We start from the raw sequence: 49,009 nt of genomic DNA on the forward strand, positions 1-49,009 counted from the left end.
CGAGGGCCGTCCCCCTCGACCGGACTTCGTGGATCGCCCACCCGCGTCAGGCGCGGGCGGCGATGTGCGCCACCAGGGGGTCAGCCCTGGGCGGCGATACGGGCGAGGCGCTGGGCCTCGTCCCGGGTGGAGCGCGCGATGGCGTCCTCGTCCACCTTCAGCAGGCGGTTGTCCGCGACGATCTGCTCGCCGTTGACGAACGACGCGGTGACCGGGGCCGCCGCGCCGAAGACGAGCGCGGTCACCGGGTCGGCGATCGAGGCGTGCGCGAGCGTGTCCAGCTTCCACAGCACCAGGTCGGCGAGCTTGCCCGCTTCCAGGGAGCCGATCTGGGAGGCCCGGCCGAGGACCTGGGCGCCACCGTACGTACCGAGGCGCAGGGCCTGACGGGCGTTCAGGGCGGCCTCGCGGTGCACCGGGTTGAGGCGGTTGATCAGCAGCGCGTTGCGCAGCTCGGTGTGGAGCTCACCGGACTCGTTGGAGGCGGTGCCGTCGACGCCGAGGCCCACCGGGACGCCGGCCTTGAGCATGTCGGGCACGCGGGCGATGCCGGCCGCGAGGCGGGCGTTGGACGACGGGCAGTGTGCCACACCGGTCTTCGTGCGGGCGAAGGCCTCGATGTCGGAGTCGTTCATGTGGACGCAGTGCGCCATCCACACGTCCTCGCCGAGCCAGCCGGTTGACTCGAAGTAGTCGGTGGGGCCCATGCCGAACAGTTCCTTGCAGAACTGCTCCTCCTCCACGGTCTCCGAGCCGTGGGTGTGCAGGCGCACGCCGAGGCGGCGCGCCAGCTCGGCACCCTGCTTGAGCAGTTCGGTGGAGACGGAGAACGGCGAGCAGGGCGCGACGGCGACCTGTGTCATGGCGTCGAAGGAGGCGTCGTGGTGCTTCTTGACGGTCTCCTCGGTGGCGGCGAGGGCTCCTTCGAGGGTCTCGACGGCGAAGTCCGGCGGCAGGCCGCCGTCCTTCTCGCTGCGGTCCATGGAACCGCGGGCCAGGGTGAAGCGGACACCCATCTCGGACGCGGCCCTGATGATGGCGCCGGACAGGTCGCCGGAGTCCTTGGGGTAGACGTAGTGGTGGTCCATGGCGGTGGTGACGCCGCCGCGGGCCATCATGCCCAGGGAGCCCTGGGCCGCCGCGTACCCCATCTGCTCGTCGATGCGCGCCCACGTCGGGTAGAGCGCGACGAGCCAGTTGAAGAGGTTGTGGTCGGTGGCCAGGCCCCGGGTGATCCACTGGTAGAAGTGGTGGTGCGTGTTGATCAGGCCGGGGGTGACGAGGTGGCCGGTGGCGTCGATGCGCCGTACGACGTTCTCCAAGCCCTCGGGGGCCTTGCCTGCTCCGATCGACTCGATCCTGTTGCCCGCGATGACGAGGTGACCCGAGGCGTACTCGGTGTCATTGGCGTCGACGGTCGCGATCGCGCAGTTCTCGATCACGATGCGCCGGGGGGCGCTCTGGGCTGCCGAAGGTGCCATGGTGCTTCCTTCTTCTGTCAGTGGCGGTGGCTGGGGGTCCCCCCTGGACGGAAGTCCCCGGGGGAGGGCACGGCAGGACCCTAGGAGGATTTGAGTGCCGGGGCCGTGTGACGGCTCCGGGTGCCGAGGTGGTGGAAGAACAGGTTGAGCAGGACCGCGACGAGCGCTCCGGCGCTGATCCCGGAGCCGAGGACGGTCTGTGCCCAGGCCGGGAACTGTGTGTAGAAGGTGGGGGCGGCCAGCGGGATGATGCCGGCTCCCAGGGCGACGGCCACCAGGATGATGTTGGAGCTGTCGTCGAGCCCGGCCTCGGACAGCGTACGGATGCCGCTGACCGCGATCGAGCCGAAGAGGACGATACCGGCGCCGCCCAGGACGGGCATCGGGACGAGCGAGACGACCGCGCCGAGCACCGGGAGGATCCCGAGGACCAGGAGCGCGCCGCCGGCGACCGCGACGACGTAGCGGCTGCGCACCCGGGTGAGGGAGACGACGCCGACGTTCTGGGCGAAGGCGGAGGTGGGGAACCCGCCGAAAACGGGGCCGATCAGGGTGGCGATGCCGTCGGTGCGCAGGCCCCGGGTGATGGTTCTCCCGTCGGTGCGGCGTTCGCAGATCTCGCCGAGGGCGAGCATTCCCGCGCTGGACTCGGTCATCAGCACCAGCATCACGATGCACAGGGAGAGGATCGCGGCCGGCTGGAACTCGGGGGCGCCGAAGGCGAAGGGCGAGGGCAGGGCCGCGACCGGCGCCTCGCTCAGGGTGGTGAGGTCGGCCATGCCGAAGGGGATCGCGGCGAGCGTGCCGATGAACAGTCCCAGCAGCAGGGCGATCTGCTTGACGAACCCCCGTCCGAAGCGCTGGAAGAGCAGGATGACGACAAGGGTGAAGGCGGCGAGCGCCAGGTACTTCATGGCACCGAAGTCGGCGGCGTGCGGGTCCCCGCCCTGGGCCCAGCTCACCGGTACGGGCATCAGGGTCACCCCGATGAGGGTGATGACCACGCCGGTGACGAGGGGCGGGAAGAAGCGGAGCAGCCGGCCGAAGAAGGGCCCGACGGCGAGGCAGAACGCTCCGGCGACCATCACGGCGCCGTAGATGGTGGGCAGTTGGTGACCGGGGGCGCTGGTCTCGGCGATGGCGAGCATCGGCGCGATACCCGCGGAGGAGGCGGCGTTGACGAACGGCAGCCGGTTCCCGGCGAAGTTCGTGGCACCGATGGTCTGCAGGATGGTGGCGAGTCCCGCGATGAGCAGGCTCGCCGCGATCAGCCGGGTCATCCCGGCGGCGTCCAGGCCGACGGCCTGGCCGATGATGAGCGGAGGGGTGACCACGCCCGCGTACATGGCGGCGATGTGCTGGAGTGCGGCGGGGACGAGCCGCGCGAAGGGAAGTTTCTCGTCCACCGGGTGGCAGGGGTTCTTCTCCGGTGGGGTGGAACACGGGCCTTCTGCTGCCGGCCCCGATGCAGGCTGTGCCATTGCTGGTCCCTCCGGTCCGGTGCCGCCCCGCCCGACTGCGGGCGGGCGGGGCGGTCATCGGCCTGGCGTCAGAGGTTGGTCATGTCGACCGGGATCTGCGGCTCCACACCGTCCCGGAGGATGGTGGCCTCGATGAGGCCGTACGGGCGGTCCGCCGCGAAGTAGACCTCGTTGTCGTTCTTCAGCCCGAACGGCTCGAGGTCCACCAGGAAGTGGTGCTTGTTCGGCAGGGAGAAGCGCACCTCGTCGATCTCCGACCGGTTGTTGATGATGCGCGAGCCCATCTGGTACAGCGTCTGCTGCAGCGACAGGGAGTAGGTCTCGGCGAAGGCCTGGAGCATGTGCTTCCTGACCTGCTCGTAGGACTTCTCCCAGTTGGGCATCCGCTGCTCGTCGTCGGTCCAGTTGAACCGCCAGCGGCCGGAGACCTGGGTGGCGAGGATGCGGTCGTACGCCTCCTGGAGGGTGGTGTACTTGTCCTTCACGTACCCCCAGAACTCCGAGTTGGTGGAGTTCATGACGACCAGGTCCTTCAGGCCGGATATGACCTGCCAGTTCTCACCGTCGTAGGTGATCTCCGTGACGCGGGTCTCCTGGCCCTTGCGGACGAAGGAGTGCTTGACCTCGTCGGCGCCGATGAACTTGGAGTTGGCGTCGGAGGTCTCGATGCGCTCCCAGGCGTACTCCTCGATGCGGATGCGCGCCCGGTGGATCGGCTCCTGCGACGTCACGAAGTGGCGGGCGAGGTGGATGCCGAACTGCTCGGCGGACTCGATGCCGTACTCCTTGGCGAACGCGTACACCGTGTTCTTGGTGGTGTCGGTCGGCAGGACGTTGGCGTTGGAGCCGGAGTAGTGGACGTCGTCCATGTCGCCGGAGAGGGCGACCGAGACGTTCAGGTCCTTGATGTGATGGGTGTCGCCGTCCCGCGTGATCTTGACGACGCGGTTCTCTGCTTTGCCGTACTGGTTCTGGCCGAGAATCGTGGGCATGTGTCTGCTAGCTCCCTCGGTAAACGGAGTAGCCGAACGGGTTGAGCAGCAGCGGTACGTGGTAGTGCTCGCCCGGCACGACGGCGAACGTGATCGCCACCTCCGGGAAGAACGCGCCGCTGTCCCTTACGCGGGGGGCGTCCTGCTGCGCCTCGGCTTGCTTCTTGTCGAAGTACGCCTCGGTCTCGAAGTCGAGACGTACGTGGGTGGTGCCTTCCGGCAGGGCCGGCAGGTCCTTGCAGCGCCCGTCCGCGTCGGTCGCCGAGCCGCCGAGCGTCACCCACTGCGCGCCGGACCCGTTGCGGGCCGACAGGGAGACGGCGACGCCCTCGGCGGGGCGGCCGACGCTGGTGTCCAGGATGTGCGTGGACACCGACGCGGTGGTCTCGGTGCTCATGCGGCGCTCTCTTCCTCTACGAGACGGGTCAGCCGGATACGGTTGATCTTGCCCAGTTCGGCGCGGACGATCTCCCGCTCCTGCTCGGGCGAGTTCCCGATCCGGTCGCGGACCGCGTCGCGCATCTGCTCGCCGGTCCTGCCGGTGGCGCAGATGAGGAAGACGTGTCCGAACTTCTCCTGGTAGGCCAGGTTCAGTTCGAGCATCTCGGCCTTGAGGTCCTCGGAGGCACCGGCCATCCCGCTCTGTTCGCGGGAGGAGGTCGGGTCACCGGGCTTCGGGCGGCCGATCGGCGGGTGCCCCGCCATCGCCTCGGCCAGGTCCTCCGCCGTCAGCTCGGCCGTGGCGGCGTCGCTGGCGAGAAGGAGGGCCTCGGTGGTGGCGTACGGGCGCTGGGCGAGCAGCTTGCTCCCCCACGCCGAGCTGGCGCACACCTCGTGCAGGGCGGCGAGCGCTTCGCTGTCCGCGGAGGTGTTGAACCGGGTGAGGCTCGCGGGGGGTTCGGGGGTCTCCCCCGAAAGGCGCTGTGTACTCGAAGTCACGGGAGCCTCCGTGGCTGTTTTCCTGTGCTTGGACGGGCTGCGGATAGCTAACGCCCTGGTGCGACGCCCCGTCAACACTTTGTTGAAACTTCGGTAAGACAAAAGCCGCCGTCCCGACATGTGGACGGCGGCCGACCGCGCAGGGTGCTCAGCTACTCACTCTTGGCCGCGTTCTCGCGGTTCAGGTAGTTGTACACGGTGAAGCGGCTGACCCCGAGCGCGCCCGCGACCGTCTCGACCCCGTGCCGGACGGAGAACGCGCCCCGTGCCTCCAGCGTACGTACGACCGCCTGTTTGGTCTTGCGGTCCAGCTCCGACAGCGGCTTCCCGTGCCGCCGCTCCATCGCCGCCAGGATGTGGTCCAGCGAGTCCGCGAGCTGCGGCAGCCGGACGGCGAGGACGTCCTCGCCCTCCCAGGCCAGCACCACGTCGTCGGCCGTGGCCTGCTCCGGGGCCAGTATCTTGGCGCCCATCGCGTCCACCAGCGGCTTCACCGCGGTGACCAGGGGGTGATCTCCCGGCTCGATCACTTGTCGTCCTCCCCGGCCGCACCGGTCGTACCGGTGGTGCCAGCCTCGCCGATCACGTTGACCTGCAACGACACCCGGGTGGCACCGGCGCCCAGGGCCTGACGGAGGAGGGCGTCGACCGCGGTGAGCACCGCGTCGGCGCCGCCTTCGGCCGTGTTGCCGAACGGGCCCACGTCCACGGCGTCCAGATCGGCCGCCTGGATGACCTCACGGGCCACCACCGCGTGGGCGGGGGCCTCGTCGAGATCGAAGGGCTCTGTCGTGAACTCCACTCTCAGTCGCTGCATGCCCCCACGTTAAGCAATCGCGGCGGCGGCGTGCGACGGACGGGGGGCCCTGGCCCGTAGAGCAGGTGACACAGGCCGACAGGGAGGGCGTACGTCATGGGAGCAGCACGCAGGGCCGGGGCGGTCCGGGGCACGGTGGCCGCGGCGGCGGCGATGGCGGCGCTGAGCGGGTCGCAGGCACCGGGAGCGGCGGCCTCGGCGTCGGGCGGGGAGACCCCGGCGGCGGCCGGGGCGAGCGTGTCCGGCGACTCGCCGTACCGCACGGAGCTGCCGCCGCTGCGGACGCCGGACGCGCCGGGCAGCCCGGACAGGGGGCGCTCGCCGGCCGGGCGGGACGCGGTCGCGGCGGCCGGCGGCTCGTTGCCGGCCACCGTGTTCGCGGCGTACCGGCGGGCGGAGGACCTGCTGAAGGGCAGCGCGCCCGGCTGCGGCCTGCGGTGGCAACTGCTCGCGGCGATCGGCCAGGTCGAGTCGGGGCACGCCCGGGGCGGCCGGGTGGGCGCGGACGGGACGACCCTGACGCCGATCCTGGGGCCGCGCCTGGACGGCAACGGGTTCGCGCTGATCCGGGACACGGACGGCGGCGCGCACGACGGGGACGCGGTGTACGACCGGGCGGTCGGGCCCATGCAGTTCATCCCCTCGACCTGGGCCCGCTGGGGCGCCGACGCGGACGGGGACGGCGACGCCGACCCCGGCAACATCCACGACGCGGCACTCGCGGCGGGACGTTACCTCTGCGCGGGCGGACGGGATCTCTCCGACCCGCACGACCTGGACCGCGCGATCCTCGGCTACAACCACTCGACCGCCTACCTGCGCACGGTCAGGGCGTGGTTCACGTACTACCTGGGAGGCCACCGGGTGGTCCCTGACCGGGCGGGGGTGACGGGGGCGCGGCCGGAGGCCCCGCCGTCGCGGACGCCCGCCCGGCCGACCGGTGACGGGGACGACGGGCGCACCGCCCCGCCCTCCCCCACGCCGTCGCGGGCGCCCGCGCCCACCCGTGCGCCGGCGCCCGCGCAGTCGTCGTCCCCGTCGTCCCCGCCGCCGTCGTCCGCTCCGGCTCCGTCGTCCGCTCCCACGTGGCCGGGAGGCTCGTCGGGCACTCCTTCGGAAGCAGTTCTTCCACTTCCGGGTCCTGGCGCCGTCCTGCCTGGTGGATCCGTGGGCAACGGTAAGGACTCGATGGTTTCCACCCCCTCCACAACTCCGGATACCGGGCGGTAATGTCGCGCTCCCCGCAGGCGTCAGGGGCCTGCGGGTGAGCGACAAGGGGCCCTCATGGCTACGGACATGCACGCACCGTCGGACGACGAACGGTGGCAGCGGGCGTGGAGCCACCGCGAGCAGCTGCTCAAGGTGGCCCGCCGCCGGTCCCTGAGCCCCGAGGACGCCGAGGACGCCGTGCACGAGGCGATGCTGCGGGCGGCGGAGCAGCCCCACCTCGACGACGAGCGCCTCGGCGCCTGGCTGACGACGGTGACCATGCGGCTGTGCGTCGACCGCCACCGGCAGGTCCACCGCGAGGCGGAGGTGCGCCGGAGCCCCAGGCTCCACGCGCCCGGCCCGGCGCCGGTCGACGAGCTGGTGTGCGACCGGGCCGAGGCGAAGTGGCTGGCCGTACGGAGCGGGGAGCTGCCCGCGCGGCAGGCGGAGGCGCTCTGGCTCAAGTCCGAGGACCTGGACGTCGGGCAGGTCGCCCACAAGATGGGCCTCAGCTACCGGACGGTCGAGTCACTGCTGGCCCGGGCCCGGCGTACGCTGCGCGACTCCCTGGCCGCCACGCTGGCCCTGGCCCTGTGGCTCTGCGGACGCGGCCGGCCTCGCGGGGTGGGCAACGCGCACATGGTGGCCGCGGCCTCGACGGCGGCCACCCTGGCCGTCGCGGGGTTCGTGGCGCCCCACGCCCACGAGTGGTCCCAGGACCGCCCCGCGTCCTCACCGGCGACGTCCGGAGCGGCGGACGCCCGCCCCGGTGACGGCGCCCGCTCGCCGTCGCCCCGGGTCTTCGGCCGACCCCGGGAGCAGGCCCCGCGGGAGCGGCGCGGCACTCCCGCCCCGGGTGGCACACCGGCGGCGGCGTCCCCCCTCCCTGGGCTGCCGCGGCCGCCCGCCGCGGACGTGCCGCCGGTCCCGGCGGTTCCCGGCCTGCCCGGCGTACCGCGCGTGCCCCAGGCGCCGGACCTGCCCGTTCCCGTCGTACCGCCCCTGCCGCCGGGGCACGTCACCACGCTGAACGCCCCGGTGCCGGACGTGGCGGCGGAGGCACCGGTGGAGGTGCCGGTGCCGGACGTGGCGGACGTACCCGACCCGCGTTCCGCCCCCGTGCCCCGCCCGTAAAAAATTCTCGGTCCCGTCGCGACGGACGGGCCGCCCCTCCCCGTAGAGCAGATGTCGGAGCTGCTCCACGGCTGAAGGGTGAACCGGATGGGTGTCGAGATCTGTGTGGAAGGACTGACGAAGTCCTTCGGCCACCAGGTCATCTGGCAGGACGTCTCGCTGACGCTGCCCGCCGGGGAGATCTCGGTCATGCTCGGCCCCTCGGGCACGGGCAAGTCCGTGTTCCTCAAGACGCTCGTGGGGCTGCTGAAGCCCGACCGCGGGTCGATCGTCATCGCGGGCCGTGACATCACACGGCTGCGCGAGCACGAGCTGTACGAGGTGCGGAAGCTCTTCGGGGTCCTCTTCCAGGACGGCGCGCTGTTCGGGTCGATGAACCTGTACGACAACATCGCCTTCCCGCTGCGGGAGCACACCCGCAAGACGGAGAGCGAGGTCCGGCGGATCGTCCTGGAGAAGATGGACATGGTCGGGCTGCTCGGGGCCGAGGAGAAGCTGCCCGGCGAGATCTCCGGCGGAATGCGCAAGCGGGCGGGGCTGGCGCGGGCGCTGGTGCTCGATCCGGAGATCATCCTGTTCGACGAGCCGGACTCCGGCCTCGACCCCGTACGCGTGGCGTACCTCAACCAGCTGATCGTCGACCTCAACGCCCAGATCGACGCGACCTTCCTGATCGTCACGCACGACATCGCCTCCGCCCGCCAGGTCCCGGACAACATCGGGCTGCTGTTCCGCCGCGAGCTGGTCATGTTCGGGCCCCGCGAGAAGCTGCTGACCAGCGACGAGCCGGTCGTACGGCAATTCCTCAACGGCCGGATGCAGGGGCCGATCGGCATGGCGGAGGAGAAGGACGCCGCGCAGGTCGCGCAGGAGCTCGCCGAGATCGACAGGTCCACCGGCGGCGACGCCGTACGGGACATGACGCCCCGCCTGCTGCCGAGCCCGGAGATCACCCGCCCGCCCCGCTGGGAAGCGATCGCGGGGCGCGAGGCCGAGCGGCCGGCCGAGCGCGGAACCGGACACGGGGCCGCCGCACACAGCGGGCGCGAGCCCCACGGCGGTCCCCCGCCGAAAGCCGAGCCCGAACCGGAGGCCGAGCCCGGCCCCGAGACCCGCCCCGCGCCCGAACCCGGAACCCTGCCCAAGACCGCGGCCCACCCCGGCCCCGAGACCGAGACCGGTACCGGGGCCGGGAGCGGGCGGGGGGCGCGGGCATGAGCCTGTCCCCCATCGGCGCCCTGCGGCACTCGGGCAGCCTGTTCGCGCTGGCGCTGGACGTGCTGCGCACACTGCCCCGGCGCCCGTTCCAGGTGCGGGAGTTCATCCAGCAGGCCTGGTTCATCGCGAGCGTGACGATCCTGCCGACCGCCCTGGTCTCCATCCCCTTCGGCGCGGTCATCGCCCTCCAGATCGGCAGCCTGACCCGGCAGCTCGGCGCCCAGTCGTTCTCGGGCGCCGCCTCCGTCCTCGCCGTACTGCGTGAGGCGTCGCCGATCGTCACCGCGCTGCTGATCGCGGGCGCGGGCGGCACCGCGATCTGCGCGGACCTCGGGGCGCGGAAGATCCGCGAGGAGATCGACGCCATGCAGGTGCTGGGCATCGACCCGATCCACCGCCTCGTCGTCCCGCGCGTCCTCGCCTCCATGGTGGTGGCGGTCCTCCTCAACGGCCTCGTCTCGGTCGTCGGTGTGGCCGGCGGTTACTTCTTCAACGTCGTGCTACAGAACGGCACGCCCGGCGCGTACCTGGCCTCCTTCACCTCCCTCGCCCAGATCTCCGACCTGTGGGTGGCCGAGCTCAAGGCCCTGGTCTTCGGGGCGATCTCGGCGATCGTCGCCTCGTACAAGGGGCTGACGGCGAAGGGCGGTCCCAAGGGCGTGGGCGACGCCGTGAACCAGGCGGTGGTGATCACCTTCATGTTGCTGTTCGTGACGAACTTCGTGATGACCGCCGTGTACTTCCAAGTCGTTCCGCAGAAGGGGTGACGGCACATGGCCCTGTTGCACCGCCTGGAGGAGCTGGGCGCCCAACTCGTCTTCTACGGCCGCTCCCTGGCCTGGACCGGCCGCACCCTGCGCCGCTACAAGAAGGAGACCCTGCGGCTGCTGGCCGAGGTGAGCTTCGGGCGCGGCGCGCTCGCGGTGGTCGGCGGAACGGTGGGCGTCATCGCGTTCCTGTCGTTCTTCACCGGCACGGAGGTGGGCCTCCAGGGGTACGCCGCGCTCAACCAGCTGGGCACGTCGAACTTCGTGGCGTTCCTCTCGGCGTACTTCAACACCCGGGAGATCGCCCCGCTGGTGGCCGGGCTGGCGCTGTCGGCCACCGTCGGGGCCGGGTTCACCGCCCAGCTGGGCGCGATGCGGATCAGCGAGGAGACGGACGCGCTGGAGGTGATGGGCGTCCCGTCGCTGCCGTTCCTCGTCACGACCCGGATGATCGCCGGTTTCGTGGCGGTGGTCCCGCTGTACGTGGTGGGGCTGCTCTCCTCGTACTTCGCCGCCCGCACCATCACCACCGGCTACTACGGGCAGTCGGCGGGCACGTACGACCACTACTTCCAGCAGTACCTGCCACCGGTGGACGTGCTGTGGTCCTTCGGCAAGGTGATCGTCTTCGCCGTCGTGGTCATCCTGGTGCACTGCTACTACGGCTACTGCGCGAGCGGCGGCCCGGCCGGTGTCGGCGTCGCGGTGGGCCGGGGCGTGCGGACGTCCATCGTCGCCATCAACGTCCTGGACTTCTTCCTCAGCCTGGCGATCTGGGGCGCCAGCACGACCGTACGGATAGCGGGGTAGGGGCCGATGCGCACATCTGTGAAACTGCGGCTGTACGGGGTGGTGTTCATCGCCGTCCTCGCCCTGCTGCTGTCGCTGTCCGTCGCCGTCTACCAGCAGGTGTTCACGCCGGTCGTGCGGATCACGCTGGAGGCCGGCACGCTCGGCAATCAGCTGGAGCCGCGCGCCGACGTCAAGCTGCGCGGGCTGCTGGTGGGCGAGGTGCGCCGGGTGCGGGCCGACGGGGAGAAGGCCACCCTCGACATCGCGCTGAAGCCGGAGCACGTCCCCCGTATCCCGGCCGACGTGCGGGCGTGGCTGCTGCCCAAGACGCTGTTCGGCGAGAAGTACGTCGACCTGGTCGCCCCGCCCGGCTCGGCGGCACGGCCCATCCGCGCCGGTGACGTCATCGGCCAGGACCGCACCGAGGCCGGCATGGAGGTGCAGCAGCTGATGAACGACCTGCTGCCGCTGCTGCGGGCCGTGCAGCCCGCCGAGCTCAACGCCACCCTCTCCGCGTTCGCCACCGCCCTGGAGGGCCGCGGCGACCGGATCGGCGACAACCTCGTACGCGTCGAGGACTACCTGAGTCGGCTGAACCCGCACATGCCGTCCATCAAGGAGAACATCTCGCGGTTCGCCGATGTGGCCGAGGTGTACGGAGACGCCGCGCCCGATCTGATGAAGATCCTGCGCAACACCGTCACCACCAGCCGCACCATCGTCGAGAAGCAGGACCAGCTGGCCGCCCTGTTCACCTCCACGGCGACCATGTCCCGCACCGCCGACGGATTCCTCGACGACAACGGCGGACGGCTCATCACCCTGGGCCGCGTCTCCCGCCCCACGCTGGCGCTGTTCGCCCGTTACGCGCCGGAGTACCCGTGCCTGCTCAAGGGCCTGGTGCGGCAGGAGGAGGCGGCGGAAGAGACCTTCAGAGGCGGAAGAATGCGCATCACCCTGGAAATCGTCCACCCCCGCCCGGGTTACGAGCCGGGTGAGGAGCCGCGCTACGCGGACCGTTCCGGCCCGGATTGCAGAGGGCTCCCCGGGCCCGGTGTCCCGGCCGGGCACACCAAACTGAACGACGGTACGCGCGAGGTGGCGGCCGGCGGGACGGCCACGGCCCCGCACCGGTCGTCCGCCACGGCGGCCGAGCAGCGGGCCGTGAGCTCGCTCGTCGCGCCCGTCATGGGCGTACCGGCCGACGAGGTGCCCTCGGTGGCGACGCTGCTGTTCGGTCCGATGGCCCGTGGGACGGCGGTGAGCGTCGTATGAGCAGCAACGCCCGGAGCACGGCGGCACCTCTGATCAAGTTCGGTGTCTTCGCGGTGGTGACGATCCTCGCCACCACGCTGCTCGCGGCCACCATCGTCAGCATCTCGTTCACTCCCGAGCACACGTACAAGGCCGTGTTCAGCGATGTCACCAGCCTGGAGGAGGGCGACGACATCCGGGTGGCGGGCGTGCGGGTCGGCGCGGTGGAGGCCATAAGGGTCAAACACGGCGCCGTGAAGGACCGGGCGCTGGCGGAGGTCACGTTCACCGTCACCCGCGACCGGCCGCTGCTGAGCGGCACCGGCGCCGTCATCCGCTACCGCAGCCTGGTCGGGCAGCGGTACATCGCGCTGACGGAAGGGGCGGGCGACGGCACCCGGTTGCCACCGGGCGGAACGATCCCGCTGTCGCGCACCCAGCCCGCCCTGGACCTCAACGCGCTGCTGAACGGGTTCAAGCCGCTGTTCGCGGCCCTCAGCCCCGAGGACGTCAACCAGCTCGCCACCGAGATCATCAAGACCCTCCAGGGCGAGGGCGGCACGGTGAACAGCCTGCTGGCGCACACGGCCTCGCTCACCACCACGCTCGCCGACCGGGACCAGCTGATCGGCTCGGTGATCGACAACCTCAACACCGTGCTGGCGACGCTCGACGAGCGCGGCGCCCGCTTCTCGGGGCTGATCGAGCAGCTCCAGCGAGTGATCTCCGGGCTGTCCGCGGACCGCAAGCCCATCGGGGAGTCCCTGGTGAACATCAACAACCTCACGGAGGCCACCTCCGGCCTCCTGGCGGACGCCCGGCCGCCGCTGAAGGCCGACATCGCCGAGCTGGCCGAGCTGACCGGAACGCTGAACGACAACGAGAAGACCGTGGAGGGCGTCCTGAAGCGGCTGCCGAACAAGCTCGACAAGCTGACGAGGACCGCCTCGTACGGCTCCTGGTTCAACTTCTACCTCTGCGACTTCGACGGCCGGATCGTGCTGCCGAAGACGCGGGAGGTCATCACCCCCGAGTTCCACGTCGCCCGGGCGAGGTGCGCGTGAAGCCCCGCATGATCCCGTTCCGCGACCGGAACCCGGTCACCATCGGCGCGGCGGGCCTGACCGCCCTCGCCCTGCTGACCGTCGCCGCGTTCAACGCCGACGATCTGCCGCTGATCGGCGACGGTGAGACGTACAGCGCGGCGTTCTCCGAGGCCGGTGGCCTCAAACCGGGCGACGAGGTGCGGATCGCCGGGGTGAAGGTCGGCAAGGTCGACGAGGTGGACCTGGACGGAGACCACGTGAAGGTGGTCTTCCGCGTCAAGGGCGAGCCCTCCTTCGGTACGAGGACGGGCGCGTCGATCCGCATCAAGACGATCCTGGGCGCCAAGTACCTGGCGCTGGAACCGAAGGGGCCGGGGCGGCTGGATCCGGACAGCGAGATCCCGCTGAGCCGGACGACCCCCGCGTACGACGTCGTGACGGCCTTCAGCGACCTGACGACCACGACCGAGCAGGTCGACACGGAGCGGCTGGCGACGGCGCTTGACACCATCTCGACCACGTTCGAGGACTCCCCCGCCGAGGTCCGCGCCTCCATCCAGGGCCTGTCGCGGATCTCTCGTACGGTCGCCTCCCGCGACCAGGCGCTGCGGGAGCTCCTCGGCCACGCCAAGGGCGTCAGCGGGGTGCTCGCCGAGCGGTCGGGCGAGTTCCGGGCGCTGGTCAAGGACGGCGACAAGCTGTTCACCGAGATCTCGAACCGGCGGGCGGCGATCCACGCCCTGCTCAAGAGCTCGGCCGCCCTGGGGATCCAGCTCTCCGGCCTGGTCAGGGAGAACAGCAAGGAGATCGGGCCCGCGCTCGCCGGCCTGAACCAGGTGGTGGCGATGCTCGAACGCAACCAGGCGAGCCTCGACCGCTCGATCAAGCTGATGGCGCCCTACGTCCGGCTCTTCACCAACACCCTGGGCAACGGCCGCTGGTTCGACAGCTACATCCAGAACATGGTCGCCGCGCCGGTGGTCCCGCGCACGGGAGGCACCTCATGAAGCTCGGGAAGGCCATGAAAGCGGTGACGGCCACGAAGCCGATGGCTGCCGTGAAGACGGTGAAGGCGGTGAAGGCGGTGAAGGCGGTGAAGGCCGTTAAAGCCGTTGAGGCCCTGAAGAGGGTGAAGGGCGTGAAGGGCGCGTGGGCCGCGAGGGCCGCGAAGTCGCGTCGCGCGGTGGCACTGGTGGTCGCCCTCGCCGTCGTCGCCGCGGGCGCCGTACTGCTGTGGCCCACGGCCGAGCCCGTCCGGATCACCGCGTACTTCCCGCGCACGGTCGGCATCTACCCCGGTTCGGACGTGCGGGTTCTGGGCGTGCGGATCGGTGAGGTCAGGACGGTCACCCCGCAGGGCGAGCGGGTACGGGTGACGCTGGAGTACGACGCCGGGCGCAAGGTGCCGGCGGGCGCGAAAGCGGCCATCATCAACTCGTCGGTCGTCAGCGACCGTTACGTCCAACTGCTGCCGGTGTACCGCGGCGGACCGGCGCTGCGGGACGGCGACGTCATCCCGGAGCACCGGACGGCCGTACCGGTCGAACTGGACCGGGTCTTCGACAGCCTGCACACGACGTCCCAGGCGCTGGGCCCGCGCGGCGCGAACAAGGACGGGTCCCTGTCCCGGCTGCTGGGCGTGAGCGCGGACAACCTCGAAGGGCAGGGGGAGAACCTGCACCGGACGGTGGAGGACCTGTCCCTGGCCGTGACGACGCTGTCGGACGGGCGGCAGGACCTGTTCTCCACCATCCGCAACCTCCAGGTGTTCACGGCGGCGCTGGCCGCCGACGACAGAAGCGTCCGGTCGTTCAACGACAGTCTGGCGGAGGTGGCCGGCCAGCTCGCCGGGGAGCGCGAGGACCTGGCGGCCGCGCTCCGGCACCTGGGGGTGGCGCTGGCGGACGTGTCCGAGTTCGTGCGGAAGAACAAGAAGTCCCTCTCCTCGAACGTGGAGGGGCTCTCCGAGGTCACCAAGGTGCTGGTGACACAGCGCGCCGCGCTGGCGGAGGTGCTGGAGGTGGCGCCCACCGGGCTGTCGAACCTCCAGAACGCCTACAACCCGTCCTCCGGGACCCTCGACACCCGTAACAATCCCGACCAGCCGCAGGACCCCGCGTCGTTGCTGTGCTCGCTGCTCAGCACGACGGGCGAGGCGAAGGCGGCGGACTGCAAGGAGCTGAGGAAGCTGTTCGCCTCCCTTCCCGAGCTCGGCCCGCCACCGGCGGTGCCCGCCGCCGGAACCGGCTCCGTCGACCGGACACTCGGCGGAATCCTGGAGGAGGACGTATGAGAGGACGTATGAGGGGCCTCCGGGTGACCGCGCTGGCGTGGTCGGCGGCCGGGTCGCTGCTGCTGACGGGCTGCGACTTCGACGGGCTGTACGACGTGGGACTGCCGGGCGGCGCGGCGGCCGGCGGTGACGCGTACCGGGTGACGGTCGAGTTCCGGGACGTCCTGGACCTGGTGCCGCAGTCGGCGGTGAAGGTGAACAACGTGACCGTCGGCGCGGTCGAGAAGGTGGAGCTGGACGGCTGGCACGCGCGCGTGCGGCTGCGCGTCGCCGGCTCGGTGAAGCTGCCGGGCAACGCGGTCGCCGAGCTGCGGCAGACCAGCATGCTCGGTGAGAAGTACGTGGCTCTCTCGGCGCCCGTGGGCGCGGCACCGGCCGGACGGCTGAAGGACGGGGCGCGGATCCCGCTGTCCCGCAGCGGCCGCAACCCGGAGATCGAGGAGGTGCTGTCCGCGCTGTCCGCGCTGCTCAACGGCGGCGGGGTGGCCCAGCTCAAGACGATCACCACGGAGCTGAACAAGGCCCTGGAGGGCCGGGAGAACCGGGTGAAGGCGCTGCTGGGCGAACTGGACACCTTCATCGGCGGGCTCGACTCGCGGCGTACGGAGATCGTCCGTGCCCTGAACGGCATCGACCGGCTCTCCAAGCGGCTGGCGGCGGAGAAGAGAACGATCGCGTCCGCCCTCGACACCGTACCGCCGGCACTGAAGGTGCTGGCCGATCAGCGGCGCAACCTGACGGCGATGCTCACCTCCCTGTCGACGCTGAGCACGACCGGCACGAAGGTGATCAACGCGTCGCGTGCCGACGTGGTCGCCAATCTGCGTGCCCTGCGGCCGGTCCTGGAGCAGCTGAACAAGGCGGGCGACGACCTGCCGAACGCGCTGGAGCTGCTGACGACGTATCCGTTCCCGCGCAACGCGGTGGACGCCATCAAGGGCGACTACGTCAACCTCAAGGTCACCGCCGATCTCGATCTGGCGAGCATCTACGGAAACCTCCGGGACGAACCGGCGGAGCCCGGCCCTCCGGGGCTCCCCGGTCTCCCGGACGCCCCGGGCCTTCCGGACGTGCCGGAGATCCCCGGTGTTCCGGACGTCCCCGAAGCCCCGGGCACCCCGGATGTTCCGGACCTCCCCGGCGTTCCGGCACCGTCGCCCGGGCCGCCGGCTCCTCCCGGGCCGCCGGACGGCGACGGTCCGCTCTGCCCGCCGGTGTGCACCGCCCGTCATGCCTCCACCGGGCCCGGCCCGGACGGGTTCCCGCCGGGCGCCGACCCCTCCCTGGCGGAGCTGATGCTCAAGGGGATGATGCTGTGATCACCCGTACGGTCAAGGCGCAGCTCGTCGCCTTCGCCACCGTGACCGCCGTGGGCGTGTCGTACGTCGGCGCCGAGTACACGGGGCTAGCCGATGCCCTCTTCGGCCGCGGCTACACCGTGAACGCCGACTTCGCGCGCTCCGGGGGCATCTTCGAAGGCGCCGAGGTCACGTACCGCGGGGTGCCGGTGGGCCGGGTCGGCGAGCTGCGGCTGACGGACGGCGACGGGGTGACGGTGGTCCTCGACATCGAGGACGGGGCACGCGTCCCCGCGGACACGCTGGCGGTGGTGGCGAACCGGTCGGCGGTCGGTGAGCAGTACGTCGACCTCCAGCCGCGCGGGTCGGAGGGGCCGTATCTGCGGGACGGCAGCACCATCGCCCGGCGGGACACGCGTGTGCCGCTGCCCGCGACGGACCTGATCGTCGGCCTGGACCGGCTGGTGAACTCCGTCGGCAAGGACGACCTGCGGATCACGGTGGACGAGCTGGGCAAGGCGTTCGCCGGCACCGGTCCGGAGCTCGGCCGGCTGGTGGACTCGGGGAACTTGCTGGTCGAGGCGGCGTCCGACTCGCTGCCCCAGACCGTCTCGCTGATCGAGGACTCGCGGACGGTCCTGAGGACCCAGGCGGACAAGGGCTCCGCCATCACGTCCTTCTCCCGGGACCTGGCGGCGCTCACCGCCGAGCTGAAGTCGAGCGACGGTGACATCCGGCGGCTGATCGGCGCCGGGGCACCGGCCGCGCAGCAGGTGAACTCGCTGCTGACGGCGGTCCGGCCCCATATGCCGGTTCTGCTGGGCAATCTCATCAGCGGCGGCCAGATCACGGTGGCCCGGCTGCCCGGGGTCGAGCAGGCCCTGATCACGTTCCCGGTGGTGGTGGCGGGCAGCTACACCGTGATCCCGGGCGACGGCACCACCCACTTCGGGCTCGTCGCGGGCCGGGACGACCCGCCGGCGTGCCGCCAGGGCTACGGGACGCAGCGCCGCGATCCGGCGGACACGAGTGAGCGGCCGGCCAACACGGACGCGCGCTGCTCGGCCCCGCGCGGCGCCGAGACGTCCGTACGCGGCGCGCAGAACGCCCCGGGGCCCTCGGGGGGCTCCCGTACGGACCGGGGAGCGGAGCCGGCGGCCCACATCACCCCGTACGACCCGGAGACCGGCAGGGCGACCGCGCCGGGCGGAGGGCTCGTCGAGATCGGCTCGACGGGCGGCGAACAGAGTGTGTTCGGAAAGGACTCGTGGCAATGGCTGCTCGTCGGACCGATGGCATGACAGGCGGACGCCTGCCGTTCGCGCGCGCGACACGGCGTCTGAGAGGGGCCGCCCGGCGGGGCAGGGCGATGCCCGCGGCGCTGGCGGTGGCGACCGTCGTGGTCACGGGCCTGTCCGGCTGGCTCAGCCTCCAGGTGTACGAGCAGCGCGCCGAGGAGCAGCGCCGCCAGGACATCCTGGCCGCGGCCCGCCAGTCGGCGCTCAACTTCACCTCGCTCGACCACCGGCACTACGAGCGGGACAGCGCGAACGTGCTGAAGGGGGCCACCGGTGAGTTCAAGGAGCAGTTCGCGGCGCAGACCGCGCAGCTGACGAAGCTGGTGGCCGCGAACAAGTCGGTGTCGGAGGGTCAGGTGCTGGAGGCGGGCCTGGTCCGTTCCGACGAGCGGTCGGCGCGCGTGCTGGTGGTCGCGGACAGCAAGGTGACGAACACCGCCGCCCCGCAGGGCCAGGCCCGCACGTACCGGCTCCAGCTCGATCTCGTCCATGAGGACGGGCGCTGGCTGACGTCCGGCGTCGAATTCGTCGGCTGAGCCGACCGAAAGGACACCTCCATGGCGAACACGAGCAGCCGGGGCCGCGGTACGGGCTCCCCGGCCCGCCGCTCCCTGTCCGCGGCAGCCCGGGCGGCCGCGAAGCGCGCCGATCGGGCCACTCCCGGGGCGGGGGTGATCTCCGGTCGCACGCTACGGGCGCGGGAGACGCCTCAGTCGCCGGCACGGGCGCGGGAACCGGACGGGGAGCCCCTGAACGGGCAGCCCCTGGACCGCAAGTCCCCGGATCGGGAGCCCCCGGACCAGGAGCTCCCGGACCGGAAGTCCCCGGACCGGAAGTCCCCGGACCGGGAGGGCCCCGACCGCCGCGAGGGCCACGACCCGGGAGCCCCCGGCCGCGAGGGCCGCGACGGGGAGGGCCCGGGGGGCTCTCCTGACGGGCCGGGCCCGGACGCGCCGGGCCGTCCCGCCGGGCGGCGGCGGTGGCGGCCCCTGCTGCTCGCCACCCTCGCGGTGCTGCTGGTGGCCGGGCTGACGGCGGCGGCGCTGCTGGCGCGGGAGTACCGGGACGGGCGGGGCGCCGAGCGGGCGCGGGCCGAGGCGGCGGCCGCCGCCCGGAAGGCGGCGCCCGTGGTCCTGTCGTACGACCACCGGCGTCTGGAGCGTGACTTCGCCGCGGCCCGGGCCCACCTCACCGGGCCGTTCCGTGACGAGTACCGCAGGACGACCACGAGCGTGGTGGCGCCGACCGCCCGGAAGTACCGGGGTGTCGTCAAGGCGACGGTGGTGGAGCCGCCGGGTGGCGGTGATCCGGCCGTGTCGGTGGTGTCGGCCTCCCGGGACCGGGTGGTGGTCCTGCTTTTCGTGAACCAGGTCACGACCAGTACCCAGGTGTCGGGTCCGCGCGTGGACCTGAACCGGGTGCGGATGAACCTGACGCTCACCTCGGGTGGCTGGAAAGTGAGCGCCGTGGACGCACTGTAGACGCGCACAACCGCAATATATCGACCCATAAGCGCCTTCCGGGCCGTCGTCCGGAAGGCGCCTTTTTTATGGACCGCTCTTGACAGCCCTCCCCCACTCCAGGCAATCTTCCATTAAGCAGAAACGAACTTCCGCAATACGGAAGGAGCGCCGAACCCCTCATGGGATACACGGACCAGCGCTTCAATGTGAACCTGTCGATCCTCTTCACGGAACTCCCGCTCCTGGAGCGCCCCGCGGCCGCCGCCGCGGCGGGCTTCACCGCGGTCGAGCTGTGGTGGCCCTGGATCGAGACGCCGACGCCCGACCAGAGCGAGCTCGACGCCCTGAAGAAGGCTCTGGACGACGCCGGCACCCAGCTGGTCGGCCTGAACCTCTACGCCGGGCAGTTGCCCGGCCCCGATCGCGGCGCCTTGTCCGTCCCCGGTGAGGAGTCGGACCGCTTCCGCGCCAACATCGACGTGGCCGCGGACTTCGCCGCCTCCGTCGGCTGCAAGGCGCTCAACGCCCTGTACGGCAACCGCGTCGACGGCGTCGACCCGGCCGCCCAGGACGAGCTCGCCCTGGAGAACCTGACCCTGGCGGCCCGCGCGGCCGACCGGATCGGCGCGATCCTGCTGATCGAGGCCCTCAACAAGCCGGAGTCGCCGCGCTACCCGCTGGTGAGCGCCCCGGCCGCCATCGAGGTCGTCGACAAGGTCAACGCGGCCACGGGTCTTGGCAACGCCAAGTTCCTGCTGGACCTGTACCACCTGTCGATGAACGGCGAGGACTTGCCCGAGGTCATCGAGAAGTACACCGCCAAGACCGGCCACGTCCAGATCGCCGACAACCCGGGCCGTGGCGCGCCGGGCACGGGCGACCTCGACCTCGCCGGCCTGCTCGACCGCCTGAGGAAGGCCGGTTACGAGGGCTGGGTGGGTCTTGAGTACAAGGCCGGCGACCGCCCGAGCGCGGAGAGCTTCGAGTGGCTTCCGCGGCCGCAGCGCGCGGCCAACTGACTTCACGTACAACAGCTTTGAGAGAGGTACCCTCATGAGCACGCTCCCCAAGGTCGCGTGGATCGGTCTCGGCATCATGGGCTCGCCCATGTCCGAGAACCTGCTGAAGGCCGGTTACTCCGTCACCGGCTACACGCTGGAGCAGGACAAGCTGGACCGGCTGGCGAAGGCCGGCGGCACGGCCGCGAAGTCGATCGCCGAGGCCGTCGCCGACGCGGACGTGGTCATCACCATGGTCCCCGCCTCCCCTCAGGTCGAGGCCATCGCGTACGGCCCCGAGGGCATCCTCGAGAACGCCAAGCGGGGCGCCCTGCTGATCGACATGTCCTCGATCACCCCGCAGACCTCCGTCGACCTGGCGAAGAACGCCACCGAGAAGGGCATCCGCGTCCTCGACGCCCCGGTGTCCGGCGGCGAGGCCGGCGCGATCGAGGCCGTCCTGTCCATCATGGTGGGCGGCGAGCAGGCCGACTTCGACGCGGCCCTGCCGATCCTCGAAGCGCTGGGCAAGACCATCGTCCTGTGCGGCCCGCACGGCTCCGGCCAGACGGTGAAGGCCGCCAACCAGCTGATCGTCGCGGTCAACATCCAGGCGTGCGCCGAGGCCGTGGTCTTCCTGGAGAAGTCCGGTGTGGACCTCAAGGCGGCGCTGGACGTCCTCAACGGCGGCCTGGCCGGCTCGACCGTCCTGACCCGCAAGAAGGACAACTTCCTGAACCGGGACTTCGCCCCCGGCTTCCGGATCGACCTGCACCACAAGGACATGGGCATCGTGACCGACGCCGCCCGCAACGTCGGTGCCGCGCTGCCGGTCGGCGCCGTGGTCGCCCAGCTGGTCGCCTCCCTGCGCGCGCAGGGTGACGGCGGCCTGGACCACTCCGCCCTGCTGCGCGCCGTCGAGCGCCTCTCCGGCTCGCAGGTCTGAGTCTTCCGACTCCCCCAGATCTCCGGGCGGTGTCGTCGCTGACACCTGTCCTGTCGCGCCCAGGCGACGGCGCCGCCCGGAACACACTCTTTACTTTCAACAAACTGTTGACGTGAGCTCGAGGGCGTACTTACGCTCCTCGCACCGCCAGCAGCCCCGTACGTATCGGAAGGTCACGATGTCGAAGCGCGTGCTTACGACCGAGTCCGGCGCCCCCGTCGCCGACAACCAGAACTCCGCCACCGCCGGCGTCGGTGGCCCGCTCCTCCTCCAGGACCAGCACCTGCTGGAGAAGCTCGCCCGCTTCAACCGTGAGCGCATCCCGGAGCGTGTCGTGCACGCCCGCGGTTCCGGTGCGTACGGCTACTTCGAGGTCACCGACGACGTCACCGCCTACACCAAGGCGGACTTCCTGGGCGAGGTCGGCAAGCGCACGGACCTGTTCCTCCGCTTCTCCACCGTCGCCGACTCCCTCGGCGGCGCGGACGCGGTCCGTGACCCGCGCGGCTTCGCGGTGAAGTTCTACACCGAGGAGGGCAACTACGACCTCGTCGGCAACAACACCCCGGTGTTCTTCATCAAGGACCCGATCAAGTTCCCCGACTTCATCCACTCGCAGAAGCGCGACCCGTTCACCGGCAAGCAGGAGCCGGACAACGTCTGGGACTTCTGGGCGCACGCCCCCGAGGCGACGCACCAGATCACCTGGCTGATGGGCGACCGCGGCATCCCCGCCTCGTACCGCCACATGAACGGCTACGGCTCGCACACCTACCAGTGGACGAACGCCCAGGGTGAGGCCTTCTTCGTCAAGTACCACTTCAAGACGAACCAGGGCATCCGCTGCCTGTCGTCCGACCAGGCCGCCGAGGTGGTCGGCAAGGACGCCAACTCGCACCAGACCGACCTGCTCCAGGCCATCGAGCGCGGTGTGAACCCCTCGTGGACCCTGTACGTGCAGATCATGCCGGCACACGAGGCGGCCGACTACCGCTTCAACCCGTTCGACCTCACCAAGGTGTGGCCGCACGCCGACTACCCGCTGCAGCGGGTGGGGCGCCTGGTCCTCGACCGCAACCCCGACAACGTCTTCGCCGAGGTCGAGCAGGCCGCGTTCTCGCCGAACAACTTCGTGCCCGGCATCGGCCCGTCCCCGGACAAGATGCTCCAGGGCCGCCTCTTCGCCTACGCGGACGCCCACCGCTACCGCCTCGGTGTCAACCACACCCAGCTGCCGGTGAACGCCCCCAAGGCCGCCGTGGCCGACAACTACGGCCGCGACGGCCTGATGGCCACCCGCAACGGCTCGCGCCACGACAAGAACTACGAGCCCAACTCGTACTCCGGCCCGGCGCAGACCGACGCCGCCCTCTCCGCCCCGCTGGCCGTCGCCGGCTACACCGGCACCCACGCCGCCCCGTCCCACGTCAAGGACGACGACTTCTTCCAGGCGGGCGAGCTGTACCGCCTGATGTCGGCGGAGGAGAAGTCCCGCCTCGTGGCGAACATCGCCGGCGGCCTGTCCCAGGTCTCCCGCGAGGACGTCATCGAGAAGAACCTCGCTCACTTCCACGCCGCCGACCCTGACTACGGCAAGCGCGTCGAGGAAGCGGTCCGCGCCCTGCGCGAGGACTGAGCACCCAGACCGCGTACGGCTCCTGACGGGAGGTCGGCAGCCGTACGCAGTCCGCACCGCTGGCCCGGATGAGGGGTGGCCGGCGGTACGGACAAGGTGAGGACCGCGGCGGCGAGCGTGCCAGTGCGGTGGTAAGGACTCCGGCCCCCTTCTTGACCTGAAGGAAGGCCAGGCCGGATCTCCGTCGCCGTCGCCGCGGTCCCCTCCCCGGACCCCCGTCCGGCGGTGCGAACGTCCTGTCGCGCCAGCCTCGCACCGTCGGACGGACACAACTTCACACCAACAGAAGAGCCAGAGCGCGGAGTCGGGGTTTACGGTCCCCCGACTCCGCGCTCTTCCTTTCGGCTCCCACCCGCTTCCGGGCGAGGACGCGTACGGGACCCTCGCCCCGGCACGAGGGCCGCCCGGGCCGGAACGCCGTGGAGGCGGCGCGGGCGGCGGCCCGTTTCGGGTGATCGCCGCGCCCCCGCCCGGACCGCCGGGTCTGGCCGCGCCGGGACCGCCCGTCCCGCGCCTCGGTCTCCGGACGCGTCGCGCCCGCGAACGCGGCGGCTGCGCCGAGGCGTTCGCGCCGACCGCGCCGACGCCCCTGACTGTCAGTGCCGTCCCCTACCGTGGAACACGTCCTTACCCGCGCTGCTGGCTGCCGCGTGCTGCGGACCGATCGGCCCCGCCCGGAACAGCGCCCGGACGGGGCCATCCGCGGACCGGCCCTCGCTAGTCGGAAGAGGGGTCGATCAGTTTGTCCAAAGCCCTCCTCACCGCCTCGTACGCCGCTGCTGTCATCTCGTCCGGTGCCTGCCGCTCCTGCCCGTGCGCCCAGTCCCGGGTGACCCGGATGCGGCGGAGCAGTTCGTCGGCGTCCACAACTTCTGCCATGGCTGCCGGGTACCCCGGATTCGGCCGATGCGCGCATGGGTGCCGATTACGCAGGGTGGGTATCACCTCACGTGACGTACGCCACATGCCCGTGTGACAGCTCCGGAAAGGGGGGCCATGGCGTGGTATCCCGCTGCGACGCGCATGGAGTTGCAACCGGAGTCGGACGCCCAGGCGGCTATCCGGCCCACCCAGTTCATCCTGCACAGCATCGCCGCTCCCTGGACCGCGCGCCGGATGTACGAGTACTGGCGTGACTCCTCGAACCTGGAGAGCCATTTCGGGCTCGGTTACGAGGGTGACCTCGGGCAGTACATCGGCACCGAGACCCGCGCGGACGCCAACTACCAGGCGAACCGCCGCCCGGACGGCACCGGGGCGGTGTCCATCGAGACGGCGTCGAACCTGCAGCACACCGACCCCTGGACCGGCAAGCAGATCGAGCAGCTGATCCGGCTCGGGGTGTGGCTGCACCAGCGGCACGGCATCCCGTTGCGGATCTGCCGCAGCGCGTCCGACCCCGGTTACGGCTACCACCGGCTGCACACGGCGTGGTCGGGCGGCGGGACGGCCTGCCCCGGCGACGCGCGGGTGCGTCAGTTCAAGAACGTCGTCTTCCCGGGGATCGTCGCCCGGGCCAGTGGCCAGTCACAGGAGGATCCCGTGCCGACCGTCATCAACGAGACACAGGAGGGCGGCCCCGCTCTCGAGGCGGGCAAGTACAAGCAGTTGGCCATGGCCAACGACGCCGCGCTGCTGCAGGGCCCGTGCGCCTACTCCGCGACCGCCTACGCCACGGTCAAGGGCCAGGCCGGCACCCGCGTCACCATGCGTTTCCAGGACTACCACCTCACCACCAAGCACCGCTCCCACGACCTGCCCATCGACTGCGGCACGATCGGCGCGAACGGGGTGCTGAACGTCGCGGTGACCCGGAACGGCGTCCTGGACGCCAACGAGGTGTTAAGGGTGGAGATCCTGGCCGACCGCGCCGCCAGGGTCACCTGGCGGGTACTGCGCGCCCTGCGCTGGTCCACCTGAAGGCACCTGGCGGGGACCGGGGACCCGGGAGGGCGGGGGACGGGAAGGCCCCCGTCCCCCGGTTTCCCGGGAGCGGGGGCCGTGCGGAGCGGGTGTCAGACGAGCGGACGGATCGCCGTGGGGGCGTGGCCCGGCTCGGTGGCGAGCTCCTCGAACTCGGAGATGTCGCTGATGTCCATGGTCTTGCTCATCGAGATGTTGGTGATCCGTTCGAGGATCGCCTCGACGACGACCGGGACCCGGTACTCGGCGGCCATCTTCTTGGCCTGCTCGAAGGCCGGGAGCAGCTGGTCCGGCTCGGTGACCCGGATGGCCTTGCAGCCCAGGCCCTCGGCGACCTTGACGTGGTCGACGCCGTAGACGCCGAGTTCCGGCGAGTTCTGGTTCTCGAACTCCAGGTTGACCTGGAAGTTGATGTCCAGGCCGATCTGCGCCTGACGGATCAGGCCCAGGTAGGCGTTGTTGACGAGGACGTGGACGTAGGGGATGCGGTGCTGCGCGCCGACCGCCAGCTCCTCGATCATGAACTGGAAGTCGTAGTCGCCCGACAGCGCGACGACCTGGGCCTCCGGGTCGGCCTTGGCGACACCGAGGGCGGCCGGGATGGTCCAGCCGAGCGGGCCGGCCTGGCCGCAGTTGATCCAGTGGCGCGGCTTGTAGACGTGCAGCATCTGCGCGCCGGCGATCTGGGAGAGGCCGATGGTGGTGACGTAGCGAGTCTCCGGGCCGAAGGCCTTGTTCATCTCCTCGTACACGCGCTGCGGCTTCATCGGCACGTTGTCGAAGTGCGTACGGCGCTGGAGGGTGGCCTTGCGCTCCTGGGTGGAGGCGACCCACGCGGAGCGGTCGGGCAGCCTGCCCGCCGCCTTCAGTTCCTTGGCGACCTCGACGAAGAGCTCCAGCGCGGCCTTGGCGTCGGACGCGATGCCGTAGTCGGGCGCGAAGATCTTGCCGATCTGGGTGGGCTCGATGTCGACGTGGACGAACTTGCGTCCCTTGGTGTAGACGTCGAGCTTGTAGCCGGTGTGGCGGTTGGCCCAGCGGTTGCCGATGCCGAGGACGAAGTCCGACTCCAGGAAGTTCGCGTTGCCGTAGCGGTGCGAGGTCTGGACGCCGACCATGCCGGCGTTCAGCCCGTGGTCGTCGGGCAGGGTGCCCCAGCCCATGAGGGTCGGGATGACCGGGGTGTTGGTGATCTCGGCGAACTCGACCAGCAGGTCGGAGGCGTCGGCGCTGATGATGCCGCCGCCGGCGACGATGACCGGGCGCTCCGACTCCAGGAGGAAGGAGATCGCCTTCTCGATCTGCGCGCGGGTCGCGGCCGGCTTGTAGACCGGGAGCGGCTCGTACGTGTCGGGGTCGAACTCGATCTCGGTGAGCTGGACGTCGATCGGCAGGTCGATGAGGACCGGGCCGGGGCGGCCGGAGCGCATCAGGTGGAAGGCCTGCTGGAAGACGCCGGGGACCTGGGCGGCCTCCAGGACGGTCGTCGCGGCCTTGGTGACCGGCTTGGCGATCGACGCGATGTCGACGGCCTGGAAGTCCTCTTTGTGGATCACGGAGGTCGGGGCCTGGCCGGTGATGCACAGGATCGGGATCGAGTCACCGATGGCCGAGTACAGGCCGGTGATCATGTCGGTGCCGGCCGGGCCGGACGTGCCGATGCAGACGCCGATGTTGCCGGGGCTGGTGCGGGTGTAGCCCTCGGCCATGTGCGAGGCGCCCTCGACGTGCCGGGCGAGGGTGTGGTCGATCCCGCCGCCCTCTTTGAGGGCCCGGTAGAAGGGGTTGATCGCCGCGCCCGGCACACCGAACGCGTTGGTGACGCCTTCGCGCTTGAGGATCTCAACTGCCGCTCGGGCGGCGGTCATACGAGGCATTGGGTGCTCCTGCTTCGGCCAGCGGATTCGGCTCTGTCGCGCCACCTGAGAGCTGCGATTCCGTAATGCGGAAGTTTAGTTCTGCTATATGGAAGTAATCTAGGGTGTGGGCGGGACGCAGTCAAGGGATGGCCGAAGTCCCTCCCCAAGACGTCGCCGTTGATGGACGATGGGGCACGGAACGAAGGGGGTCATACGTGGGAGAGAACGTCCCGGTGCGCTGCCCGGCCTGTCGCCGGACCCACGGCTACGCGCCGCCCGTCTACCCGTGCCCCTGCGGCACGCCGGTCGTCCCGCCCCTGCTCAGGGGCGCCCCCGCCGAGCCGATCACCCACCGCACCTGGACCGACGAGTGGGTCACGGTGCGGTGCGCGGAGTGCGGGCGCCAGGACCAGTGGCCGCAGCCCGAGCTGGGGTGCCCGTGCGGCACGGTGCTGCGCGTCCCGGTCCGGCCGGTGACCGCCGTACCGCAGCAGCCCGCCGCCGCGGCCGGAAACAATCCCAAGGGCCCGCCGCCCGGGGTCACGGCTTCCACGACCGGGGTGTCGACGGTGCCCGCCCACATCCCGCTGCCCCGCACCGCCGCCGTGCCCCGCCCCTCCTTCCGGCCGGTGACCATCCGCACCGCGCGCGACGCGGTCACCACCGCCGCGCTCTACCTCCGGTGGCTCGGCTTCCGTGACGTCGTCCAGCCCGAGGACCACTCCGGCGCCGAGTCCGGCACCGGGGTGGACCTGCGCGGGCCCGGCCTGGTCGCCCAGGTCGACCCGACCACCCGGCCCACGTCACTGCGCGCCGTCGAGTGCCTCTGGCTGACCGGCCTCGCCGCCTCGGCGACGAGCGTGTCGTTCTCCCTGGCGGGGTACGAGGACCGGGCTCGCGCCCGGGCCGACCGCCTGCGGCTGCCCCTCTTCGTCATGGACCTCACCGGCACCCCGCAGCCCGTCAACGGCGCCGCCGACGAGCTCGTCGCCCGAGGCGCCTGACCTCGGCGGCGGCACGCCGTCGGCCCGCCACGGACGCCCAGGCCCGGACGGCCGCGCACGCCGGGGCGGCCGCGCACCGGGGCGGCCGCGCACGCCGTCGGTCCCGCACACCGGGCGGCCGCGCACCGGGCCGGGCGTCGCCCACCGCGACGGGCGGTCCTCCGCCCGCGCCGGCGGGCCGCACCCCCTGGGCGACGAGGACCCCGGCCCCGCGCCACGAGGCCCCGCGCCACGAGGGCCCGCGCCACGAGGGGCTCTACGGCCCCGCGTCGCGAGAGCCCGCCCGCGCCCCGGGATCCCGCGGGGCGCCGTCGGCGGCAGGATCCGGGAAGCAGGCCTCTTCACCCCCCGTACGCCCGGCGCAGCTCCACCTTGCGCACCTTGCCGCTGACCGTCATCGGGAAGGTGTCGAGGACCTCGATCCGGCGCGGGACCTTGTAGTGCGCGAGCCGTTCGCGGCAGTAGGCCGTGATGTCGTCCAGGGTCGGCGGGTCGGCCGGGTCGCGGGGGATCACGCAGGCGAGGATCTCCTCCCCGTACCGCTCGTCCGGGACCCCCACGACCTGCACGTCGGCGATCTTGGGGTGGGAGTGGAGGAACTCCTCGATCTCGCGCGGGTAGACGTTCTCACCACCCCTGATGATCATGTCCTTGATCCGGCCGACGATCCGGACGTACCCGTCCTCACGCATCACCGCCAGGTCGCCCGTGTGCATCCAGCGGCCCGGGTCGATCGCCTCGGCCGTCCTCTCCGGTTCGTCCCAGTAGCCGAGCATCACGCTGTAGCCGCGCGTGCGCAACTCGCCCGCCTCGCCGCGCGGCAGGGTGGTGCCGGTGACCGGGTCGACGACCTTGACCTCGACGTGCGGCATGACCCGCCCCACCGTGCCGGTGCGGCGTTCCAGGTCGTCGTCGCGCCGGGTCTGGGTGGAGACCGGGGAGGTCTCGGTCATGCCGTAGCAGATCGACACCTCCGCCATGTGCATCTCGGCGACGACCCGTTTCATCACCTCCACCGGGCAGGGCGAGCCGGCCATGATGCCGGTGCGCAGGGAGGAGAGGTCGTACGAGGCGAAGTCCGGCAGGTTCAGCTCGGCGATGAACATCGTGGGGACGCCGTACAGCGACGTGCACCGCTCCTGTTCGACGGCGCGCAGCGAGGCGGCGGGCTCGAAGGACGGGGCGGGGATCACCACGCAGGCACCGTGGGAGGTGGCGGCCAGGTTGCCCATGACCATGCCGAAACAGTGGTAGAAGGGCACGGGCAGGCAGATCCGGTCCCGCTCGGTGTAGCCGAGCATCTCCCCCACGAAGAACCCGTTGTTGAGGATGTTGTGGTGGGTGAGGGTGGCCCCCTTGGGGAAGCCGGTGGTGCCGGAGGTGTACTGGATGTTGATGGGGTCGTCGCAGGACAACTCGGCTTCGCGGGCTTTGAGTTCGCCGTCCGGGACCGTTCCCGCCAGCAGCTCGTCCCAGGACGGGTCGCCGATGTGGTGCACCGCCCGCAGTCCTGGGCAGTCGGCGCGCACCCGGTCCACCAGGTCGCGGTAGTCACTGGTCTTGTGGGCGAGGGACGCGATCAGCAGGGAGACCCCCGCCTGGTTCAGCACGTACGCCAGTTCGTGCGCCCGGTACGCCGGGTTGATGTTCACCATGACGGCGCCGATCCGGGCGGTGGCGTACTGGGTGAGCACCCACTCCGGGCAGTTGACCGCCCAGATCCCGACGCGGTCGCCCTTGCCGGCGCCGGCCGCCATGAGCCCGCGCGCCAGCCGGTCGACGGCGGCGCCGAACTCGGCGTACGTCCAGCGGCGCCCCGAAGGGAGGTCCACCAGCGCCTCCCGGTCGGGGAACCGCTCCACCGCCCGCGCCAGGTTCGCGCCGATGGTGTCGCCGAGCAGCGCCGTGTCACTCGTCCCGTGCGCGTAGGACGGCTCCGGGCTCATGAGCAGTCCCCTTCCGTGTACTCGGCCGCCGAGCCCGCCGCCGTACGCTCGCGCAGCTCGATCCGCCGGATCTTCCCCGACACGGTCTTGGGAAGCTCGGCGAACTCGACGCGGCGGATGCGCTTGTACGGCGCGAGGACCGCGCGTGAGTGTGCGAACAGCGCCTTCGCCGTCTCCGGGCCCGGCTCCCAGCCGTCGGCGAGAACGACGTACGCCTTGGGCACCGCGAGCCGCACCGGGTCGGGCGCCGGGACCACCGCCGCCTCCGCCACCGCCTCGTGCTCCAGCAGCGCGCTCTCCAGCTCGAACGGCGAGATCTTGTAGTCGGAGGCCTTGAACACGTCGTCGCTCCGGCCCACGTACGTCACGTACCCGTCGGCGTCGCGCGAGCCGATGTCCCCGGTGCGGTAGTAGCCGTCGGCCATCGCCTCGGCCGTACGCTCCGGATCGCCGTGGTAGCCGGTCATCACACCCACCGGGGCGGTCGACAGGTCGATGGCGATCTCGCCCTCCGCCGCGCCCGGCTTCCCCGTCACCGGGTCCAGCAGCGCGATGCGGAAACCGGGGCTCGGCCGCCCCATGGAGCCCGCCTTCAGCAGCTGGCCGGGGCTGTTGGAGACCTGGACCGCCGTCTCCGTCTGGCCGAAGCCGTCCCGGATCGTCACCCCCCATTCGCGCCGTACGGTCTCGATGATCTCGGGGTTCAGCGGCTCGCCGGCCGCGACGGCCTCCCGGGGCGGGGTGCGCAGCGCGGACAGGTCGGCCTGGATGAGCATCCGCCAGACAGTGGGCGGGGCACAGAAACCGGTGACGCCGTGCCGGTCCATCTCGGCCATCAGGCGGGCGGCGTCGAAACGCGTGTAGTTGTGGATGAACACGGTCGCCTCGGCGGTCCAGGGCGCGAAGAGGTTGGACCAGGCGTGCTTGGCCCAGCCGGGCGAGGAGATGTTGAGGTGGACGTCGCCCGGCCGGAGCCCGATCCAGTACATCGTCGACAAGTGGCCGATGGGGTACGAGCTGTGGGAGTGCTCGACGAGCTTGGGGCGGGCGGTGGTACCGGAGGTGAAGTACAGCATCAGGGGATCGTCGGCGGAGGTGTCGCCGCCGGGGACGAGGGGCACGCAGGCCCCGTACGCGTCCTCGTACGCGATCCAGTGCGGAACGCGCGCCCCGACGGCGATCGGGGTGTAGTTCCCCGGCACGGCGTCGAACTTGCCGGTGTCCTCGGACCGCGCGATCACGTGCCGCGCCCGGCCGCGCTCGACGCGGTCGGCCAGATCGGCGGGGCCGAGCAGTGGCGTGGCGGGGATGACGACCGCCCGCAGCTTCATCGCGGCGAGTGCCGTCTCCCACAACTCGACCTGGTTTCCGAGCATCACCACGATCCGGTCCCCGGGCCGCACACCCAGCCCCCGCAGCCAGTTCGCGACCCGGTCGGAGCGGGTGCGCATCTCGGCGAAGCTCACGCGCGCCTCGGTGCCGTCCTCCTCGACGATGTGCAGCGCGGTGCCGTCGTTGCCCTCGGCGATGACGTCGAACCAGTCCAGCGCCCAGTTGAACCGGGCGGGCCGGGGCCAGGTGAAGCCCTCGTACGCCGCCTCGTAGTCCTCCCGGTGCCGCAGGAGGAAGTCCCGTGCCTCCCGGAATTCCCGTGTCGCGCCGCTCTCCGCCATGCGTCCTCCTGGTTGCCGGACCCGTTGCCGACATCGTGTAATCGGTGACCCAGGTCTCACTACCCCCGAACGGGGGTGAAGGAGCGGTGCACGTGCCCGAGCACGCGGAAGCTGTGGAGATACGCGCGGCGCTGCTGCGCCTGCGCCGTACCACCGGGTTGCCCATCGCCTTCGGCGGGCCGCTCAACGACGGTCGCCGGATGCGGATAACCGAGGTGAGCGGCGCGCTGTCGACCGCCCTGGCGGGGCTCGCGATCGGAGCGGGCCACGGGCTCGGCGGCAAGGCCATCGTGCTGGCCCGGCCGTGCGCGGTGACCGACTACGCCTTGGCGCGGCACATCAGCCACGAGTACGACGGGGCGGTGGCGGCCGAGGGGCTGCGCTCGGTGCTCGCCGTCCCGGTGGTGGTCCGGCGACGGGTGCGGGGTGTGCTGTACGGCGGGCTGCGCGAGCCGATGCCGCTCGGGGACCGGGTCTTCGACGCGGCGGTGGCGGCGGCACGTGACGTGGAGCAGGCGCTGGTGGTCCGGGACGAGGTGCGGCAGTCGCCGGGGCCGGGCCGGGCGGAGCCCCTCCGACCGGGGCCGGGCCGGGCGGGTCCGGCGCAGGCGGGTCCGGCGCAGAAGGGGCCGGGGCGATCCGGGTCGGGCGTACCCGGGACAGGGCACGCCGGGTGGGAGGCGGTGCGGGAGGCGCACGGCGATCTGCGGGCGCTGGCGCCACGGATCGCGGACCCGGCCCTGCGGGCGGAGCTGTTGGCGGTGTGCGGGCGGCTGGCCGCAGCCCAGGTGCCGTCGGGCGCCCCGGGCACGGCGCTCGCGCCCCGGGAGGTGGACGTGCTGGCGGCGGTGGCGTCGGGCGCGACGACGCGGTGGCGGCGGAGCGGCTGGGGCTGCGGCCCGAGACGGTCAAGGGCTACCTGCGGTCCGCGATGCGGAAGCTGGGCGCGCGCACGCGGCTGGAGGCGGTGGTGGCGGCCCGGCGGGCGGGGCTGTTGCCGTGAGCGGCACGGGGGCCGGGGGGGGGCGGGGGCAGCCAGGAGTGGGCCGCATGGTGACGAGCCGCGCGGTCTCAGGCCCCTCCATCAGGCCGGACGGTTCGTCGGGACGGCAGTCCGCGGGCGGGCCGGGAGGAGCAGCAGGGCGACTGGGTGTCCGGGCCCGGAGACCGACAAGGCGGGCGACGGCGTGCTTCGCCTGCATGGGGGTACGAGCCGGCAGAGGCTGCCGTGCCGGCGTGGCACGGTTGCGGGCGCGGGGGCGAGAGCACGGGCGTCGTACCGGTGCCCCTCCACCGCACGCTCCGCACCCCTTGAGGACAGCTGTTGTCCTCGCCATGGACCCGAGCGTGCCGTGCCGGCGCAAACCGGGACGTATATCGTTCGACCCGGGAGGTGAGACCCGTATGACCCTGTCTCCGAAGAAGCCGAACTGGCGTCGCCGCTCCACGACGCCCGAGCCCGCCCGCGTACCCGCCGCCGTCCCCTCCTCGCCGCCCGACCGGGGCAGCGTGGTGCAGGCCTCCCTCTACCGGGACGGGCGCCGGGTCTCCTCCCCCGGCTCCCTCGCCGAGACCTTCCGCCAACTGCGTGACGAGCCGGACGGCATGGCCTGGATAGGGCTGCACCGCCCTTCGGAGGCGGAACTCCTCTCTCTCGCCGTCGAGTTCGACCTCCACGAGCTGGCCGTCGAGGACGCCATGGAGGCCCACCAGCGGCCGAAGCTCGAACGGTACGGCGACACGCTCTTCGTCGTCCTGCGCGCCGCCCGGTACCTGGACGCACAGGAGGAGGTCGACTTCGGCGAACTCCACGTCTTCCTCGGCCCGGACTTCCTCATCACGGTCCGCCATGGTGCCGCCCCGGACCTCTCCGCCGTCCGCCGCCGCATGGAGGAGACCCCGGAACTCCTGGCGCTGGGCCCCGAAGCGGTGCTGTACGCCATCCTCGACGCGGTCGTCGACGGCTACGCACCGGTGGTGGCCGGCGTCCAGAACGACATCGACGAGATCGAGACGGAGGTCTTCCGGGGTGACCCGGAGGTGTCCCGCCGCATCTACGAACTCTCCCGCGAAATGGTGGAGTTCCAGCGCGCAACCCGCCCACTCGTCGGCATGCTCCACAACCTGATGGCCGGCTTCGCCAAGTACGGCACGGACGAGGAGCTCCAGCGCCACCTGCGCGACGTCGCCGATCACGTCACCCACACCAGCGAACGCGTGGACGGCTTCCGCCAGGCCCTCACCGAAATCCTCACGGTCAACGCGACCCTGGTCACCCAGCAGCAGAACGCGGAAATGCGTGCTCTCGCGGAGGCGGGCTTCGAGCAGAACGAGGAAATCAAGAAGATCTCGTCGTGGGCGGCCATCCTCTTCGCACCCACACTCGTGGGAACCATCTACGGCATGAACTTCGACGCGATGCCGGAGCTGAAGTGGGTCTACGGCTACCCGTTCGCGATTTTCCTGATGGCAGCGGTGTGCACCAGCCTGTACTTCATCTTCAAGCGGCGGGACTGGCTGTGACGAGCAGACCCGGAACGCCGAGCAACTTCGCGTTGCGAATGACCCCGGAGGGCCTTTTCGTGCTCCCTGGGGAGAATGCGGGGAGACTGCGGGGAGACTGCGGCGCGCTGGGGAGGGGTTGTCGCTCCCCTCACCTGCTGCTCCGCACCTGTTGACTGCTCAACGGGGAACCACGCGCCCCGAGAGGGCGGGCCGGAACCGAGAAGCGCCGCGGCGACAGGGAATCTCCCGGGTCTCCTGGGCCGGCTTCGTGCAGCCCGGCCGGCGCTGGTCGTCGGGGTAGACGGCCGCGATCAGGGTGGTGAGCCGCTCGTCGATCTTCCGTTCGCACGGCGGACCCGAGCGCCTGGGCCGGGATCCGCTCATGCCCGTCCGCTCCTTCCGCAGGGCGAACACATCTCGTCGGCCCCCTTCGCTGACGCGCACGACTGCGAGCGCGACAACCCTACGATCGCCCGCTGAGAGTGACGACCCGTCACCGCTTGCGTCCCGTCACTGGACGTGTCCCACACCCACCGCACGCGGCCGCTTCTGGCCGTGACGTCTCCGCCCTCCCTCACCGGCCGTCGCGCGGCTCGACGCGGAAGTCGAAGGCGACCGTGCCCGGATCGACGGCCGTCACACCACCGTCCACCGTCAGCACCGCCCCGTTGACCAGCGAGGCGGCCGGGGAGAGCAGCCAGCAGATGGCCTCCGCCACCTCGCGTGGCTCTCCCGGGCGGCCCGCCGGGCAGAGGCGGGTCGCCTCCTCGTAGGCCACCTCGACGCCCTCCGCGGCGGAGTTCCCGGTCCCCAGGCCCGCCTCGTCGGCGAACCGTGCCATCCGGCGGTCCGCCATGTCGGTACGCACCCAGCTTGGGCACACCGTGTTGGCCCGCAGCCCGCGCCCGCCGTAGTCCACGGCCAGGGAGCGGCACAACTGGAGCAGGGCGGCCTTGGACGTGGCGTACGCGGCGTTGCCCACTCCGTTGCGCAGCGCGGACACCGACGCGACGGCGACGACCGAGCCCCGTGTCTCCAGCAGGTGCGGCAGTGCGGCACGGAGCAGGAGGAAGGGACCCGTGACGTTCGTGCGCATCACGGTGTCCCAGTCCTCCACGGACAGCTCCCCCACCCCGCCGCCGCGGCCGATGCCCGCGTTGAGCACCAGACCGTCCAGCCGGCCGTACGCGGCCACGGCGGCGTCCACCAGCCCCTGGACCGCGTCGGGGTCACCGACGTCGGCCGGGCAGGCCAGGGCTCCGGTCTCCTCGGCGACGCGCTCCAGCGGTTCGGGCCGCCGCCCCGAGACGACCACGTGGTGCCCGGTCGTCCGCAGCAACCGGGCGGTGGCCGCCCCGATGCCCGTCCCGCCCCCGGTGACGACGACGACACGGCGGTCGATCCCCGGCATGAGGCCCTCCTGTCATGATCGCGTGAGCCGTCCATCGTAGGCGGGCCCGTCACCCGGAGACTCGTCCAGGGGCGTCGCGACGCCTTCTGACCGCCCTGGAGGTCACGGCCGAGCCGGGACCGCCCTCCCAGAGCCCCGACGCCGCCGTACGGCTCGCGCGGGGCAAGGCCGTGCTCCCCCGCCACCTGCGGGGCGCCGGCCTGTGGCGCGCCTCCCAGGTGGCCGTCGACCCGTTCGCCCCGGATGCGGCGGGCGTGAGCGGCACCCTGAGCTACCCAGCCGTACTGAAGGACGTGTCGGGCACCGGGAGCGAGGGCGTTGTGGATCGCGTACGGCCCCGACGACGTGCCCGGCATCCTCGCCGCCGCCCGCAGCCGCCGCCCGCAGCCGCCGCCTCCCGGGCGGCGCCCTGACCCCCGAACCCAAGCCGGACCGCATGTGTGGCCCGGTGCCTTCCACGGCTTCGGCACCCCCGCCCCCGGGCGGCCCTCGGCCAGGAGGCCCTCGCGGCCCGTGCCCGGTGGCTTCGACGGGTGCTCTCGCTCGGGGTCCGTTTCCGGGCGCGTCGATGACGTACGCCTGCGCGCGATCGTGAGCGGTGGTGGCACGACCGGTCGCGTCGGCCCGGCCGCGTGGGCGGTCGGGAGGAGGCGGGCGGGGGTCGGGCGGTCGTAGAAGTGGTGACGGCCGAGGATCCGACGGAAAATGATGTCGTCGGCAGCTGCGCGTCTCGGCACCTGCTTTTCGGCGAAAGCCGCCGGTCCCGTCGTCGCCGTCGGGCCCGGGTGCGGCGGAGACCTGCGGCACGGTGGACGCACGGCGCGAAGGCGGAACGCGTCGGCGCCCCGTCACTGACAATTGCGGGCCATTTCAGCCGCCCTTCCGCCGCCCGCCCCGGCCTTCCGACTGCGAGGGATGGCGGGCTGGGGCCGACAGGCCCGGTCACACACTTCATGACAGCTGTCGCCGCCGCGGTCACCCGGCTCGGGGTTTCGGACCTTCGCGTAAATGGCTGACCGGAATGCGGGTACGCGGAAGCGGCAGACGAGCACTCCCTTCCATTTCTGGAGGATTCATGAGCGGCTTCGAGGAGCCAGGGCGCCGCGACCAGGGCACGCCCGGCGCGGTGGCGCGAACAGCACAGGACAAGGCGGCCGAGAGCGCGGGAATGGTCGGGGAAAAGGCCTCGGAGGTGGCCGGCACCGCCAAGGAGCAGGTGGCAGGCGTCACTCATGAGGCCAGCGCACAGGCGCGTGACCTCGTGGGAGAGCTGCGGGGCCAGCTCCGCGAGCAGGCGCAGAGCCAGACGCATCGGCTTGCGGAGAACGTCCGCCGGCTCTCCGACGAGCTGCGCGAAATGAGCGAGAACGGCAAGCCGGAGTCGGGCGTCGGTGGCGTGGTGCGTCAGATATCCGACGGCGGACACCAGGTCGCCGACCGTCTGGAACACCGCGGTCCCGAAGGTCTCGTCGGCGACCTGCAGGACTTCGCCCGGCGTCGTCCGGGCGTCTTCCTCGCGGGCGCGGCCCTGGCCGGGTTCGTCGTCGCGCGGGCCGGGAAGGGCGTCAGCGCGGCGGGTTCGGCGGACTCCTCGGCGGGGACCGGCCCGCAGAGCGGGCCCGGGTACTCGTCACCGTCGACGGGCGCGGGTACCGGTGCCGAGGCGCCGACGGGTCTCCCCCCGGCCCCACCGGTCACGCCGCCCTCACCGCCGCCGCCCGCGGTGGCCCCGGCGCCGCCGTATCCGCCCGCTCCCCAGCCGGGAGAAGGAGGATGGCGGTAATGGCGGTGACGACACGCGGACCCGGACACGACCGGGCGGACCTCCAGGAGCCACCGCCCGCCACCGCGCAGGACACCTCCATCGGCGACCTGATCAGCGACATCAGCACGGACCTGTCCCAGTTGGTCCGTGACGAGATCGAACTGGCCAAGGCGGAGATCAAGGAGGAGTCCACCAAGGCCGGCAAGGCCATGGGCATGCTGGGCGGAGCCGGCTACGCCGGACACCTGGTCCTGCTGCTGGGCAGCTTCACGGTGATCTTCGCGCTCGGCAACGTGATGGACATCGCCTGGGCGGCTCTCATCGTCACGGCTGTGTGGGCCGTGGTCGGCGCGGTGCTCTACACCATCGGCCGCAAGCGGCTGCGCACCGTCAATCTCAAGCCCGAACAGACCATGGAGAACCTGAAGGAGGACGCCCGATGGGCGCGACACCCCAGGAGCTGAGGAGCGACGTCGAGTACCGCCGCGCTCATCTGGCCCGCAACGTCGATCTCCTCGCGGACAAGGTGACGCCCGGCAGGGTGGCACGGCGGAAGGCGGGTTCGGCCCGCAACCGGATCACCGGAGTGAAGGAGCGCGTGATGGGCACGACGCGGGACGCGGCCGACGGGCTGACGCAGTCCGCGCACGGAATCGCCGGCAGCGCCGGTGACACCGCGGGCAGCGCGGCACGAACGGTGCAGGACGCCACGAGCCAGGCCGGCGAGGCCCTGCAGCAGGCACCGGAGCAGGTCAAACGACAGACGCAGGGCAGCCCGCTGGCCGCCGGGCTGATCGCCTTCGGTGCCGGTATGCTCACCGCCGCGCTGCTGCCGACCACCAGCGCCGAAGAGCGTGCCGGCCAGCGGATCCGCGAGCACTCCGACGAGCTGCTGGAGCCGGTGAAGCAGCAGGCGGTACAGGCCGCGCAGGAGGTCAAGGAAGAGCTGCGCGAGCCGGCCGCGCAGGCGGTCGAGTCCGTGAAGTCGACGGCCCAGGACGCCGTGGACACCACCAAGGAACAGACCCGGGCCGCCGGCCAGGACACCGCCGAGGGTCTGCGGCGGACGGGGCAGGAGACCGTCGCCGAAGCACGGGACCAGACGGGACGCTGATCTCACGAATCGCGGCGGGTGCGGTGCCGAGCGGATCGGCCCGGCACAGCGGGCCGGCGTCCCGGGTCGGCGGCCGGTCCCCGGCATCGCACCGCACCCGCCCCACCGGGGAGGCGGCCCCCGGCAGCCGCTCCCCGAGCCTCGACGACCACCGGCTCGACAGACGACCACCGGCTCGACAACAGCCGCTGGACGTGACACCAGCCGGACACGACGTCCGCCGGAGCACCGGCGGCGGACGACCCGCCGACCCCCGGCCGCCGACGTCCCGGCCCCTCACGTCCCCCACGCCACGGCCGCGGCCATAAGGCTGCCGGAGACCGTTCGACCGTCCGCCCCCGGGGGCGGACGGTCACGCGTCGGGGCGGACCGGAGAAGGGGACGACGACCGCGCCGGGCGAGAAGACGGGGCAGGCGGACCGCCGTACCGACGACTGCCCCGGGAGCCTGTCGGAGAGAGCGATCCGGGGCTCCGGCGGCTCCGCTGCCCCAGCCGCGCCTGGCACGTCGCCGGGCCGGCCGACGCGGCCGGGGGCGTGGCCGGATCACAACGCATCGTCGCGACGGTCGGCCGATTGAACTCCTGTGCTGCTGTCGCCGACAGGTACGGTGCGACCATGGACGCATCCGGAACCGGCTCCGCAGACGAGAACATCAAGTCCACCGCGCGCCACCTGTTGACGAAAGTGGGCGCCTCAGGGTTGTCACTGGACGCCGTCGCCCGTGAGAGCGGTGTGCCCGTCGCCGGTGTGGAGGCCGTCTTCCCGCACCGTGACGCCCTGTTGACCGCTCTGGTCATCGACGCCTACAACGACTCCGGGGCCGCGATGGAGCGGGCCGATCAGGCGGCGAGGGACGGCGGCGCGTCGGCGGGCGCGCGGCTCCTGGCGGTCACTCGGGCGCTGCGACAGTGGTCGTTCGACAACACGGCCGAGTTCACGCTGATCTACGGCTCCCCGATCCCCGGTTACCACGCGCCCCAGGACACCGTCCCCCCGGCTTCGCGCACCCCTGCCGTCCTGGCCGGCATCGTGCGGTCCGCGCTGGAGGCCGGTGAACTCGCCCCGCCGCGGCGGACGGTGCCCGGCCCGCCGCTGCTCCTGCCGGAGGCGGTGGAGCTCTTCGGCGGCGTGCCCGGGGCGCCGTTCTCGGACATCATCGAGCGCGGCATCGTGCTGTGGAGCAGCCTGATCGGGCTGCTGGTGTTCCAGGTCTTCAGCCGCACGCACGACAGCGTCCGCGACGAGGCCGCGTTCTTCGACTACGCCGTCGCCGTGGCGGCCGAGAGCATCGGGCTCGAGGTCCCCTCGGGCGAGACCACAGACTGAACCGTCCGCAGCGTGCGCGTCACCGGCAGGGAACCAGGCCCTTGAACACCACCAGAACCCTCTGCTTCGTCATCGCGGCGCTCTCGTCGTACGCCGCGCTGCTCTACCGGCTGTGCCAGGTGCGGCGCAGTTGGCGGGAGAACGCCTATCGCACCCTCGTCATCACCCTGCTGCTCCAGTGCCTCACCTTCACGATGGGGGCCGTCGCCATGGGGGGCGAGAGCTTCCTCGGCGTCGGCAACCTCGCCATCCTGGTGATGCACCTGTCGGCCGTCGCCTTCTGCGTCAGTGCGCAGATCATCCTGTTGCGGTGGGCGAGCGCCGACGAGGAGGCGGCGCGGAAGTCCCGCTACTGGCTGGTCACCGGTATCGTCCTCGACGCGGCCCTGGCGGCGCTCTTCTTCGTCGCCGACGGTCCGGAGAGGCCGGCTTCGGACTTCGACACCGGCAGCGGCCGGCCGCTGATCCTCACCTACCTCCTGCTGTTCATCGTCTCGCAGGCGGTTCCGTGCGTCACCATCTTCCGCCAGTGCGGCCCCTACGCCCGCATGACCGACAACGCCTCGCTGCGCCGGGCCCTGCGGCTGCTCTCGGTCGCCGCGGTCGTCCTCTTCCTCTACTGCGCGGCCCGGACGGTGAACATCCTCACCGCCGCGTCCGGCATCGACATCGGCGTGTGGAAGGTCGCCGCGTCCGTCTTCAGCGCGGCCGGGATCGTCCTGCTGTCCCTCAGCCTCACCATGTCCTCCTGGTGGGCCTCGGCCGCCGGCGTCGTGGGATGGGTGCGCAGGTACCGCGCGTACCGGGCCCTCTATCCGCTCTGGCGGGACCTGTACGAGTCCTCTCCCGACATCGTCCTGGAGCCGCCCGGCGCCTCCGTCTCCGACCTCGACTACCGCCTGCACCGCCGGGTGGTGGAGATCCGGGACGGCTGGCGGGACCTGCGCCCGTACATCGACCGCACGGTCAACGGCGCCGCCGGGGCGGACCCGGAGTCGCGTGAGGAGTCCCTTCAGGCGTTCACCGAGGCGGCGCAGATCCGGCAGGCCCTCCACGCCAAGCGCACCGGCACCGTTCCCCCCGACAACAAGGACGCCGGCGACTTCGAGGACCGCGACACGGACAACTTCACCGCGGAGGTCGCCTGGCTCACCCAGGTCGCCTCCGCCTACCGCCGGCTGGGCAGGGCGGGGCGGGACCACCCGGCTCCGGCCGGCGACCACTCCCCTGTGTGAGCGTCCGCGCCGGTGCCCGTACGCGGCGATGGCCACCGCCCGGCCCGCACTCCCCCGCCGGGCCCGGCGGCCTCCCCCCGTCCCCCGTGGGTGGCCACCGGGCCATCGCCGGGCTCCCCCGTCGGGTCCGCGGGCCGGGCGGGTCCTCCCCGCCCGGCCCTGGCCCGACCCATCCCCCGAGGGCCGGACCGGCCGAGATGACCGGCATCCGACTCGGCCACCCCCGTGAACCAAGTTAGCTGCCAGCTATCGGCGAGCTCCAACGTTGTCTGAGTTACGGTCGATTGTCAACCAACCGCTAATCTGGGAAGCTGACGGTTAGCCAAGGGCTATGCCGAGGAGGTGACGGGAGGGAGAACGCGATGTCCGGGACCGAGGACCGGCCCGTGCTGGCGGTACGTCTGGACGACCTCTTCAAGACGATCCGCCCCAAGGGCAAGCACTGGACCAACGCCGAGGTGGCGGAGGAACTGAAGCAGGCCAATCCGGATCTCAGGGTCGGGGGCGTGTACCTGTCGCAGTTGCGGACGGGCAAGCGCTCCAATCCCTCGCCCGACCTGCTGGCCGCTCTGGCGCGCTTCTTCGGGGTGTCGGTCGCCTACTTCTTCGACGACGAGGTCGCCGAGTCCGTACTGAGCCAGGTCGCCGCCGTCGAGGCGCTGCGGCAGGCCGGGGTCCGCTCGGTGGCGATGCGGGCCGCCGGGATGAAGAAGGAGAACCTCCAGGCCATCACGGCCATCATGGACCAGTACCGGCAGATGCAGGGCCTCCCGCCCGTCACCGACCCCGTGGACCAGGAGTGAGGGGCAGCGGGAAAGGGCGGTCGGCCGACCAGGACCGCCGCAGCCGGCTCAAGAGGCTGCGGAAGGCCGGCGCCCGGCGGATCGCCGCTCTCGACCTGCCGCAGGTGGCCGATGTGGCCGCGCTCTGCCGCCACCTCAGCGAGGTCCGGGGCCGTCCGATCACGCTGGTCCCGATGCGGATGCCCGCGTCGCACCCGTGCGGCATGTGGGTCGCCGCACGCGACGAGGACCTCATCTTCTACGACGCCAACACGACCGGCGCGCATCAGGAGCACATCATCTTGCACGAGCTGGGACACATCATCTGCTGTCATCGCGGGGCGGGTTGGCTGGACGAGGCGAGTTCCCGCCTCCTCTTCCCGGACCTCGACCCCGACCTCGTACGCGACATGCTCCTGCGCGCGACCTACGACGACGTCCAGGAGCAGGAGGCGGAGATCATCGCCTACCTGCTCTCCCAGCGGGTCGGCAGCACCGGGGCCCGGCGCGGCACGGCCCCGGCCGGGCCGGGGAAGAACGCCACGCTGAACCGGATAGAACAGACCCTCATCTGACGTGACGCACTCCTTCCCCGGTGGACTCCACCTCCTCGGCCAGGACGGACACGGCGCGCCGGATGTCGTCCTCACGGTGCTCGCCGGTGACGAAGAAGCGCAGTCGCGCGAGCCCTTCCTCCACCGCGGGGTGCAGGATCGGGTCGGCGATGACCCCGCGATCGAACAGCCGGTCCGCGACGCGCAGCGTCCTCGCCGAGTCGCCGAGGAGGCACGGCACGATGGGGGTGTCCGCGCTGGAACCCGTCGCCAGTCCGGCCGAGGCCGCCAGCCCCCGGAAGAGCTCCGCGTTACGCCGCAGAGCCCGCACCCGGTGCGGTTCGGCGACGATCAGCTCCGTGGCGGCCAGCGCGGCGGCCGCGTTGGCCGGGGTGAGGCCCACGCTGTACACGAAGCCCGGCAGCGTGTGCCGGAGCCACCGCACCGTCCGGGCCGAGCCGCCCAGGTACCCGCCGCAGCTGGCGAAGGCCTTGGAGAGGGTGCCCATCCACAGGTCGACGTCGGACCGGGCGACGCCGAAGAACTCCCCCACGCCACGGCCGCTCTCGCCCACCGTGCCGATGCTGTGCGCCTCGTCCACCATCAGCAGGGCGCCGTAACGCTTCTTCAGGTCGATCACGGCCGGCAGGTCGACCAGATCGCCGTCCATGCTGTACGCGCCCTCGACGGCGATCAGCACCCGCCGGAAGCGCGACCGGTTGACCCGCAGCAGGTGCTCCAGCCGGCCGGTGTCGTTGTGGGCGAACGGGCGCCGCGCCGCGCCGGACAACGCGCAGCCCTGAAGGATGCTGTCGTGGGCGAGCGCGTCGTGCAGCACCAGGTCGTCGGGGCCGACGAGGTGCCCTATCGCGGTGACGTTGGTGGCGTGGCCGCTCACCAGCGCCAGGCAGTCCCCGACGCCGAGGAAGTCCGCGAGCGCGCGCTCCAGCCGTACCGTCAGGTCCCGTTCGCCGGACAGCGCCCGGCTGGCGGAGACGGAGGTCCCGTACCGCCCCACCGCCAGGCGGGCGGCCTCGTTGACCGCCGGATGTCCGGAGAGCCCCAGGTAGTTGTAGCTGCCGAAGGACAGGTAGGACCGGTCGCCGACCACCGTGGTGTCGCGGATGGTGCCCTGGTGGACGCGGAAGTACGGGAAGGCCGCGCCACTGGCGGTGACCGCGCTCAGCCGCTCCTCGAACTGCCGGACCTCGGCGAAGTCCTCGACGCGTCCGGTAGCCGCGTCCCAGTCCGCCGGGGGCTCCGGCGTGAGCGGTTCACCGGGGGCCGGCGGCTCCTGCCGGTGCGGATCGGCCAGGGCGATCAGGCGCCCGATGGTGAGTCCGGGCGCGTACATCTCCTCGGTGCGGAAGCCCGGTATCCGCCTGCCGATGCCGGCCTCCAGCTCGTGGAGCATCAGGGAGTCGAAGCCGAGATCGTTCCCGAGCGCCATCCGCTCGTCCAGGCCGGAGAGGGGGAGGACGCCGATCCGCGACACCTCCGCGAGCACGACGGAAGCGCCGGAAGGACCGGGCGCGCCGCCGCCCCCTGCCGCCGGACGCCGCGCCGGTACGGGCGCGGGAGGCGGTACGGACACCGGTACGGGGGCGGGGGCGGGAGGCGGTATGTGCGCGGGCGGCGGCGCGGGCGGCGGTATGTACGCGGGCGGCGGTACGGTCCCGTCCTCCCCCGCCGCCTCGCGGGCCGACTCGTCCACCACCCAGTGGCGACGCGGGGCGAGCGGGCTGGGCGGCAGGGTGCACGGGGGCACGCGTTCCGTCATGGGGCCCGGCCCCGCGCCGGTGACCGCGCGTTCCGCGAGCCGGGCGGGCGCGACCGTGCCCGCTCCGGGGGGCAGGGGCCCGCGCTCCGGTACGGCGGTGCCCGGCGGCTCTCCGCGCGGCGCCGTGCCGGCCACCTGGCCCGGCCCGAGCTCTCCGGTGCGGCCGGCCGCCAACGCCTCGGCCGCCGCGTTCAGCTTGGCCACGGCGTCGGCGGTGTCCTCCACCACCAGCGCGAGGCGCTCCGCGAGAGTGGTGCGGCGGGCCAGGGTGTCCGCCACCCGCGCCATGGGCGGGCGGTCGGCGGAGACGGCTTGGGCCAGTTCGCGGGCGTACCGGGCCAGCCCGGCGCGGTCGCGGGCGCTGAGGAGCAGGAGGTGCGGTCCACCGGCGTCCGGTGCCCGGGGGCGGGCCGGTGCCGTGACGCACTCCTCCACGACCAGGTGGACGCCGGTGCCGCCGAATCCGAAGGCGCTCACACCCGCCCGGCGCGGCGCACCGGAGAGCGGCCAGGGGGCCGGCGCGGTCGGCACGGTCAGCCGCGCGGCTTCGAGGACGGGACGGCCGGCCAGGGCGAACTCGGGTTGCGGTGGTACCACGCCCCGGTGCACGGCGAGGACGGTCTTGATGAGGCCGGCCACGCCCGCCGCGTTGAGCGAGTGCCCGACCACCGCCTTCACCGCGCCGAGCAGGGCGGGTGCGGCGTCCGCCTCGCCGCGCAGGTCGCGCAGGACACCGGTCTCGACGGGGTCGCCGACCGTGGTCCCGGTGCCGTGCGCCTCCAGGTAGCCCACCGTGCCGGGGCTGACGCCCGCGTCCCGGTAGGCCCGGCGCAGGGCTCGCAGCTGACCGGCCGCCCGGGGGTGCATACCGCCGTGCACGGTGCCGTCATTGGCCGTTCCCACGCCCCGGATCACCGCGTACACCCGGTCGCCGGCCGCCAGCGCGTCGGACAGGGGCCGCAGGACCAGGACTCCTGCGCCCTCTCCGAGGACGAACCCGTCCGCCTCGGCGCCGAACGGCAGGCACCTGCCGCTGCGCGAGATGGCGCCTATCCGGCACAGCCCCACCAACAGGTCGGGGGTGACATGCAGTTGCGCGCCGCCCGCCAGGGCGATGCGGCACCGGCCCGCCCGTAGCGCGAACACGGCGTTGGCCACGGCCATCAGTCCGCCGGAGCACGCCGAGTCCAGCGCGTAACTCTCACCGTGCAGGTCGAAGACCGAACTGATGGTGTTGGGGCCCATGTTGAGCAGGAGACCGGCCGCGGACGAACCGTGCAGTCCGCCCACGGCGCGGGCCGTCTCACGCCACCGGGGGTCGGTCGCCCGCGCCCCGAACTCGCCGCCGGCCAGCTGGCGCATCCGGATCTGCAGGGTGCTGATGTCGCGGTATCCGCTCTCGGTGAGCGACGTGATCACCGAGGTCTCCTCGCGGTCGAAGCCGTCGGTCTCCCACCCCGCGTCCTGGATCGCCTCGCGGGCGAGATCGATCAGCAGCCGGGCCTGCGGGTCCATCGCCGCGGCTCGCCGTGGCGGGATGTTGTAGTGCGCCGCGTCGAAGTGCCCCACGTCCGGCAGCAGGGCCATGGTGTCGGTGTAGACGGAGGACGGGTCGCGGAAGTCGTCGCCGAGGAACGCGGCGCTGCGCCAGCGTGAGTCCGGGACGGTGGAGAACCGGGCGCGCGGCGCCATCAGGAGCCGCCAGTACTGGTTCAGGTCCCCCGCCCCGGGGAAACGACACGACATCCCCACGACGGCGACATCGTCCCGCCGCGTCTCCCCGGGGCCCGCGGGGGCGCCGCTCACCGTCACCGCCGCGGCCCGGCGGTCGCCAGTCGCTCCCGCCACCAGTCCACGGTCGCGTCGACCTGTTCGTCCACGGGGGTGGCCCGTACCGCGAACGAGGACTCGTAGGCGGTCGAGTCGACGACGAAGGGCCGGTCGAACTGGTAGCGCACTTCCTTGAGTTCCCGGAGGAGCGGGGAGACGAGCGACGCGGCGCCCAGGACGGCCGGAGGCATTCCGCGGACCGCGACCGGTGCCGTTCCCGCGCGGGCCGCGAGGCGGTCGACCATGGCCCGGGTGGACAGGGCGGGCGCCGTCGGGACGTGCCAGGCGCGCCCCCAGGCCCGTTCCTCGGCCGCGACCTCGGCCAGCGTCCGGGCCACGTCGGGGAGGTAGGTCCAGCTGTGCGGGGCGTCCGGATCGCCGAGCGTGGTGACCGGCTTGCCGCGCAGCAGCCGGGGCATGACCCGGGCCGCGAGGTGGCCGCCGTCGGTCACGCCGGGCCCGAAGAAGTCCGAGGCCCGCACCTCGACCGCCTTGATACGGCCCTGTTCGTGCCGTGCCCGCGCCTGCTCCCACAGCGTGGCGCGCACCCGCCCCTTGGGGCCGGTGGCCGCGAGAGGCAGGTCCTCGGTCAGGGGGCCGTCCACCGGGCCGTAGCCGTAGAGGTTGCCCAGCATGACGAGGACGGCGCCGGTCGCCTCGGCCGCCTCGAAGGCCGACGAGGCCAGCGGTGGCCACTCGTCGGCCCAGCGGTGGTAGGGCGGTGCGGCGCAGCCGTGGATCGCGGTCGCCCCCTTGGCGGCGTCGACCAGTCTCCCGCTGTCCCTCGCGTCCAGCGCGATGTGCTCGATGCCCCGCTCCGGGCTGCGCCCCGATCTGGTGATGACGCGTACGGAGTGGCCCTGTCCTGCCAGCAGCCGCGCGGTGGCCGCCCCGGCGGGCCCGAAACCTAAGACGACATGAAGGTTCACGCACGCACACTAACCCGGCCGCGTACCGCGTCCGTCAGGAACGCGCCGTCCACTCGCTGCGGGCACCGCGGGGGGGCGGTCGTCCTGAACTCGCCCTCACAGTAGTCGATTTCGGGCCGCACGGGGCCGGCCGTCCAGCGGACCGGCACCCGGGAAGCGCCTGCGGGCGACGGATGACCAGCCGTCCCGGGCGCCCCTTACACCACAACCGGCGCGTGGCAGAAGTGGCTTGAGTGTGCGCGAAGGGGGCGCGGGGTGGTGTGGCAGATCTCGACATGGTCACAAGCTGGACGATCTCCGCCGGAGCCATAAGGTGTGCCTTACCTAAGTTGTATGGTGGCGCGGTCGGGCCGGTGACGGGGGAAGGAACGTGGTGTCCAATGGGCGACGTCCGCCTGGTGGCGAAGGACCTCGATGTCGGGCATGGCGGCCGCCCTGTGCTGAAGCGGGTGGACCTGTCGCTGCGGGCCGGGGCGATCACCGTGCTCGTCGGGCCCAACGGCTGCGGAAAATCGACCCTGTTGCGCACCGTGGCGGGCCTTCTTCCGCCACTCGCGGGTCAGGTGCGCGTCGACGGCACGCCTCTCGGGTCGTTCGCCCGCCGCACGCTGTCCCAGCGGCTGGCGTTCCTGCCGCAGACCTCGCAGGCTCCCGCCGGGGTGACGGTCCGTGAGCTCGTACGGCACGGCCGGTACGCCCACCGAGGCGCACTCGCGAGGCACACCGGCGAGGACACGGAGGCGATCGACTGGGCGCTGGACGTCACGGACGCGGCCCCGCTCGTCGACCGCCGGCTCGACGAGCTCTCCGGCGGCGAGCGTCAGCGGGCGTGGCTGGCCATGGTGCTGGCGCAGCGCGCCGGAGTGCTCCTGCTGGACGAGCCCACCACGTACCTCGACATGCGCCACCAGTTCGAAGTGCTCGACGTCGTACGGCGCCTGGCCCGGGAGCACGACATCGCCGTCGGGGTGGTCCTGCACGACCTGATGCAGGCCGCGGCCTACGCCGACGACGTCGTGGTCGTCGCGGACGGCGGGATCGCCGCCTCGGGCGCGGCCGGCGACGTCCTCACGCCGGACGTCATCGAACGGGCCTTCGGGCTGCGCGTGAGCGTCGTACGCGATCCGGCCACCGGCTATCTCGCCTGCTTCCCCCAGCGGTCCCAGGCTCCCGCCGCGTCCTGAACCCCCGGGGGCCGACGGCGGTCCGCCCGCACCACCAGCACACAAGGAGAGATTCACCATGCAGAGAATGCTGCGCGCCCTGGCGACGGGCGGTACCGCTGTGGCCCTGATGCTCACCGCCGCGGGCTGCGGGTCGGGAACGGTCGGCGAGAGCACGGACGGCGAGAGTGGTGGTGGCAAGCCGGCGAGCGGCGGGATCACCGTCGACACCGCCCAGGGCAAGGTCGGCCTGGACAAGCCCGCGACCAAGGTCGTGGCGCTGGAGTGGACGTACACCGAGGAACTGGTCGCGCTCGGTGTCACCCCGGCCGGCAACGCCGACAACAAGGGCTACAGCACCTGGATCACCGCCAAGGGCGCGGGCCTGCCGGGCGGGGTGACCGATGTGGGCGACCGCAACGAGCCCAGCCTGGAGAAGATCCGCGCCCTCCAGCCGGACCTCATCGTGATCGACAACGACCGGTCGAAGGCCAACCTGAAGCAGCTTCAGGCCATCGCGCCGGTGCTGTCGTTCACGTACACCACCAAGCCGCAGCTCCAGACGATGAAGAAGAACTTCGGCGAGCTGGCGAAGGCGGTCGGCAAGGAGGACAAGGCAGCCGAGATCACCCGGCGGATCGACACCAAGGCCGCCGACCTCAAGGGCCGGCTGGAGAAGGCGGGCAAGGGAGGCCTGAAGTACGCGCTCGCGCAGGGCTTCACCGCCAACGGCGCCGCCTCGATCCGCATGCTCACCGATGACGCGATCGCTCCCCAGGTACTGAACCTGGCCGGGCTGAAGAACGGCTGGAAGGGCCAGTCCGACGCCTGGGGCATGACCACGGTCGGCGTCGAGGGCCTGACCAAGGTGGAGAAGGACGCGACCTTCCTGTACGTCGCCGCCGCCAACGACGACCCGTTCACCGGTGACCTCGCGGACAACGCGGTGTGGAAGGGCCTGGAGTTCGTCAGGACGGACAAGGCCCTGCCGCTCGACCCCGGCACCTGGCTCTTCGGCGGTCCGCTGTCGGCGATGCACATCCTCGACGAGACCGGTAAGGCTCTGAAGGTCTGATGGCCCCGGAAGGACTGACGACGGCCGCACCCGCCGCCCGTCTGCCCGGCCGCCGCCCACGAGCCGCGCTC

General features: G+C 71.9%; 43 protein-coding genes and 1 pseudogene. 29 read left to right on the plus strand and 15 right to left on the minus strand.

The features are described 5' to 3' along the window. Positions 1–80: 80 nt before the first annotated feature. The 7 genes from ABD347_RS09970 to ABD347_RS10000 all read right to left on the minus strand — a co-directional run bounded on the left by ABD347_RS09970 (position 81) and on the right by ABD347_RS10000 (position 5,710). Positions 81–1,481: an 8-oxoguanine deaminase gene (locus ABD347_RS09970; protein ID WP_344359184.1), complete on the minus strand. Its 1,401-nt coding sequence runs from the start codon at positions 1,479–1,481 to the stop codon at positions 81–83. A gap of 80 nt (positions 1,482–1,561) precedes the next feature. Continuing rightward, entirely contained in the window at positions 1,562–2,962 is a 1,401-nt protein-coding gene (locus tag ABD347_RS09975) for a nucleobase:cation symporter-2 family protein (protein ID WP_344359187.1), read from the minus strand. Positions 2,963–3,030: 68 nt separating this feature from the next. Beyond that, positions 3,031–3,954, minus strand: coding sequence for a factor-independent urate hydroxylase (gene pucL, locus ABD347_RS09980; protein ID WP_189549213.1), 924 nt, complete (start codon positions 3,952–3,954; stop codon positions 3,031–3,033). 7 nt (positions 3,955–3,961) lie between these two features. Continuing rightward, positions 3,962–4,351: a hydroxyisourate hydrolase gene (gene uraH / locus ABD347_RS09985; protein ID WP_344359193.1), complete on the minus strand. Its 390-nt coding sequence runs from the start codon at positions 4,349–4,351 to the stop codon at positions 3,962–3,964. Beyond that, the gene (gene uraD, locus ABD347_RS09990) at positions 4,348–4,893 is read right to left on the minus strand and encodes a 2-oxo-4-hydroxy-4-carboxy-5-ureidoimidazoline decarboxylase (protein ID WP_344359196.1); all 546 of its coding nucleotides are present in this window, start codon (positions 4,891–4,893) and stop codon (positions 4,348–4,350) included. Before uraD ends, uraH begins: the two co-directional genes overlap by 4 nt. 152 nt (positions 4,894–5,045) lie before the next feature. Continuing rightward, a complete protein-coding gene (locus ABD347_RS09995; RefSeq protein WP_425575622.1) occupies positions 5,046–5,366 on the minus strand; it encodes a helix-turn-helix domain-containing protein in 321 nt (106 codons plus the stop codon). Between the two features lie 53 nt (positions 5,367–5,419). Beyond that, complete coding sequence (locus tag ABD347_RS10000; RefSeq protein ID WP_344359202.1) at positions 5,420–5,710, minus strand: YkoF family thiamine-binding protein; 291 nt, start codon at positions 5,708–5,710, stop codon at positions 5,420–5,422. Positions 5,711–5,806: 96 nt separating this feature from the next. Between ABD347_RS10000 and ABD347_RS10005 the strand changes: the two genes are divergently transcribed. The 16 genes from ABD347_RS10005 to ABD347_RS10080 all read left to right on the plus strand — a co-directional run bounded on the left by ABD347_RS10005 (position 5,807) and on the right by ABD347_RS10080 (position 23,062). After that, entirely contained in the window at positions 5,807–6,940 is a 1,134-nt protein-coding gene (locus tag ABD347_RS10005) for a lytic transglycosylase domain-containing protein (RefSeq protein ID WP_344359205.1), read from the plus strand. A 54-nt stretch (positions 6,941–6,994) separates the two neighbouring features. Beyond that, positions 6,995–8,053 (plus strand): RNA polymerase sigma factor, encoded by a 1,059-nt coding sequence (locus ABD347_RS10010; protein ID WP_344359208.1) that lies wholly within the window; start codon positions 6,995–6,997, stop codon positions 8,051–8,053. Positions 8,054–8,140: 87 nt separating this feature from the next. Beyond that, positions 8,141–9,271, plus strand: coding sequence for an ABC transporter ATP-binding protein (locus ABD347_RS10015; RefSeq protein ID WP_344359211.1), 1,131 nt, complete (start codon positions 8,141–8,143; stop codon positions 9,269–9,271). Then, complete coding sequence (locus ABD347_RS10020) at positions 9,268–10,038, plus strand: MlaE family ABC transporter permease (protein WP_344359213.1); 771 nt, start codon at positions 9,268–9,270, stop codon at positions 10,036–10,038. Before ABD347_RS10015 ends, ABD347_RS10020 begins: the two co-directional genes overlap by 4 nt. A 6-nt stretch (positions 10,039–10,044) precedes the next feature. Beyond that, positions 10,045–10,848 (plus strand): MlaE family ABC transporter permease, encoded by an 804-nt coding sequence (locus ABD347_RS10025; RefSeq protein ID WP_344359216.1) that lies wholly within the window; start codon positions 10,045–10,047, stop codon positions 10,846–10,848. 6 nt (positions 10,849–10,854) lie between these two features. Continuing rightward, on the plus strand, positions 10,855–12,105 hold the full coding sequence (locus ABD347_RS10030; protein ID WP_344359219.1) for an MCE family protein: 1,251 nt from the start codon (positions 10,855–10,857) through the stop codon (positions 12,103–12,105). Continuing rightward, positions 12,102–13,148 (plus strand): MCE family protein, encoded by a 1,047-nt coding sequence (locus tag ABD347_RS10035; RefSeq protein ID WP_344359221.1) that lies wholly within the window; start codon positions 12,102–12,104, stop codon positions 13,146–13,148. The genes ABD347_RS10030 and ABD347_RS10035 overlap by 4 nt, the downstream gene beginning before the upstream one ends. 8 nt (positions 13,149–13,156) lie before the next feature. Then, positions 13,157–14,137, plus strand: a complete 981-nt coding sequence (locus tag ABD347_RS10040) for an MCE family protein (RefSeq protein ID WP_344359223.1) — start codon at positions 13,157–13,159, stop codon at positions 14,135–14,137. Between the two features lie 176 nt (positions 14,138–14,313). Further along, entirely contained in the window at positions 14,314–15,423 is a 1,110-nt protein-coding gene (locus ABD347_RS10045; protein ID WP_344359842.1) for an MCE family protein, read from the plus strand. 8 nt (positions 15,424–15,431) lie between these two features. Next, entirely contained in the window at positions 15,432–16,742 is a 1,311-nt protein-coding gene (locus tag ABD347_RS10050) for an MCE family protein (RefSeq protein ID WP_344359843.1), read from the plus strand. Continuing rightward, positions 16,739–18,022 carry an MCE family protein gene (locus ABD347_RS10055; protein WP_344359224.1) on the plus strand — a complete coding sequence of 428 codons (1,284 nt, stop codon included), beginning with the start codon at positions 16,739–16,741 and terminating at the stop codon, positions 18,020–18,022. The genes ABD347_RS10050 and ABD347_RS10055 overlap by 4 nt, the downstream gene beginning before the upstream one ends. Positions 18,023–18,090: 68 nt before the next feature. After that, the gene (locus ABD347_RS10060) at positions 18,091–18,555 is read left to right on the plus strand and encodes a hypothetical protein (RefSeq protein ID WP_344359226.1); all 465 of its coding nucleotides are present in this window, start codon (positions 18,091–18,093) and stop codon (positions 18,553–18,555) included. A 21-nt stretch (positions 18,556–18,576) separates the two neighbouring features. Next, entirely contained in the window at positions 18,577–19,500 is a 924-nt protein-coding gene (locus ABD347_RS10065; protein WP_344359228.1) for a hypothetical protein, read from the plus strand. 161 nt (positions 19,501–19,661) lie between these two features. Beyond that, positions 19,662–20,501, plus strand: a complete 840-nt coding sequence (locus tag ABD347_RS10070; RefSeq protein WP_344359230.1) for a TIM barrel protein — start codon at positions 19,662–19,664, stop codon at positions 20,499–20,501. Positions 20,502–20,535: 34 nt separating this feature from the next. Then, positions 20,536–21,426, plus strand: coding sequence for a 2-hydroxy-3-oxopropionate reductase (locus ABD347_RS10075; RefSeq protein ID WP_344359233.1), 891 nt, complete (start codon positions 20,536–20,538; stop codon positions 21,424–21,426). A 178-nt stretch (positions 21,427–21,604) separates the two neighbouring features. Beyond that, a complete protein-coding gene (locus ABD347_RS10080; protein WP_344359235.1) occupies positions 21,605–23,062 on the plus strand; it encodes a catalase in 1,458 nt (485 codons plus the stop codon). Between the two features lie 717 nt (positions 23,063–23,779). On the opposite strand, the gene ABD347_RS10085 is transcribed toward ABD347_RS10080, so the two are convergent. After that, positions 23,780–23,941 carry a hypothetical protein gene (locus tag ABD347_RS10085; protein ID WP_344359237.1) on the minus strand — a complete coding sequence of 54 codons (162 nt, stop codon included), beginning with the start codon at positions 23,939–23,941 and terminating at the stop codon, positions 23,780–23,782. Positions 23,942–24,058: 117 nt separating this feature from the next. On the opposite strand from ABD347_RS10085, the gene ABD347_RS10090 reads away from it, so the two are divergent. Further along, entirely contained in the window at positions 24,059–24,982 is a 924-nt protein-coding gene (locus ABD347_RS10090) for a peptidoglycan recognition protein family protein (protein ID WP_344359239.1), read from the plus strand. Positions 24,983–25,077: 95 nt separating this feature from the next. Here the strand turns inward: ABD347_RS10090 and gcl are convergent, their stop codons facing one another. Then, positions 25,078–26,862 carry a glyoxylate carboligase gene (gene gcl, locus ABD347_RS10095; RefSeq protein WP_344359240.1) on the minus strand — a complete coding sequence of 595 codons (1,785 nt, stop codon included), beginning with the start codon at positions 26,860–26,862 and terminating at the stop codon, positions 25,078–25,080. Between the two features lie 197 nt (positions 26,863–27,059). Between gcl and ABD347_RS10100 the strand changes: the two genes are divergently transcribed. Then, a complete protein-coding gene (locus tag ABD347_RS10100; RefSeq protein WP_344359241.1) occupies positions 27,060–27,848 on the plus strand; it encodes a hypothetical protein in 789 nt (262 codons plus the stop codon). Between the two features lie 341 nt (positions 27,849–28,189). Here the strand turns inward: ABD347_RS10100 and ABD347_RS10105 are convergent, their stop codons facing one another. Continuing rightward, positions 28,190–29,794 carry an AMP-binding protein gene (locus tag ABD347_RS10105; protein ID WP_344359242.1) on the minus strand — a complete coding sequence of 535 codons (1,605 nt, stop codon included), beginning with the start codon at positions 29,792–29,794 and terminating at the stop codon, positions 28,190–28,192. Then, positions 29,791–31,467: an AMP-binding protein gene (locus ABD347_RS10110; protein ID WP_344359243.1), complete on the minus strand. Its 1,677-nt coding sequence runs from the start codon at positions 31,465–31,467 to the stop codon at positions 29,791–29,793. The genes ABD347_RS10105 and ABD347_RS10110 overlap by 4 nt, the downstream gene beginning before the upstream one ends. A 92-nt stretch (positions 31,468–31,559) precedes the next feature. Between ABD347_RS10110 and ABD347_RS10115 the strand changes: the two are divergent. Beyond that, a pseudogene (locus ABD347_RS10115) lies at positions 31,560–32,470 on the plus strand (helix-turn-helix transcriptional regulator). 401 nt (positions 32,471–32,871) lie between these two features. Further along, positions 32,872–33,990 (plus strand): magnesium and cobalt transport protein CorA, encoded by a 1,119-nt coding sequence (locus ABD347_RS10120; protein WP_344359245.1) that lies wholly within the window; start codon positions 32,872–32,874, stop codon positions 33,988–33,990. A gap of 159 nt (positions 33,991–34,149) precedes the next feature. Here ABD347_RS10120 and ABD347_RS10125 read toward each other — a convergent pair whose 3' ends face one another. Both ABD347_RS10125 and ABD347_RS10130 read right to left on the minus strand, forming a co-directional pair. Then, entirely contained in the window at positions 34,150–34,356 is a 207-nt protein-coding gene (locus tag ABD347_RS10125; protein WP_344359246.1) for a hypothetical protein, read from the minus strand. 190 nt (positions 34,357–34,546) lie between these two features. Next, on the minus strand, positions 34,547–35,383 hold the full coding sequence (locus ABD347_RS10130; protein ID WP_344359248.1) for an SDR family NAD(P)-dependent oxidoreductase: 837 nt from the start codon (positions 35,381–35,383) through the stop codon (positions 34,547–34,549). A 1,075-nt stretch (positions 35,384–36,458) separates the two neighbouring features. Between ABD347_RS10130 and ABD347_RS10135 the strand changes: the two genes are divergently transcribed. The 7 genes from ABD347_RS10135 to ABD347_RS10165 all read left to right on the plus strand — a co-directional run bounded on the left by ABD347_RS10135 (position 36,459) and on the right by ABD347_RS10165 (position 42,182). Next, the gene (locus ABD347_RS10135; RefSeq protein WP_344359251.1) at positions 36,459–37,166 is read left to right on the plus strand and encodes a hypothetical protein; all 708 of its coding nucleotides are present in this window, start codon (positions 36,459–36,461) and stop codon (positions 37,164–37,166) included. Beyond that, a complete protein-coding gene (locus ABD347_RS10140; protein WP_344359253.1) occupies positions 37,166–37,612 on the plus strand; it encodes a phage holin family protein in 447 nt (148 codons plus the stop codon). Before ABD347_RS10135 ends, ABD347_RS10140 begins: the two co-directional genes overlap by 1 nt. Then, positions 37,588–38,262, plus strand: a complete 675-nt coding sequence (locus tag ABD347_RS10145) for a DUF3618 domain-containing protein (RefSeq protein WP_344359257.1) — start codon at positions 37,588–37,590, stop codon at positions 38,260–38,262. The genes ABD347_RS10140 and ABD347_RS10145 overlap by 25 nt, the downstream gene beginning before the upstream one ends. A 617-nt stretch (positions 38,263–38,879) precedes the next feature. Beyond that, complete coding sequence (locus ABD347_RS10150) at positions 38,880–39,590, plus strand: TetR/AcrR family transcriptional regulator (RefSeq protein ID WP_344359259.1); 711 nt, start codon at positions 38,880–38,882, stop codon at positions 39,588–39,590. A gap of 41 nt (positions 39,591–39,631) precedes the next feature. Then, positions 39,632–40,825, plus strand: a complete 1,194-nt coding sequence (locus tag ABD347_RS10155; RefSeq protein ID WP_344359261.1) for an MAB_1171c family putative transporter — start codon at positions 39,632–39,634, stop codon at positions 40,823–40,825. A 362-nt stretch (positions 40,826–41,187) separates the two neighbouring features. After that, the gene (locus ABD347_RS10160; protein ID WP_344359264.1) at positions 41,188–41,628 is read left to right on the plus strand and encodes a helix-turn-helix domain-containing protein; all 441 of its coding nucleotides are present in this window, start codon (positions 41,188–41,190) and stop codon (positions 41,626–41,628) included. After that, positions 41,625–42,182 (plus strand): toxin, encoded by a 558-nt coding sequence (locus ABD347_RS10165; protein WP_344359267.1) that lies wholly within the window; start codon positions 41,625–41,627, stop codon positions 42,180–42,182. The genes ABD347_RS10160 and ABD347_RS10165 overlap by 4 nt, the downstream gene beginning before the upstream one ends. Here ABD347_RS10165 and ABD347_RS10170 read toward each other — a convergent pair. Both ABD347_RS10170 and ABD347_RS10175 read right to left on the minus strand, forming a co-directional pair. Beyond that, positions 42,175–45,687 carry an aminotransferase class I/II-fold pyridoxal phosphate-dependent enzyme gene (locus tag ABD347_RS10170; RefSeq protein WP_425575623.1) on the minus strand — a complete coding sequence of 1,171 codons (3,513 nt, stop codon included), beginning with the start codon at positions 45,685–45,687 and terminating at the stop codon, positions 42,175–42,177. The genes ABD347_RS10165 and ABD347_RS10170 overlap by 8 nt on opposite strands. 62 nt (positions 45,688–45,749) lie before the next feature. Next, complete coding sequence (locus tag ABD347_RS10175; protein WP_344359272.1) at positions 45,750–46,700, minus strand: NAD-dependent epimerase/dehydratase family protein; 951 nt, start codon at positions 46,698–46,700, stop codon at positions 45,750–45,752. A 380-nt stretch (positions 46,701–47,080) separates the two neighbouring features. Here ABD347_RS10175 and ABD347_RS10180 point away from each other — a divergent pair, with 380 nt between their 5' ends. Together ABD347_RS10180 and ABD347_RS10185 are read left to right on the plus strand one after the other, a co-directional pair. After that, positions 47,081–47,884, plus strand: coding sequence for an ABC transporter ATP-binding protein (locus ABD347_RS10180; RefSeq protein WP_344359274.1), 804 nt, complete (start codon positions 47,081–47,083; stop codon positions 47,882–47,884). 58 nt (positions 47,885–47,942) lie between these two features. Beyond that, positions 47,943–48,938: an ABC transporter substrate-binding protein gene (locus ABD347_RS10185; protein ID WP_344359277.1), complete on the plus strand. Its 996-nt coding sequence runs from the start codon at positions 47,943–47,945 to the stop codon at positions 48,936–48,938. The last annotated feature ends 71 nt before the right edge of the window (positions 48,939–49,009 follow it).

This window comes from Streptomyces gobitricini (assembly GCF_039532985.1).
Taxonomy (GTDB): Bacteria; Actinomycetota; Actinomycetes; order Streptomycetales; family Streptomycetaceae; genus Streptomyces; species Streptomyces gobitricini.

Bases quoted from the DNA above. Each gene is read 5' to 3' on its own strand.
- ABD347_RS10105 (WP_344359242.1), bottom strand. From the start codon at position 29,794: ATGAGCCCGGAGCCGTCCTACGCGCACGGGACGAGTGACACGGCGCTG.
- ABD347_RS10110 (WP_344359243.1), bottom strand. From the start codon at position 31,467: ATGGCGGAGAGCGGCGCGACACGGGAATTCCGGGAGGCACGGGACTTC.
- ABD347_RS10125 (WP_344359246.1), bottom strand. From the start codon at position 34,356: ATGAGCGGATCCCGGCCCAGGCGCTCGGGTCCGCCGTGCGAACGGAAG.
- ABD347_RS10120 (WP_344359245.1), top strand. From the start codon at position 32,872: ATGACCCTGTCTCCGAAGAAGCCGAACTGGCGTCGCCGCTCCACGACG.
- gcl (WP_344359240.1), bottom strand. From the start codon at position 26,862: ATGCCTCGTATGACCGCCGCCCGAGCGGCAGTTGAGATCCTCAAGCGC.
- ABD347_RS10160 (WP_344359264.1), top strand. From the start codon at position 41,188: ATGTCCGGGACCGAGGACCGGCCCGTGCTGGCGGTACGTCTGGACGAC.
- ABD347_RS10065 (WP_344359228.1), top strand. From the start codon at position 18,577: ATGGCGAACACGAGCAGCCGGGGCCGCGGTACGGGCTCCCCGGCCCGC.
- ABD347_RS10130 (WP_344359248.1), bottom strand. From the start codon at position 35,383: ATGCCGGGGATCGACCGCCGTGTCGTCGTCGTCACCGGGGGCGGGACG.
- uraH (WP_344359193.1), bottom strand. From the start codon at position 4,351: ATGAGCACCGAGACCACCGCGTCGGTGTCCACGCACATCCTGGACACC.
- ABD347_RS10090 (WP_344359239.1), top strand. From the start codon at position 24,059: ATGGCGTGGTATCCCGCTGCGACGCGCATGGAGTTGCAACCGGAGTCG.
- ABD347_RS10050 (WP_344359843.1), top strand. From the start codon at position 15,432: ATGAGGGGCCTCCGGGTGACCGCGCTGGCGTGGTCGGCGGCCGGGTCG.
- ABD347_RS10075 (WP_344359233.1), top strand. From the start codon at position 20,536: ATGAGCACGCTCCCCAAGGTCGCGTGGATCGGTCTCGGCATCATGGGC.
- ABD347_RS10135 (WP_344359251.1), top strand. From the start codon at position 36,459: ATGAGCGGCTTCGAGGAGCCAGGGCGCCGCGACCAGGGCACGCCCGGC.
- ABD347_RS10005 (WP_344359205.1), top strand. From the start codon at position 5,807: ATGGGAGCAGCACGCAGGGCCGGGGCGGTCCGGGGCACGGTGGCCGCG.
- ABD347_RS10180 (WP_344359274.1), top strand. From the start codon at position 47,081: ATGGGCGACGTCCGCCTGGTGGCGAAGGACCTCGATGTCGGGCATGGC.
- ABD347_RS10170 (WP_425575623.1), bottom strand. From the start codon at position 45,687: ATGTCGTGTCGTTTCCCCGGGGCGGGGGACCTGAACCAGTACTGGCGG.
- pucL (WP_189549213.1), bottom strand. From the start codon at position 3,954: ATGCCCACGATTCTCGGCCAGAACCAGTACGGCAAAGCAGAGAACCGC.
- ABD347_RS09970 (WP_344359184.1), bottom strand. From the start codon at position 1,481: ATGGCACCTTCGGCAGCCCAGAGCGCCCCCCGGCGCATCGTGATCGAG.
- ABD347_RS10040 (WP_344359223.1), top strand. From the start codon at position 13,157: ATGATCCCGTTCCGCGACCGGAACCCGGTCACCATCGGCGCGGCGGGC.
- ABD347_RS10020 (WP_344359213.1), top strand. From the start codon at position 9,268: ATGAGCCTGTCCCCCATCGGCGCCCTGCGGCACTCGGGCAGCCTGTTC.
- ABD347_RS10085 (WP_344359237.1), bottom strand. From the start codon at position 23,941: ATGGCAGAAGTTGTGGACGCCGACGAACTGCTCCGCCGCATCCGGGTC.
- ABD347_RS10035 (WP_344359221.1), top strand. From the start codon at position 12,102: ATGAGCAGCAACGCCCGGAGCACGGCGGCACCTCTGATCAAGTTCGGT.
- ABD347_RS10010 (WP_344359208.1), top strand. From the start codon at position 6,995: ATGGCTACGGACATGCACGCACCGTCGGACGACGAACGGTGGCAGCGG.
- ABD347_RS10060 (WP_344359226.1), top strand. From the start codon at position 18,091: ATGCCCGCGGCGCTGGCGGTGGCGACCGTCGTGGTCACGGGCCTGTCC.
- ABD347_RS10025 (WP_344359216.1), top strand. From the start codon at position 10,045: ATGGCCCTGTTGCACCGCCTGGAGGAGCTGGGCGCCCAACTCGTCTTC.
- ABD347_RS10015 (WP_344359211.1), top strand. From the start codon at position 8,141: ATGGGTGTCGAGATCTGTGTGGAAGGACTGACGAAGTCCTTCGGCCAC.
- ABD347_RS10080 (WP_344359235.1), top strand. From the start codon at position 21,605: ATGTCGAAGCGCGTGCTTACGACCGAGTCCGGCGCCCCCGTCGCCGAC.
- ABD347_RS10000 (WP_344359202.1), bottom strand. From the start codon at position 5,710: ATGCAGCGACTGAGAGTGGAGTTCACGACAGAGCCCTTCGATCTCGAC.
- ABD347_RS10150 (WP_344359259.1), top strand. From the start codon at position 38,880: ATGGACGCATCCGGAACCGGCTCCGCAGACGAGAACATCAAGTCCACC.
- ABD347_RS10070 (WP_344359230.1), top strand. From the start codon at position 19,662: ATGGGATACACGGACCAGCGCTTCAATGTGAACCTGTCGATCCTCTTC.
- ABD347_RS10145 (WP_344359257.1), top strand. From the start codon at position 37,588: ATGGGCGCGACACCCCAGGAGCTGAGGAGCGACGTCGAGTACCGCCGC.
- ABD347_RS10185 (WP_344359277.1), top strand. From the start codon at position 47,943: ATGCAGAGAATGCTGCGCGCCCTGGCGACGGGCGGTACCGCTGTGGCC.
- ABD347_RS10030 (WP_344359219.1), top strand. From the start codon at position 10,855: ATGCGCACATCTGTGAAACTGCGGCTGTACGGGGTGGTGTTCATCGCC.
- ABD347_RS10140 (WP_344359253.1), top strand. From the start codon at position 37,166: ATGGCGGTGACGACACGCGGACCCGGACACGACCGGGCGGACCTCCAG.
- ABD347_RS09995 (WP_425575622.1), bottom strand. From the start codon at position 5,366: ATGGGCGCCAAGATACTGGCCCCGGAGCAGGCCACGGCCGACGACGTG.
- ABD347_RS09975 (WP_344359187.1), bottom strand. From the start codon at position 2,962: ATGGCACAGCCTGCATCGGGGCCGGCAGCAGAAGGCCCGTGTTCCACC.